The organism is Bartonella sp. AA86SXKL, from assembly GCF_042196885.1.
This window is the reverse complement of record NZ_JBHIRE010000007.1, coordinates 1-57,671: the sequence shown is the minus strand read 5'-3', so window position 1 is coordinate 57,671 and position 57,671 is coordinate 1. Positions and strand designations below refer to the sequence as shown.

The following is a 57,671-nucleotide window of genomic DNA, read 5'->3' as shown; positions in this document are numbered from 1 at the left end:
ACCGCCATAGGAGCAAGATCTGCAAGCATATGGCGCTGTCCTTGACGAACAGAAAAGAGCTTGGTCCCATCTGCATAAAAACCATTTTCAACAAAATGATCCTTGGAAACTGCCTCAATTTGCTTCCCATCATGAAGTAACTGTTGATATAAAACCCGACAAGCTGCATCATCAACTGAAATGAAAGCCTGAGAAGCCTGAGCAATCAGATGCCTTTTGGTTTGCACATAACAGGCAAAACTCCCATGTCGATCAATATGATCAGGTGTTAAATTCAATAAAAGTCCAATGGTCGGCTGAAGAGAGGGAGTAAGATCAATTTGAAATGATGAACATTCAATCACATAGATACGTTTTTTAACAAATGGCTTAAGCGTCAATATTGCCTTTCCGATATTCCCCCCCACCTGCACATCATAACCCATTTTTTCCAACAAATGCGCAAGTAAAGCCGTTGTGGTTGACTTTCCATTCGTCCCCGTAATCGCAATGAAAGGAACATCTTGGTCACAAAAACCATAATGCTGTAAAAAATGCTGGCGCGCACGAACAAATAATTCAATATCACCGATAATTTCTATATTTTTTTTTCGTGCTTTTTCAACAACCCAATGGGGTTGAGGATAATTTAAAGGAACTCCAGGAGCTACAATCAATGCAACAAATTCTGACCAATCTTCATAACGGAGATCTCGCGTTGGAATATTGTGCCGAAAAGCCATCTGCACGCTTGAAGGACTATCATCCCACGCCACCACTTCTGCACCGCCACGCATCAATGCTTGTGCCGTTGCTAGTCCAGACTGTCCCAACCCAAACAGAGCAACTTTTTGACCTTTATAACACGTAACAGAAATCACATTCTCACCGCAATTTAAGTGTTGAAAGACCTATGAGAGCGAGAACAATTGAAATAATCCAAAAGCGTATCACGACTTGGCTTTCAGTCCAGCCTTTTTTCTCAAAATGATGATGTATCGGTGCCATAAGAAACACTCGTTTTCTTGTTAATTTGAAATAACCAACCTGAATAACGACCGAAAAAGCTTCCACAACAAAAAGCCCACCAATAAGAGCCAAAACAATTTCGTGCTTCGTAGCGACTGCAACAGTCCCTAATAATCCTCCAAGAGCCAACGAACCAGTATCTCCCATAAAAATAGCTGCAGGTGGTGCATTAAACCATAAAAAACCAAGCCCTGCCCCAACAACAGCTCCCAATAAAACAGCCAATTCACCTGCTCCCGATACATAATGGATTTGGAGATAATCAGCAAAATTCATATTACCAGAAAGATAAGCAATCAGAGCAAAAGATAAGGCTGCAACCATCACAGGAACAATAGCAAGGCCATCAAGTCCATCCGTCAAATTAACCGCATTACCCGTCGCGACAATAACAAAAGCAGAAAAAGGAATAAAAAACCAGCCCAAATTGATAAGATAATCTTTCAAAAAAGGCAAAGCGAATCCAGATGAGCCAATTTGTAGGATGACAAAAGCAGCAATTGCGGCAACACAAAACTCCAAACTTAACCGTGCTTTCCCAGAAAATCCTTTGTCTGTTTGTTTTGTGACCTTAAGATAATCGTCATAAAATCCAATTGCCCCAAAAGAAAGCATAACCAATAGCGATACCCAAAAATAAATATTCGATAAATTACACCACAAAAATGCCGATACCACAATACCGGTTAAAATCATCAATCCACCCATTGTAGGTGTTCCAGCCTTTTTAAAATGTGTTTGAGGACCATCCGCACGAATCGGTTGCCCCTTACCCTGCCGCAATTTAAGAGAAGCAATGATGCTAGGTCCAAACAAAAAGACGATGAGCCCCGAATTAAGCATAGCCGCTATCGTGCGAAAAGTAATATAACGAAATACATTCACACCTGGAAGCCAATCACTAAACGAAGAAAAAAACAGCATCATGGTACAAAAAACCTCTTAAAACTATGAAGAAACCGCTTTATAGCGGTCAAGCAATGCAGTCACAATATTTGATGAACAAAGGCTATTGGATGATTTAACCATAAGCAGATCCCCAGAAGAAATTTCTGCTAAAAGGAGAGATAAAATTTTCTCAATATTTTCAGCATAATGAACCTTAACACCAGCAGACAAATCACTGACTAAAGATTTCATCGCCTCACCAAATAGAAAAACCGGATTAGCACCGGAAAGACGTATTGGCTTTATTAAATCACGATGAAGCTTTTCACTATACTCCCCTAACTCTAGCATATCTCCTAAAATAGCAATTCGCCGCCCCTCTTCCCCGACTGGTCCTGTAGCAAGAAGCTCAAGCGCAGCACGCATAGAAGTAGGATTTGCATTATAGCTTTCATCAATGAGATAAAATTCACCCCCATTTGATAAAGACAGTCGATAACGAACACCTCGCCCCTTTTGAGAAGAAAAATAGCGAAAAGAAAGAAGAACAGGCTCTAACTCAACTCCCATAGCATCACAAGCAGCAATAACCCCTAAACTATTTTGCACAATATGGCGTCCTGGAGCACCAATTTGAACCTTCCTATCCCGCCCCCCAATACGCACAATCATAGAAGTACTATCAGTTAGAAGACGTATATCTCGCGCTTGATAATCAGCATCTTTAGTCTCACCAAAGCTTAAGATCTTCTTTACACCGCATTTCTTTGCTTTTTGAACGAGATAAGAAAAAAAATCACTATCCGCATTTAAAATGGCAATTCCTTTTTCATCTAATCCTTCAAAAATTTCAGCTTTTGCCTTTGCTATTTCTTCAAGATTTTTGAAAAAACCCATATGTCCTGCACAAATATGCGTAATGAGAGCAACATGCGGACAAACAAGTTTGACCAGAGGGCGAATCTCATCTCTATGATTCATGCCAATTTCAAAGATACCATAATCACTCTCCATAGGCATCCGCGCTAAAGTGAGTGGAACCCCCCAGCAATTGTTTAAAGAAGCGAGATTCGCATGAACATTCCCAACCGTTGCAAGTGCTTGTTTCAAAGCCTCTTTTGTCGTTGTTTTTCCCACCGATCCTGTTATCGCGATAATCTTAGCTCTTGAACGTTTGCGTGCAGCTTGTGCAAGTTTTTCTAAGGCTTGCAAAACATCAGGAACAACAATAAGTGGAGCCGATATCTTTTTCATATCCCTCAAACGGTGTTCCGCAACGATAAGAACGCCTGCACCTCGTTCATAAGCTTGCGCAGCAAAATCATGACCATCAAGATGATGCCCTTTAATGCAGAAAAAAACATCCCCTTCCGCAAGAGTACGGCTATCAATGGAAACCCCAGAAAAAGTTTCTGGCAGGCTTCCCATTACAACACCATTAACTGCAGCAACAAGTGCTTGCTTATCCCATAAAGTTGTCATTTCTTTCGGTCCTCTAAAGCTTCTATCGCTTTCAGACGATCTGAAAAAGGATAAGTTGTCTGCCCTATAATTTGGCCATCCTCATGACCTTTTCCAGCAATGATTAATGTATCACCAACTTTCAAAAGCTCCACCGCGTAAGAAATAGCCTCTCCACGATCTGCTATCTCTATTGCTGTTGGCACCGCCTGTAAAATATCCTTGCGTATTTTTTCTGGCATTTCTGTGCGAGGATTATCATCCGTTACAATAACAATGTCCGCTTTATCCGCCGCAATTTTTCCCATCAAAGGTCTTTTTCCTTGATCACGATCTCCTCCACAACCAAAAACAACGATCAAACGCCCTTGCGTAAAGGGACGAACAGAAAGCAAAACCTGCTCCAAAGCTTCTGGTTTATGGGCATAATCAATATAAACAGGCGCATTATTTTCTGTCTTTCCCACAAATTCCAACCGCCCAGGTGCCCCCTGCAAAGTTTCAAGCGCAGAAAAAACCTTACGAGGTGAAACACCAGTTGCAATTGCTAACCCCGCTGCCATAAGCGCATTGGCTACCTGAAAATCTCCAGCCAAAGGCAAATCAAATGTATAAATATTATTTTCCACACGACACTCAATACACTGTTTTGAGCGTTGATGTTCAACACGATTAATCGTGATAAATTGCCCCTTACGACCAATTGTCAAGACACGGCGGCGTGCTTGTGTAACAACATCAATAACCTTTTGTGAATAAACATCATCAGCAAAAATCAAAGCAGGAGCAGATACAGGCAAAAGTGTATCAAACAACCTCATTTTAGCCCGCAAATAATCCTCTACCCCCGTGTGATAATCCATGTGATCTCGCCCTAAATTAGTAAAGGCACCAGCCGTTAAACGGACTCCATCAAGTCGTTCTTGATCAAGCCCATGCGAAGAAGCTTCAAGAGCTGCATGAGTCACACCTTCATGAGAAATTTCATAAAGAAGACGGTGCAAGACGACCGGATCAGGTGTTGTGAGAGAACCATAAACATTCCGTTTAGGAGAAACAACACCAACCGTTCCTATACTCGCAGCACAAAATCCAGCATAAGTCCAAATTTGCCGAAGAAAAGAGACAACAGATGTTTTACCACTTGTACCAGTCACAGCAACGACCGTTTCAGGCTGAGAACCGTAAAAACGTGCAGCTGCCAACGCTAAACTATGACGAACATTAGAAACACGTAAAATGGGAACAGATAAATCCTCAAGAACAGCATGACAGTCTGTAACGATTGCTCGTGCGCCACGCTTTATCGCATCATCTATATAGTGTCTTCCATCACTTTTTTTCCCTTGAACAGCGACAAAAACATAGCCCGGCAAAACTTGCCGAGAATCCACACTTATTCCTGTTATTTCTATTGAAGAAAGACTTTCATCTTCAACACATTCTGTAAAAACTGTTCCAAACAACATAACGATGCACCTTTGTATTTATTTTACTGTTGTTTAACGAAACTTGAATTGCTCTTTTTACTTAAAAGAAGCTCATATTCTTTTTTAAAATCGGGTTTTACACCAAGAAAACTAGCTGTGCGACGAATAATATTAGCAAGCATTGGTCCAGCATTCATTCCCGCTGTTGCTGAACGCTGTCCCTCTGCAGGCTTTGGTTCATCAATAATTGTTAAAACAACATAAGCAGGATCTTCAATAGGAAAAGCAGCAAGAAAACTATTGAAATTTTTTGTTTTAGAATATTTTCCATTTTCAACTTTTTCAGCTGTTCCTGTCTTACCACCTACACGATAGCCTTCTACTTTTGCATTACGTCCAGAACCAATATCACTATTTAATTGATAAAGGTAACGCATATTTTGACTTGTTTTAGCCTGCAAAACCCGTTTTGCATGGTGCAGAGTTTGTTCTTTTGTCCGTTTTAAAAATGTCGGAGCAATTAACCAACCACCATTCATTAAAGCAGCAGCCCCGACAGCTGTTTGCAAGGGTGTTGTTGCCATACCATGCCCAAAAGAAATCGTCATAGAATGGATATCCTTCCAATGATGTGGTACAATAGGGTGGGCAACTTCAGGCAACTCTGTTGTGAGACGATCCAGTAATCCAAGTTTTTGCAAAAAACCACGATGTTTATCAATCCCTATCGCCAATGCCTCTTTAGCAGAACCAATATTAGAAGAATAAATAAAAACCTCCCATAACGTTAAGGGTCGATTTTTTCCATGAAAATCATGAATAGTATACCCACTACTTGTTTTTATTGGCTTTGAAGCATCAATAATACTGTTTAAATAAAAAATATTGGAATCAAGTGCCATGGCTGTCGTAAAACTTTTAATAATTGATCCCATTTCAAAAGCTCCTGCCGTCATCCGATTGAGACGATCACTTTTTAAAGCTTCGATAGGATTTCCAGGATCAAAATCTGGTAGTGATGCCAAAGCCAAAACTTCCCCCGTATGTATATTTAAAATAACAGCTCCTGCAGCAATTGCCTTATAACGCTTCATAGCCTGAATAAGTTCATCATGAACAATTGCCTGAACACGCACATCAATCGAAAGCTGAACTTGTTTTAATGATTCTTCCATGGCAAGACCAGCGGCACGCAAAGCACTCAACCCCGCATCATCAATATATTTTTCCATACCTGCAATGCCCTGATTATCAACATTCACCATACCGAGAATATGGGAAGTTACAGGTCCATCAGGATAAAAGCGACGAATTTCAGTCCGAAAACCAATTCCTGGTATACCAAGAGCCATAATTTGCGTCTTCTGCATTGGTGTTAACCCCCGCTGTATCCAAGAAAAACTAGATTTTCTTTTTAAGCGCTTATAGGTTTCCTGCCAATTAAGATCAGGCAAAACTGTTGAGAGCAATTCAATTGTTTCATCCACATCAATAATACGTCGTGGCTCAGCAAAAAGTGAATAAGTTTTAATATCTGTTGCCAATAAACGACCATTACGATCAACGATATCAGGCCGTGCCATCAATTGAAGAACTCCTGGCCCTTTTGCTTCTTCAATCTGTCCACCTTCCAACCCATAAGAAATAAGGCAAGCCCCCATGATGCCATATAAAATTAAAAAGCAGAACAACGAAAAAAGCAAACGTGGACGACTAGAATAGGGACGACGAACAGAAACATTATGATTATTCAACGAATTCTTTAAGCGCTTTTTCTTCTGTGAGAATAAAAAAGTCGATTTCATTACTGCGCGCCTTTTTGGACAACACTATTGATCTGAGAAGCCCGATTATTTGTCAAAATATTTTGATTATCTTCCAAGATATTTTGTTTAATCACTTCTTCAATTTGATCATGTACCCATACCGGAATGTCTTTAAACTCCACGATTTGACGGGGCTGTATAACCTCTAACCCAAGTTCTTTCTGATAACGTTTCGCAAGTTTTTGCATGCGTGAAGGACTTATCATCACAGCCCACTCAGCATGAAGCAAACTTACCGTATTTTTTGCTGCAGCAATTTCATGCTCAAGATGAAGAACTTCGTTCATTCGTTTTTGAACATCATATTTTACCTTATAAGTAAGTCCTGCCATACAAATCATAATCAACACTAAAATCATATCAAATGTACGAAAAACTGTCATTTTTTGCTGCCTTCAAAACTGGCAATCTCTGCTAAACCAAATAATTTCATATCTGCTGCAAGAGCCTCTGCTTCAGTCCGTACACCAATACGCAACCTCGCAGAACGTGAACGAGGATTTTTCTGTAACTCCTCTTTAGTTGCCGTGATCCCACCTCTAAACAAAGGAAAAAATGTTGCTGGAGCAGCCTTTATTTCTGGCAGATAGCGTGATCTCATACATTCTCCAGAACGAGCCGAAAAAAATCTTTTGACCATACGATCTTCAAGAGAATGAAAACTGACAACCCCCAAACGGCCTCCAGCTTTTAAAACGCGTTCAGCAGCAAATAAACCACATGCCAATTCACCAATTTCATCATTAACATAGATACGAAGAGCCTGAAATACACGTGTTGCCGGATGAATACGATCTCCCGGTTTACGTCCTATCAACGTTTCGATAGCATCCGCCAAATCACCTGTACGCAAAAAAGGCTGCACAACACGACGCTTTTCAATCATCCGTGCAATTCGCCCCGCATAACGCTCTTCCCCTAATATCTTAAAAATACGTGCCAAATCCCTTGCTTTTAAATGATTGACAACATCGCTGGCTGTAAAACCAGTCTGAGCCATTCGCATATCCAATGGACCATCTTTTTGAAAAGAAAAACCTCTTTCTGCTTCATCAAGCTGCATTGAAGAGACACCAATATCCAAAATAACTGCATCCACCTTCTCTTCAACGACACGATCGAGCTGTGAAAACGCCATATGGACCAAACGAAGGCGTGGAAAAAATTCTTCAACAAGCGATTGTCCTGCACTTATAGCATGAGGATCACGATCAAGAGCAATCACCTGTGCCCCTGCCTTTAACAAAGCGCGCGTGTAACCACCAGCACCAAAGGTGCCATCAATCACTTTTGTTCCAACCAATGGCATAAGCCCAGCCAAAACTGGCTGTAACAACACTGGAATATGGCGTTCAGCTCTTTGATCCTGCTTTATCAAAATAATCCGTCTTGAAGTTAGGCTGTCTTAAATCAACAGCTCTCTCATGACAACTGATCTTAGAATAACCTGGCCTTCAACTTTCACATTAATCACAATGAACGAAAAAACTAAAGTTATCCCAAAACAGATCCTAACGCATTATACTTAAAGAAATGTTATAATTTTTTAAAACACTCTTTGCTCAAGTGTCCATTTCAAACACATAGACTCCATAAAAGACCATATATAATTGATCTTATAAAATATCGCGTATCATCATGAAATATCAGTCGGCCTATAAGCCGGGTTCTGTAGAGTAAAGCTTACACTTTACATGGCAACCATTCATCTGGGACGGATGTTACCATCCGCCTCGTGCAACCTACCCGAATGACTCGCCCGGAAATCGGCTGCAAATTAAATTTTGCACGTCATTTCTATTTGGTCTTGCTCCCGGTGGGGTTTACCTTGCCACATTCATTACTGAATGCGCGGTGGGCTCTTACTCCACCCTTTCACCCTTACCTATAAAAATAGGCGGTTTACTTTCTGTGGCACTTTCCCTAGGGTCACCCCTGCCGGGTGTTACCCGGCACCGTCTTTCCATGGAGCCCGGACTTTCCTCACCTGCCGTATTTCAGTATCAGACAAGCGCGGCTGCCCAGCCGACTGACATACTAATTTATAAAACATTTTCTGCTCCGTGAAAATAGCATCTTAAAATATTTTATGACAAACCTCTCTCAACAGATGTTTTTATTTTAATGAAGCCAGATAAGTCTTTACTTTTGCGCAATATTTCGCTGAAATAGAATTCATTTTTTTTGCAGCATGGCCTGCATTATATTTAAGGATTGTACCACATGTACTTCCACCACTGAGTTTATAGGCCCGTGCCAAATAACGCATACCATATTCAAGATTGGTCGCAGGATCATACAAATCCTGTACAGAACCACTAAAGCCCAACCCTCGTGCCGTAGAGGGTTTAATTTGCATCAAACCTATTTCGCCAGCAGCCCCCTTTATACCTGCCTTATAATTACTTTCAACTTTTACAACAGCATGTGCTAAATTAACGGGAACATTATATTTATTCGCAAGTTTCTGAATAAGAAACTCATAAGGACGATCAGGAATCTTAGAAGCAACAATCACTGAGGATTCTCCTGATTCCGCAACATTTAAGACACTATGAGTCCAACTTACATCAAATACAAAAAATACAGCACACGCTGTATTTAACAAGATTTTCAAAAATTGCATTTTCTTTCTCTTTACTCAAACATTCTCAAATTCTAGCTGCAAATAATTTGCAAACGTATTGTACAAAAAAAGAAAGCAAAAGAACGGCTTGAAAAAGGAAAGAGTAAGACAATTTCAAGATAAAATTCTGCAACAAAAGAAAATCTCTTTATGCACAAATTATAGATTTATCTATATCATAAAGTAAAAAAAATAAAGAGACTATAATTAATCTTATATCGTATTAAATAAAATGATATAATTTGTAAATTTCTGCTATCACTATTGTATCACTCAATTTTTATATTAAAAAAATAGCATCTTAAAGAGAGACAAGAACATCTTTTTACCGAAGATCCTCAATATCAAAAAAGTTTCACAAAAAATATAAACTGTTATCAACACTTCTCTCTGGTTAATAAACACCCACAGCACTCTTTATGTCCGATAAAACCCCAACAAATCATAAAACAAATCCCCGCTCCCATCATTGCGCATAAAAAATTCATAAATATACTAAAACCATCATACTCTTTACCAATTCAAAATATTGCAACAGACTTTTAGCTCTCAAGATGCCTCAAAGAAGCTTTTTACTTCTTTTTTTGAAAGAGCTTTTATCCACACAAGCCTCTCACTTGTAGTGCACAAGAAAGTGATTTTGATTTTTTCACCATGAATAAATTTAAAACGAGAGAATTTTGCAATTCTTAAGATTCTCACTTAATATGAAAATGACAAATTATCATTATAAAACAATATGCTAAAAAAGCTATATCCGTCTTTATCTCTACAACAAAGCTTAACAATTACTTTTGTCTGTTTTTTTGAAAAATGTTAGGAAACTCAATACCCCCAAAGCCTTTTAAATAAAAATAAACCCTCATCTTCATTCAAATATTTTTTCTTTGTCACAGACTACCATCTTATCAGCCTTGCACCTCATTTTCAGAAATCATACAAGTGGATAAATATCCTAAAATCCGTAGAACAAAGAAAGCTTAAATCCTTTAAAAAATTTTTATTTTCTCATATCAAATAAAAAAATAACCGGCATATAAAACACGGTTAACGTGTTTTTTTATAGTCAATACTGCTTTTGTCATTGTAGCGATTGATAATGCAATTAACTTGGACCAATACCCTTGATAGACTTTCTATCACTCCTGTAATGATTGCAACATTACCCTTATACTCCAATTGCTTACCTTTTGAGAGATAAATTTTGTTAATACCTTACAAATTAATTATCTCCTCGCACTTTTCAAGACTTCACGAAAAGCTCTTGCTCCTTAAAATAAAACCCAAAAGCGCGATTAAAAAAATAGCTAAAAATAAGCATTAGCAATGGAAGGACGAGAAATCGCTTTTGAAAGAGCCATAGCAACAGTTTCACCAGATTTGTGAGCCTGCTCACGACTCTGACCACTTTTAAAAGCAAGCGCAATTACATCACGACGCAGCTGCGCAATAAACACCTCTTGCTGTTGAGGACTCATCTTAGAAAGATGCTTGATAATATCTGGAAAAGATACAGACAATCTCTCTAACAACTCCTCCTCTGTTACATCAAGCTTCTGAGAAGAAAAAGAAGAGCGACCGGAAAAAAACTGATAAACAGCACTACTTTGAGAAGCAAAAAAGACAGCGCCAAAAATAAAAAATACAAATAAAATAAAAACAATACGACGCGAAAAAGATTCCATTATCTCTTACCTAAAGATCATAGAACACAAACATAGATTCCTTTTATGATTCTCCTTATAGCATTCAACGATGCTTCAATAAAGAAAAATCAAATTATTGAAAATGAATACGCTAACACTATCCGCCCAACAAAAACTGCCCCTCTATGTATTTAGGTAGTATAGGCGAAACAATAACAGATCTTACACTTCCCCCTAATAACACGCTACAACATCCCCCAAAACAATTATAAAAAGCCTGACTGAGGAAATCCTCAGTCAGGCCAGACAATCTAGGGGATCCACGCGGGGGGGGGGAGGAGGTTCCCCGATCGTCCTCTCACATCAACCACTAAGATAGCCGATGCAATATTCTTGCTATGGAATAAAATTCTTTAAACAACAAGAAATTCTTATCATCTTCTACGCAAAAAAACATAAAAGAGTTATAAATTGTTTAAAAATGTTTAAATTTAGGCAAAAAAAGTTTAAAATGACCCAATTTGAAGCAATTTTATTTCAAGAAGCATCAATTGGAATCTACGATCATTATAACTTTTAAATAGTTTCTTTCATAACTCTGATAATCATAATCAAAAAAAACCGTAATTTCTACGTATCCACCCTATAAAAATCAAACTATATAAAAGTAGAATCACTTTTCCAACAGCAATCACCACAAAAATAAAAATGTAGATTTTTAAAATCTTATCTATCTTCATAAAAAATTCTGTAAATGATTATTAAAATATTGTCGCATCTCTCATGTAACAATCAATGAAGAATTTAAACAGCTTAATTTTATGAAAAAATGAGAACTCTGAAGGTATTTGTTTCGAATCACGTCCTATAATCATTCCAAATAACGATAAACTATTTTACAATAACCAACAGGCTCTAACGCATTTTAACATAACAAACCGAGATCAATGCAGACCGTTTCTCTTAATCTCTATCATTTAAATGATCCCGTAAAATAATACACACAGTAGTTTCTATGCTCAAAAATTGTTATAGTCTGTTCTTCTAACGTAAATAATGCATTGATTTACAATCATAACTCATCATTTTACAACTTACATGAGAGATCTCAAGAACGTGAGATTCCCTTATTTTAAACCTTCGTCTATTGAATCAATGAATAGCCATACTACGGCACATCACAAACAAGAAAAAGCATATGGATAAAAAACATAAAACGATGATGCCCTATCAATTTTACGCTATACTAACGGGCTGCATCATAAAATGAGCAGTAAGCATAAAAAGAAAAAATCACTTTTGGCAAGAAAAATGGACTTATTTAATAACCTTTTTAATAACCTTCATACTTCTCATAATAAAGAGATACGAAACTTTAGTGTAATATCACGCTTTTCTTTTCTACTTTCATCCACGGACTATCCATAGATTATCGTCAATCTTATTTTTATGAATATAATGAAAAACACATAGACAAACGCCATATATGAATGCTTGTAAGAAGAAATAAACGTAAAGTCAGATACGCTATTATAACCATTGTTGTACAAAATGTTTTTAAAATTCAGAATATCACTCCAATCCATTACTAATTTATGAGTAATTTTATGGCGTCATCTACCAAGCTTTTACGTTTTCTATTACTTGTAAATCAACACCTGCTCCTAACATGGCAATATGCTTGAGATAAAGACTAGAGCAAATGAGAACCATGTAAACAGTCCCAGCTTTTATATGCCCAATTAGAGTAAAAATATTTACGTCTGTTTGAGTAATCTTAAAAAAGCCATCATTTATTTTGAACGAAACATAAAAGCCCAAAGATAAAAAACTATTGCCATCTTTACCATCCCTTTCATTTGCCTTTACGACTTTCAAACACGCTCATAACGCTGTGTTTTAAATAATGAAAATCATGCATTGTCTTACCCTTTTACCCCTTCGTCTTTTTAGAGCATCTTTTTGCACCCCTCACTAAAAATTCCAAGGTACTTCTTATCTAAGCACCTGTTTAAAGAAACATCGTAAGATCTATTGGGTACCACCATTTTTGACATTTATGAAGGTATGAGCCATCACTATATTATATTGTGCGCTATTACATCATATCGCCGCCGCTCTCATATTTAGAAATATGTATTTCCTTTTACAAACGGTATTATTTAGATAAATATCTTCTCTTGTAACAAACAAACAGACTCTTTTGGATTCTGCAACAGGAAATTTGAAATGAAAAAATATTCCTATATTCGAGCCTCTCATTGAAATCTAAAAAATCAATATATTGGCTAATAAAACAAATATGATATCAAGACACCTTAAATAACGATCCTCATAGGCTTAACTCTATAGAAGATGCTTTCATTACACAGTACACAGCCACCAAGCCCCTGTAAAACACCAATACTCTCATATAAAAACATAATACAAATGTAAAAAACAATAGATTATCAATGATTGAATAAAGTTTTATCTCTACGCTATTCCTTAAGAAAAATCAGAGAATAAAGCAGGTCAACAAACGCGATTTATGCAAAATTGACTTGTTTATCTTTGATATCGTCAACTAATAAACGCGGATCACGAGCAAGCCAAAGCGTAACCATACCTTTCTCACTGTTTTCATTTTGTATAGGAGTAAGACAAACCGTTTGTTCTAGAACAAGTCTCGTATTTTTAAGCCATTGTTCTATTTGTAAAGCCGAAAATCCAAAACGCGTATGTGCTTGATCAGAATATGAAGACTCAATTTCATGATAACCAAAATCCACAATCAATAAACGTCCATGAGGACGCAAAACACTTGATATCTCATGAAGGAATATTTCAGGGTTTTCAAAAAAATGTAAAACCCAATGAAGAATAACTAAATCAAAAGTTGTATCTCCAACAGACAAGTGAAAAACATTGCTATCAAGCACGACTTGAACCGCATGCGTATAAAGATTAGAAAACAATTTTAAGATAGAGTCTTCACCTCTTCCAATATTCAGCATCGTCTGAAATGGTTTATCGCCAATGATTTCAAGTAAAGCGTTTTCTACACCATGATCTGCCATATAAGATGACCGTAATACATCCCGTTGCAACGCATTTTGTAAGAAATACTTCTTCCTCGTTTTTTGACGCTGCTTTTTAACATCCTTCAAACGTTCTAAATCATGCGCTAACAACACATCATTCTTTGGCAAAGCCGAAAGAACACCCATCACAATGTCTTCACCCCAAAAATCATGACAAAGCTTAAAATAAAGGCTATCCCCCTTCTGATAACGCTCAATCAATCGTGCTTCGTACAATAAACGTAAATATCGTGATATACATGCTTGCGACTGATCAAGAATAAAAATAAAATCAGGGATTGTTAAATCTTCATGATGTAAGAGCCTAAGAACACGTAAATGGCTTACTTCTGCGACCGCTTTCAGCAGCTCAACCATTGCATCTAAACTTGCACTTTTTTTCATAATTATCCCCTCAACATTCCTATAAACATTTGTTTATAGGAAAAAAATTCAAGTATACAACGCATATTCTCATCTATTTTGTGCTCTCTATTTTATCATACTATGAAAAAAATAGGCTAATGTAAAAAACGAACAGATCTTATCCATCTGCTTCTCATTATAATATTCATGATAAATCAATCCAAATCATTCTCTTACAGCTCATAAACAGAGAGGACATATAGATAAAAATATCTTTTATGCCCACCTCAAAACAAAAACTGTATACCATTGAGAAAAAATAAATAACATGATGATGCCAGCTTGCATTTTTATTAAGTAAAGATGGTAATGCTCAATGACCAGAGCATTTGTAGAAGTAGTGCTATACTCTTCATCTCCTCCTTTTCATTGCAATTTTACAAGAAATAACCGGTTATATATCATGATTAGAACAACCCTATTTAGGCTATAATTTCATAAAGTGTCTCTTACTCTTTTCAATGAATAAAAACTCCCACAGAGTACACACACTCTTTATTTATGAAATAACAAACGCAATAAAATACACTATTATTCCAACAAAGTTGAGATAAGATAAAAAATTCTAGCGTGTAAGAGGTTTATAATTTGCATGCTTAGGATTAAGAGATTCCGCCCCAAGACGACGAACTTTATCAGCCTCATATTCAGCAAAATTACCTTCAAACCATTCTACATGACCATCACCTTCAAAGGCTAAAATATGTGTTGCCAATCGATCAAGAAACATACGATCATGCGATATGATAACTGCACAACCAGCGAAATTTTCCAATGCATCTTCCAATGCACCCAATGTTTCAGTATCAAGATCATTTGTCGGTTCATCAAGAAGAAGCACATTCCCCCCCTCTTTTAGAAGTTTCGCCAAATGTACGCGATTGCGCTGCCCTCCTGATAAATTTGCCACCTTCTGCTGCTGATCTGCCCCCTTGAAATTAAAAGCCCCGCAATAAGCGCGGCTATTCATCTCATATTTGCCTAATTTAATAATGTCATTTCCACCAGAAATTTCCCCCCAAACAGTTTTATCCCCCACCAAGGAATCGCGACTCTGATCCACATAACTCATGTGAACTGTTTCACCGATACGTATCTGACCTGAATCGGGCTTTTCCTGTCCCGTCAACATTTTAAACAAGGTCGACTTTCCCATACCATTGGCCCCAATAACGCCGACAATGCCACCAGCAGGAAGTTTAAAAGAAAGAGAATCAATCAATACACGTTCACCATAAGCTTTAGAGAGATTATCAACCTCAATAACAACCTGTCCTAATCTTTCTCCAATAGGAATAATGATTTGCGCCTCTCCAGGACGGCGCTCACGTGCTGCTTGAACCAACTCATCATAAGCCTTAATCCGAGCTTTTGACTTTGCTTGTCGCCCTTTTGGACTAGAAGCGATCCATTCTTGCTCACGTGATAAAGCACGTTGACGTGCTGCCTCTTCACGGCCTTCCTGAGCCAAACGCTTGGCTTTAGCCCCCAAATAAGCAGAATAGTTCCCCTCATAAGGAATACCTCTACCGCGATCTAATTCTAAAATCCAACCCGTTACATTGTCGAGAAAATAACGATCATGGGTTATCAAAAGCACAGCCCCAGGATATTCACGTAGATGCCTCTCAAGCCAAGCCGTCGTTTCAGCATCTAAATGGTTTGTCGGTTCATCCAAAAGTAATAAATCAGGTTTTGACAAAAGCAATTTACAAAGTGCAACACGCCGCTTCTCACCACCCGAAAGTTTTGTTACATCCCCATCGGCTGGCGGACAGCCAAGAGCAGCCATAGCCATTTCCACTTGACTTTCTAAATCCCAAAGATTCTGACTGTCAATAATGTCCTGAAGCTGTGCACTTTCATCAGCCGTTTCCTCGCTATAATTCATCATCAATTCGTTATAACGCTCAAGAACTTCCTGTTTATCTGCAACACCTTCCATCACATTACCACGCACATCTTTGCTCGCATCAAGCAAAGGTTCTTGTGGTAGATAACCACAGCGAGCTCCTTCAGAAATCCATGCTTCTCCCGTATATTCCTTATCTAGCCCAGCCATAATACGTAAAATAGTTGACTTCCCTGCACCATTCGGCCCTAAAATACCGATCTTCGCATCTGGATAAAAAGACAAATGAATATTTTCTAGAACTTTTTTATTGCCGTAAGACTTGTTAAGCCCAGCCATATGATAGATAAATTGACGTGCCATAAATTTCTCTTTATATTATGCGATATTAAAGATTAGGATTTTGAAAAAACTGCTTTTGCTTTTTGAAACTGTACAGTAAATAGCACTTACGTCGTATCAAAAGCTTTCGCTCTATATTGGTACATTTTTTCTAATCTCACAAGCCCCAGTATGGTCCTGAATGCAAAAAAACATCCCCCTAAAGAGCAAAAAGCAAATCTTTTTAGCTGTACCTGAAACCTGTTATCAAACATTGCCTCTCTTTTCCATACCAGATATAACATTGTATTTTTATCGTATTAAACCGACTTATCAATGTAATATGGTACCACAAAGAAAAGCAATTCTCTATGCGCCTTCTTTTCTCGCTTTATGGGCTTTATATTACGCAGTAAAAAATCCTTCTCTTTTTTCATCGATTTTTTGCTACGGAAAGCAATGGACTTCACCCCTTGCCTTGATATGGCTTAAATTACGTTTACAAAACGACCGCCGCCTTATGGGATCTGACGTTCCAAGCCCAATGATCATGAAAGCTTTGCATCAACACGTAGCAACAAATGAATACAGTGCACTTCCCATTGGTACGTGGTTACAATTCGTAAAAAACTATAAAACCAATTGTAAAAACTTATCCATTCCCCTCTTTTGGCTTGATAATTATAAAAATAATATCAATATCCAGCATATCATTTCAAAACTTCAAGACGACATATAGCTTTTTAAAAATACGATAAAAGCTCATCTCGTATAGGAATATATTTATGGAAAAAAAAGCCTTAATCGTCATTGATGTTCAAAATGACTTCTTACTAGGTGGAGCACTTGCCGTACCACAAGGTGATGCTATTTTACCCGCCGTCAATAATCTCATAAATCATTTTGATCACATTATCTTAACCCAAGACTGGCATCCCAAAAACCATTGCAGCTTTGCTTCCTGCTATCCTGAAAAAAAGCCCTATGATACAGTCACTCTTGACTATGGTCCTCAAATACTTTGGCCTGATCATTGCATACGAGGAACACAAGGAGCAGAATTTCATCCATCTCTTAGAGTGGAAAAGGCACAACTTATCCTTAGAAAAGGCTATAATCAAAAAATGGATAGCTATTCTGCTTTTCTTGAAAATGATCAAAAAACACCAACAGGTTTACAAGTTTATCTTAAAGAACATGGTTTTACTAAGCTCATTATGTGTGGCTTAGCAACTGATTTTTGTGTCGGATTTTCTGCTCTTCACGCTATGCAATGCGGTTTTAAAGTCAGTGTTTCATTAAATGCCTGTGCTGGTATTGATGTAAACGGATCACTAAACACTATGCTTAAAACAATGAACGAAGCCGGTATAGAACTTTTAATGGTCTCTTAAAATATCCTTCTCTAATCTACCATTATAATACACTGATTTATAAAGGATAAATTATTTTGCACATATTTAAGTAAGAGTTCAGAATATCGTAAATTCTCTCATTTCAAACCTGTTTCAAAACCATTCTCTTACACGTTACAAAGAGAATCCAATGTATGAATAGAAATCATTCAAAAAAACAGCAAAAAGGCCTCTTATGAACCATTAATGCAAAAGCTTGTCATAATATTGAAAGCTGGTAAAAAGTATAGCATCAGCTTTCTGTCTTATATTTAGGTCAAAAAGTATCCTAGAGATTGTATATTATTCCCTTCATGGGTAGTATTATGCAATAAACTCAACTTAAAAAAACGCAAATAAGCAATAAAATAGTATTTTATTTTGCATAAAAGACCTCTTTCTATTCAAAGATATGCGATAAACAAAAGTTTGAAAAAGGAAGAGATCTCCATTACTTAGATACAACATGTTTATCCAATTGACGATGCTTAAAACGAATCGAAGAATATAATGCCATTCCAATAATACAGACTCCCACAAGTCCTGTTAAAACTTCAGGAACCGATATAATCGTTTGCAGATACATAATCACTGCAAGAACTAGAATTGCATAAAAAGCACCATGCTCTAAATAACGATAATGCAATAATGTTCCTGATTCAACCAACATAATTGTCATAGAACGAACGTAAAATGCTCCGATACCAAGACCTATCGCAATAATAAAAAGGTTGTGTGAAAAGGCAAAAGCACCAACCACGCCATCGAAAGAAAAACTAGCATCAAGAACTTCTAAATAAAGAAACGCCCCTACTCCCCCGTGAGCTACTGTTGTTAAAGTCTTTTGAGGAGTATCCAAAAGATGACCGACAACTTCAACACCGATAAAGGTCAAAAGTCCATAAAGTGCTGCCAATAAAAAAGTTATTTTATTTTCTGCGTCAATCTGACCTGAAACCAATAAGATCAAAATCAAAACAATTGCAATATCAATTCCAACAAGCGCCCCAAACTTTTGAGCAGGTTTCTCTATAACATTAAGCCAATGCACTTCTTTTTCAGAATCAAAAAAATATTTTAAGCCAACCATCATAAGGAAAGTTCCTCCAAAAGCAGCAATCCCCATATGCGCATCGGTTAAAACTTCAGCATATCGATGTGGTTCCCATATCGCTAATTTGACTGCCGCAATTGGATTAATCCCAACAGCAACGACAACCACCAATAATGGAAAAACAATTCTCATCCCAAATACAGCTATCAAAATGCCCCACATAAGAAAACGACGACGCCACAATGGACTCATTCTACTAAGAACACGCGCATTGATAATAGAATTATCAAAAGATAAAGAAATTTCCAAAACTCCTAAAACAAAGCAAATAAAAAAATATTTAAGAAAACCAGTAATACTTTCCGTTTCAAACCAACCAATAACCCCTCCTAAAAAGACACCAATAATCGTGAAAAAAAAAGCAAACCCAAAATAGCGTAATAGGGCCATGATCATTCCTCAAAGTTTATTTTCTACTTCATCTAAGCACACCCAGTACCAATCCAAAGTTTGCATCTCTTTAAAGTTGCATCTATTAATGCAGAGGTGTATAGAATATATATGGTAAAGTTACATGAAAATTCTCTCAAAAAAAGCAAGAGACAAATGTAGCAACAAGGAATTTTGTTTTGAAGTGAATATCAATTGTCAATACAATAAGTGCAAGATTGCTTTCTAGCTACACAAATAAAAAAACAACAAGAAATTAAAGCTATAATATTGACATTATATCATAGAATATTAATACATAGTGTGCTTTTATTATTTAATGATTTATACCATGATGATTTACCGAGGGAGATAATTCGTGGCACGTCCTGAAACTGAATCAAAAACCATATTTGGAAAACGTTTACGTTATGTACGTCTTGCTTTAGGCGATCCATCACGTGAAACCTTAGCTAAAAGTTTTAGCATGACAAAAAATTCCATTGCTTTTTATGAGCGTGGAGAGAGAGAACCCAATCTTAGTGTCTTACAAACATACCGCACGTTATATGGTGTCAATATTAATTGGCTTTTAACTGGACAAGGAAAAATGTTTGACACCGAATATACAAAAGGTGATTTTGACTGGAATTATTTTATTAAAAAAATCGAGGGGCTGGAAGAAACTCTTGCCGATAGTGATCGTAACGAAAAACTAAATCAAGAAAAAATCGACAGTTCTTATGAAAAATTGCAGCAATATTTGTCAAGACAAGGTTTATCAAATGGTTTTAACCCTAAAACTACAACCTCTCTTATCGATATGAAAGCTAAAATGGCCAATTCTTATACCCTTAGCTTATTCATTGATTTACTCATTCGAAGCGTATCCCAAAAAGAGGTTATAGCTAATCAATAAACGTCTATTTAAAAAGAAAAAACAAGAAATGATTAAACTCTACCAGTATGGAAAAAAGTATTTTTTACTTTATCCTTGCTGGTGAAATTTTATATAATTTATAAACTTTTTTTCTGTAACGACAGAAAAATATTTGCGTTGTAAATGAAAGTATAGTGTCTTTAAATTAAAAAAAATAATTTTATAGTATAAAATTCTCATTCATATCTTATTGACAATAAATTTTTTCTTGTTAAAAGAATAATAGCTCTCATAGAAATTATTTTTTAAGGTCAGAAAATTTAAGGGGAATATATTGACGACTTCCTAGAGAGACATACATTAATGTTTACAAGCGGATTAGTTAAATATTTATCCTGAAAATTATCAGCTATTTTATGAGGTGGGAAGCATGTATTTTGAGGTGTTTCAAGGAGTTCACAATCAATGGTACTGGCGTTTAATCTCAGGAGATGCACAAAAAATTGCTTTTTCTAGTAAAGGTTATCCAACAAAACAAGATATCCTAATCAATATTGAGCAAATAAAAGAAATTACACATAAGGCTCTTATTAGAGAACTACAGTCCTAACGTTCTTTACCATTAAAACAAGCGTCTATTTTGTATAATGGTATGGTAGTCACTTTTGTGATAAATGAAAAGTGATTGATTTCCCCTCAATGAGAGGAAGTTCTGTATTATTTCTGACACTCACAAATAACAGTCATATTCTTACAGATTATATGTTTATTTTCAATCATACTCAAATCTCTATAGTCTTTATCAAAAAGAAAATCTTTTAAGTTTTGTATTTTTCATAAAAAATAAACGCACATGAAGAGAAGATAAATCATCAATGAGAAATATATTTACTCTACAAGATATTAATATCTTTTACGTTCATATTCCTCTTCTGTATCTGATAATCATAACTGACTTACCCATTTCATCTTCATAAAAAGCAAATATCTCTTTCTTTCTATTATCATGCAATTTTTTATACCTATTAGCTGAAACTATCGTAGCATTTATACCTTACATCTAAAAAGAACGTGCAAAATTGTTTCCAGTAATAATATAAAATTGCTGGATTGTATAGACGCGCTTTTTAATAACCAGCCTACCTATAAACTGGTTTATCATCATAAACTCTTATTTTATGATCAACGACGCTCTGTCTTATAAACTTAAATGTTGTCATAAAATCAGAGTAAACTTGAATATTCTCTTCCAATACAATCTCTCCATCAGCACCATAATTGGCTTCATTAAAGTTTATCTCTCTCGTCATTCCAATCTTCCTAACACATTTCCAAACCCTTTAATGCAAAATATGAATACAATCACTCTTTATCATCTTCAGATTTAAGCATTTTTTTATATTTCTTTTCATTTTTTTCATATTGCTTAATTTGTTTTTTCAGTTTTTCAATTGCTTGGTCACGTCTTTTAATCACCATACTTTGCTCTCTAATAGCCCTATCTCGTTCTTCAGTCATCTTCATAGAATCTCTTAAAAACTCATGCTTTATTCTTCTAGATTCCTCTTTTAAAATTTTCACTTGACTGCGATAATATAAAGAAAACCGAAATATAACCCCACTGCACAACAAAACAACAATCATTGCTCCCAATAAAATTTCGTTTACACTCATTTGGATCTCCCTTAATTGTCGCTCAAGTGATCATCTTGACCAATTTGTTTCATCCTCAATCAAAAAAAGAATGCAATAAATTGCATGTTCCAAGTGTGAACAGTCACTCTCGGCGTTCTTATTTTCTCCATTAAAGCATTGATAAATGACGCAAACAAATCTCTGAAAGCGGCTAAATCTACACTCACACCAATTATTTGCGACACGTTTATTGACACAAAATACAAAAAATAAGGAACGTCAAATAAAACTAACGACGCAATCCAATCATACAAGCCTTGCCCAAATCGTTCCTATCTTCCTTTTTTACGCCATGAGGAATGCGGCTATATATGAAAGTTTTTCATTATTACAAAAATCTTCAGTGTCACAAAGCACAGCATTTCTGTAAAATTTTTCCTTCCCACAAATCTTTACATCACCACAAACTAAAGCATCATTATAAACTCGAGCCTTTCTAAAATCACGAGTATCACCACAAAATTCAATACATTGAGCATTCAAAACTTGATCAAAAAAGACCGCATTAGCATAAACATATGCATCTCCACTCATATTCAAATAACGATAAAGTTCTTATTTTTCATAAACATGCGAACTCTTACGAACAACTAAACAACCATATGTTAATGCATTGTTATCAATAACAATATCATTATAAACACAGACTTCATTATAAACCGCAGCATCATAAAAACACATTCATCGCCATAAGGGCATTGATCGAATGTACAATTCTACCAAACAACCACCTTTGTGGATCAGATTACCTTCCTGTTTAATAAAATATCCAAGATCACTTTTTTGATATTTCCCATTTTTTTACGCATATATACGATATACCATCTGATAGTGATCTAATTTATTACAATAAAGAAGAAATCAGTATTCTTTGTCTATGCAATTTACATTTTTTCTACAGCCATTATCCTATCTCTTAAGGCTCTAAAGCTTCGTTATATTCACACACTACCTCAACGCAGAATTTTTTTTACAAATTCTGATGTTGGGGTATATCTTGATTTATAATGCTGCTACGTATACTATCATAGTGAAATCTCATAAACATACGAGTGTGTATCGCCCTTTCTGGTATACACATTTACTTTTTCACAACCGTGGAACTAAGCAACCATTTTTATTGATTCGAATCTGAAAGTGTATGGGGACATTTTGTTATTAGTTAAAAACAACTCTATATGCTTCCTTAGCGAAGAGCTACACATGGATATTTTCACGCTCCTTGTATCATATATTCTGGATTCGCAACGCAATATTAACGCTATAGCGTAAATATGTAAAGGTCTAAAAATGACAAAGACTGAAAAAGATTGGTTCCAACGCTTAGTTGAATTAATAAAAAGTGACGGACGAACAATGATTGAAATAAGCAGAGCTGCAGGCTGTGGACAAAATTACGTCCAACAAATGATAAATGGAGGCAAGAGGCCTTCTGTAGACAAACTCATGGCTATTTTGAATACACTGGGAAATGCTAGTGCCATATATGTAATAACTGGTTTCAACATCTCCGATGAAGACTTAAAACTCATAACTTTGATTTCGTCTGGAGATAAAAAGAAGATTGAAGCCTTAAATGTTCTGTTGAATGAGCAGAATCTGTAGAATCTGTAGAATTTTCTACTTTATCCAATATCGCTTGCTTTTGAGACGTCGATAAAGACTCCCATTTCACAATAATATCAGATAAAGTTGTTTCAAATTTTTTATCATTCTTCATAGTCATACTCCATGTAGTCACACTATATAACGCTAAAGCGTTTAAAATATATCTCATACCTTAGAAAAAAATATTTGCAATAGGCAGTATGGAAGCAATTGTGTACAAACTTATTTTACAAAATCAGATGAAGTTCTATTAGTCATGCACCATGGTGAAACAGAAAGCATCACACGATCCAGACCTTCTTATGAAAATTGGTATAATCTATCAAAAACGCGAATAATGTTACGCAGATCTTGCGATTCGGACCAATAAAAACTAATGTGAAAATATCCCTGAAGACACTCCTGAACTCTATATAAGAGAACACGAAAAAGCTTTTTGAAAAAAATACATCACAATTTATTCTACATAGCACCATCTATATTTTTTTAACAATATTGCAAAGCAAGAATATAACAATGTTATAGGAATAAATTCTTATAAACAGAGCCACATTACCTAAAACTCTGTAACACGTTTACAGGTAACCTCCCCTCTAAACGCCCCTTGTAAATACTAATATAAGTCTCTATCATAAGCAAAAATGATACTATTAAAAAATAAAACGAATCACCACGCACAATCTTTGTACGTAAATTTTATACAGATTTACAACAAGAGAGAAATTCCCTTATGCAAATTATGAAGAATTATATTTTCAAAGTATGACTTTGAAGAAAAAGTATACTTTTCCAAAAAAACACCCTCCCTGCCAATAATTTTTCATAAGAGAAAAAACTCATAATAAAGATAAAACTCTCTATACGATCAATACGAGAAAAATGTTAGCAATACAAAAAAGTGCTAGGGTTACCGCAATATTGCCAATTCCTTATGAGAGTAAAATCAAAAAAGACGTCTGTTCTTCAATAATAATTCGGATCACATGAAAACTCTATAATTTAAACTTTAAGCAAAAAATACACAAAAACAGAAAATGGCATTTTAATGAATTTTCTAATATCATAGAAAATATTTCTTAAAGAATAATAAAATGCTTATTACAATAGAATCTGGATGATGCAAAGCGATAGAAATAATCACTCAATTGACTTTTCAAAGAACAATTAATAAAATTCTTTTCAGAGAACACGCCACCGTCACTATGAACAATATTTCTCAAAATATCAAATAGAATTCCTTTCTTGGAAAAAAAATATCAACAAATGTTATTATCATCGTTGCCCCATGATACATATGAATGCCCATAGATCACATTCTCTTATACACTAACCTTTCATCACGATGATGCTATTCGAACGTCTAAAAGACCTTAGCATCACTTAAGAAAAAAGCAAATTTACACTAAATGTTTTTTGAGCCATTTGTTCTGAACAGGTCCAATCTTTAAAATTGGTTTTATTGAGGTCTATTTATTTGCAGAACAAGTATAAATAAACTTATCCAATGAAGCTTTTAGCCTTCTATTTTATGAAGAACACCACACAGAAAAAGTACAAAACAGTATATGAATTAAGAAAGTAAATAGCGCCCCATATCAGTTAATCCAAATGCTAAAAGGTTGCAAATGAGAGAACTCCTTTGATGAGACTAAGAAAACATACCATCATATTAAAGCGACTGAGAGAAAAAACTGCAACAAACAACGACCAAAAGCTTCTAAAACAAACAGGAAAATAAATAAAAAACAAAAAAGGTAGAATCTCAAAACTTTTATATAAGCGATCCATTTTTCTATTGGACATTTCCCTATTGGTGGGCCCGGAGGGACTCGAACCCCCAACCAAGCGGTTATGAGCCGCTGGCTCTAACCAATTGAGCTACAGGCCCCACATAGGTTGTTTCTCTCTAAACTAAAATGCCCTATGATACAAGAGCTGACAAAGATTATAACCCATCTTTTTCTCTTTTCTATTGGTTTTTTTTTCAGTGCTCTAATTTCTTTACAAAAACTCTTAAAAATGAGAGAATAATTAACTGACAAATATAAAGGTATAGATATGATAGAAAAGAAAATTCAACCACTGAAGGGTTCTCTGGTTAAAACAGTTATATTAGCATTTACACTCTTAGCCACATCGTTGACTGTACGTGCTTATGCTGAAGAAAATAAAATGAAAAATGCAACGATTACAGTGACAGCAATCGGAGAAAGTCAAGCAGCACCGGATATGGCCATTATTAATCTAGCCGTTGTTACCTATGACAAAACTGCCCAAAAGGCATTAGCTTCCAATAATCAATCCATCAATGATATTATAAACGCTTTTAAAAACAATGGCATCCAAGAAAATGATTTGCAAACATCAGGCTTATCCATTTATCAGTCGACCTCTGATAAACACCACGAAAAAAAGAATAATGAAAAACTCTATCATGTTTCAAATTCTTTAACCGTGCGCATTCGTGATCTTACCAATGCTGGTAAAATCTTTGATCAAGCGATGACACTAGGTGTTAATTCAGTTAACGGCATTACTTTTACCAACGCAGATACAAAGCCATTTTATCAAGAAGCACGTAAAAAAGCCATTACTGAAGCCATTGAAAAAGCGCAAACGATAGCGCAAGCAGCCGATTTAAAATTAGGAAAAATTATTGAAATCAATGAAAAGGATGATTACTATCACCCAACACCACGGCTCATGAGTAGAGCAGCAGATGTAAGCTACGCAAATACAAATTTTGCAGGTGGTGAATTAAATTATAACGTGAGCGTCACTGTAGTCTTTGCGATCGATTAAGTCACAAACAAGTTGTATAAAAAATCATATTACTGGCCTTCACGTAGAAGACCAGTAATATGATAAAGATAATCTTCCTCAGATAATAATTCGTCTTCGTAAATCTCTATTTGTCCGCGTGCAGAAATATGCGCTGTATGTATCGTCTGACAATCCCCTGATACCAATGGATGCCACCAATGAAGATCTTTTCCCTCATAAATTAATCTATAAGCACAACTTTCTGGAAGCCAACGCGCTGTTTTAACTATCGTAATATCTAGCGATATACAATCTGGTACAATTGATTTACGATGAGCATAATCTCGACACCTGCAAGTTTGCCCATCTAAAAGACGACAAGCAATACTGGTTGCATAAAGGTCACCCGTATCATCGTCCTCAACTTTATGGAGACAACAACGGCCACAGCCATCACAAAGGCTCTCCCACTCAGAAATGGAAATCTCTTCTAATTTTTTTACTTTCCAAAAGGGAAGTTCTCCACTCATAAACTCAGACACACCTTTTTTAATTAAGACGATCTATAAAAAATGAAACGTTTAATTTCTATAATTTCATCTATTTCTGTCTCTTAAAAAGATTCAACTCAATGTATACTTTAAACCATGTTCTTAAAAGCTATCTGAATAAAAAGAGAATATTCAAAAATAGCGCATATAAATGAACATAACCTATTGAAACATCTCTTTGTAAACTTAACGAAGAATAAAATGCGTCACCTAAAATGATAGAAAAATTCCGCAAAGAATATACATTTTTCATCAAAAAGTCCGTATGTTGCAATATAAGTTTATTCCTAATAGATCTCATTTCTTAAAAACGAGCCGCGCTATACGCAAGGTAATGTTTTTATCGTTCATTTCTTGAAAGCCCCCTACTCTCTACTCCATAACCACCCTTTGCCCTATATCTATTCTTTTGAGACAGAGAAGTATAAAGCCCCAAAGCTAAGAAAAACATTAAACATCGTAAACTTTCTAGATTGTTCAAATTCTTCCTATGTTTTTCTCAAGAAAGTATCCAAGTACAACATGAAGCACCTCCCCCCTTCATTAAGAAGAAGGAGGAAGTTATTAAAATGCACACGAATTCCTTTATTTAAGAATCGAGAAAACTGCGCAATTTTCGTGAACGGCTAGGATGTTTCAATTTACGAAGTGCCTTTGCTTCAATCTGACGAATACGCTCTCTTGTAACTGAAAATTGTTGTCCTACTTCTTCCAACGTGTGATCTGTATTCATCCCTATTCCAAAACGCATCCGCAAAACACGTTCTTCTCGCGGTGTTAATGAAGCAAGAACGCGTGTTGTCGTATCTCGCAGATTAGCTTGGATAGCAGCATCAATTGGTAATAACGCATTCCTATCCTCAATAAAATCACCCAAATGGGAATCATCTTCATCACCAACAGGCGTTTCGAGAGAAATAGGTTCTTTTGCAATTTTAAGAACTTTTCGTACTTTTTCTAACGGCATAGAAAGCTTGCTAGATAATTCTTCTGGTGTTGGTTCTCGTCCAATTTCATGGAGAATCTGACGCGAGGTACGAACAATTTTATTAATTGTTTCAATCATATGAACAGGAATACGAATTGTACGTGCCTGATCAGCAATTGAACGTGTAATAGCTTGACGAATCCACCATGTTGCATAAGTTGAAAATTTGTAGCCGCGCCGATATTCAAACTTATCCACAGCCTTCATCAAACCGATATTGCCCTCTTGAATAAGATCAAGAAACTGCAAACCACGATTGGTGTATTTTTTTGCAATTGAAATGACAAGACGCAAATTAGATTCTACCATCTCTTTTTTTGCAATTGTTGATTCGCGTTCACCTTTCTGCACCTGCATAACAATCCGACGAAATTCACCAATCGAAATAGCCGTTTCTTGCGCAAGATTTTGTATCTCACTTCGCAGTTTTTGGATTTCTTTTGCTTCACGCACCGAAAACTCTTTCCAACCAGGTGTAGGCAAAGCAGCAATATAATTCATCCAATCTGCGTCCAATTCACGCCCTTGGTATTCTTTTAAAAAGTCCTCATGGCCAATGCCATAGCTATTGGCAATCCGTTTCAGCTTACCTTCATTATGAATCAATCTCTTATTGATGTCATAAAGCTGTTCAACCAAAGCTTCGATACGATTTTGGTTTAAAGAAAGAGATTTTACTGCTTGAATCAACTCACCCTTTAATTGAATATATTTCTTCTTCTGAGAAGATGTAAGGGCCCCCTCTTTACGCTCTGCCAAACTGCTTTCAACATGCTGATCTTGTAATTTTCGTAATTTTACATAGGTTTGAGCAATAAAATCCAATGTTTCCATAACTTGAGGACAAAGTTCATTTTCCATTGCAGCAAGCGATAAGTTAACATCGTCCTCGTCCTCTTCATCATCGTCTTCAATGTTTCTCTCTCCTGCGCTCTCCCCCATATTACGTATACCAGAAGACATTTTTTCTTCTACGGTCTTATCAACTTCACTTCGCTCAATAACAGGAGCCTGCTTTGCTTCTGGACCAGCATAAGTCGTTTCAAGATCAATAATTTCACGAAGAAGAATACGCTGCTCTTTTAACTCGTCACGCCAGATAATAAGAGCCTGAAAAGTCAAAGGACTCTCACAAAGTCCCGCAATCATTGTCTCACGCCCTGCTTCAATACGCTTAGCAATGGCAATTTCGCCTTCCCGCGAAAGAAGCTCAACAGCTCCCATCTCACGCAAATACATACGCACCGGATCATCCGTACGATCTGTTACTTCGCGTTTATTCGTTGTCGTTGCAATTGCGTGGCTAGAGGCTTCTACTAAATCACCCCCCTCTACCGTAACTTCTTCTTCATAATTTTCAGACTCAACTTCATCCTCATCATCCACAACATTAACCCCCATCTCAGAGAACATCGCCAAGATATCTTCAATTTGTTCGGATGTAACCTCGTCAGAAGGAAGAACTGCATTGAGTTCATCCATTGTTACGTAACCATTTTTTTTGGCAAGTTTAATCATTTTCTTGATGGCATCATCAGAAAAATCAAGAAGAGGACTATCCAAACTCGCTTGGTTTGTTACTTCTGCATTATCTTTCTGTTTAACCTTTGTTGCCATACCATAACTCCACTCGATCACTTCACAGTTTCCATGTGACCAGTTTTTTTGTTCTCACTAAAATCTACCAATAGTTACTCATATATACTTCCTGTTAAGAGATTACCATTGGAAAGAATACATTTTGTATACGCCCTGACATCCAGACAAACTTGACATCCAGACAAAAACGCGGGAAAACTCCAGAAGTTTCCCCGACACCTCTCAGCCCTTCTGAGATAATCTCTGCACCCTATCGTAAGAACCAATTTCCCGCTTTTCCTAAAATTTACCCGCTTTTCCTAAAATTTAATTGTCATCTTTATAAAAATGTCACTCCACATAAACTTCCTCATCTAAAATTTAAGTGACTGATTCGCATTAAAAAAGCGAATCATTTTATCGTATCTTGTGTATTCCCGTCTATTTTTTCATCCAACCAACTTCCAAATCCTTCAATTAACGCTTCTGTTGCCTGCATCTGCTCCAGCTCATTTTTTACCTCACGAAGCAGATCAAAAACCTCACTCTTAGGATTTTCTACAAGTTGCTCTTCAATATCCTGTAACCTCTTATGTAGGTGGTGTTCTTGAAGATGCAAGTAGACAGCTTGTTTTAATATAGCACGCGCATCTTCTATAGGGGCTCCACCAGGAATAATACGCATACCAATATTTTGCACAAGATGTTTCATACGCTCTAACAGAGCCTTTTGCCCTCTTTTTTCTAAGAACGCAACCATCGTCTCTTTATCATGAAGCTGTTGGTCCCCAAGAATTTCCAACATAGCTTGATGAAAAATTATCAATTGAGTATTTTTTAATTCTAATTCAGAAAGAATTTCAAAATTTTCATACCACAACTCAGGATAGTAAGCTAAAGTGAGTAAAATCACTGCTTCACGCAAAGGGATAGATTGCGAAGAATTTCGTACTATTTCAGAATTTGCTAACAGAGAAAAGGTTTGATCTTTAAAGGTCCTATTTGGTGAAGATTGACCATATCGCCCTTCCCCCTTTTGTTTTGAAAAAGAGGAACGAAAAAAATCAAAAAGGCGTTTTTTTACATCTTGCAAATAATAACGACGGACATCTTCATCCTTAATCGTAAAAATTTGTTGTTTTAGTTGTTTTTCTAGCGCTGCTCGTGCCTCTGGAATTTCAAAATGCTTTCCATAGGTAGCACGCCACCATAAAAGCTCACTCAAAGGAATAGCTTTTTGCAAAAAAGAAGAAAAAAGCTGTGCTCCACCAGCACAAACAATTTCATCAGGATCTTTCCCTTGTGGCAATAAAACAAAGCGTACACAAACCCCAGCCTTTAAAAGAGGCAACACACGATCAGCAACACGAAAGGCAGCTTTTAAACCAGCATCATCACCATCAAAACACAAAATAGGTTCCTTCCCCATCTGCCATAAAAGCTCAATTTGCGCTTCCGTTAATGCTGTCCCTAAGGGTGCTACAACTCCTTCAAAACCAGCTTTAGTCAATGCAATGACATCCATATACCCCTCAACAACAAGGAGTGAATGAATTTTTTCATCGCCAACAAAGCGACTATTTTTGCGAGCTGCTGCCGCGTTATAAAGTATATTTCCTTTATGAAACAGCACTGTTTCAGGGCTATTGAGATATTTTGCTTGTGTCTCTTTCTCTAATGCACGCCCTCCGAAAGCCACCACACGTCCGCGCAAATCTTCGATAGGAAACATAATGCGATTTCTAAATCGGTCATAAGAATCCGCGCTCTCCTCATGCACTGAGAGAAGCCCACATTCTTCCATTTGCTTTATTGAAATGCCCCGTGCACTCAAAGCTTCTTTCAAAGCTGTACGCCTTACCGGTGCAAAACCAATGCGGAAACGCTCTACAAGCTCTGGTGTAACACCACGTGCATCCAGATAACGACGTGCTTGCATACCTCCTTTATCGCGTAAATTATATTGAAAAAAATCTGTGGCAATTTTCATCACATCATAAAGGTCAGCTTTTTCCAGTTGACGTTTATGACTTTGTGAATCCAAAATAGGGAGTTTCATTCCCGCAAAATCAGCCAAACGCTCTACACTTTCTGAAAAGTGCAGTCCATCAAGCTCACACAAAAAGGTAAAAATATCTCCACTTACACCACAACCAAAACAATAATAGCGCCCTTTATGATCATCACAATGAAAACTTGGCGTTTTTTCACCATGAAATGGACAACAACACCAAAAGTCTCCCCGTGAAGGCTTACTTTTTCGAGGATCAAAATCCACCCGTTGACCAATCACTGTTGAAATTGGGAGTCTCGTACGCAGTTCATTAAGGAAATCGGGCGGAAAACGCATTATCTCTCACAGAGTTTGAAAATTCTTTTTTGCATATTTAACGACTTTAGAGCATAATTCCAATACTTCCTCTTAAGCAGTTGTAAAATTTTAACCCCTCAACTGCATATATTTTTAGAAATGGAGAATAAAAAGTGATCGAATTTATTGCTCAATATCCGTGGTTAGAGGCTATTTCTTGGCTTGTTATTCTTACTATAGCTGCCCTTTTAGTGAACTTTCTAGGACGAAAATTACTTATTCACGGAGCAAAAAAACTCTCTTCTTTTCTCCCCAAAAATACAACGATCGATATTAATAATGCTATTCAATACATAGCGGATATCATTTCAGCTTTTATTCTTTCAATTGGTGTTAATTTTATCTCAACATTGCCCGATGCATTTAGCACTGTCATTGGTAATGTTGCCAACGCCTTCATTATCTTCTTTGTCGTCCTGACAATTTCTTCCTGTCTCAATGTCATTAACATCCTTTACGAACAACGACCAACAGCACGACTAAAACCAATAAAAGGTTATATTCAAATTGCTAAAATTGCACTTTTTGCTGTGGCAACAATTTTAATGGTCGCTACATTGATTGACCGCTCCCCTCTTATTCTCTTCTCCGGTCTTGGTGCAATGGCCGCGGTTCTCATGTTAATTTTTCAAGATACGCTTCTTTCTCTCGTTGCCGGTATTCAAATTTCATCCACTGATATGGTTCGTGTTGGGGATTGGATTGAAATCCCCAATCTCGGTGCCGATGGTGATGTTATTGAAATTGCCTTGCATACTGTTAAAGTTCAAAATTTCGACAACACCATCACCTCAGTTCCTATCCGCAAACTTGTGACCGACCCTTTTAAAAATTGGCGTGGAATGCAAGAATCGGGTGGAAGACGCATCAAACGCTCTCTTTTTATTGATCAATCAAGTATCCATTTTCTCACAAAAGAAGAACAAAAATATCTTTCCCGATTTAATTTATTAGAAAATTATTTCACGCAAAAAGTAGCAGAAATTGATCAATGGAATGCTCAATTAGATAAAAATCATGATATCTTAGCCAATACGCGCCGTTTAACCAACATTGGAACTTTTCGTGCTTATGTTTTTGCTTATCTACAACAGCATCTAAACATCAACCCTAATATGACCTATATGGCACGACAATTACCTCCTACAGAAAATGGTTTACCCTTAGAAATCTATTGCTTTACGAACACCACCGTTTGGATCGACTATGAACAAATTCAAGGCGATATCTTTGATCACCTCTATTCCATTCTACCCTGTTTCGGTCTAAAAGTTTTTCAAAATCCAAGCGGTTATGATTTTAATCAAGTATTAAAAGCAAAAGTGAAATAAAAACAATAAACTTCAATTTATTAATTTGAGGCAACCACATTCACAACAACAAAGAAAGAATAAAGTATCATGAATGGTTCATTGGTACTCCTTCATCTTGCCGGCGCTATTTCTTTACTTCTCTGGGCCACACGCATGGTGCGCACAGGAGTTGAACGCGCCTATGGTGACAGACTTAAATATAAAATGTGCCACGTCGTTTCAAAACCATTGTTTGCCGTAAGTTTTGGGCTTTTTACAGCAATGATTTTACAAAGCTCTACAGCAATAACACTCCTCGTTGGCTCTTTCGTTGAATCTGGTTTTGTCTCTGGGGTAGCAGGACTTATGGCTGTACGTGGAGGAGAATTAGGATCAGCAATCGTTGTAAAAATTCTCACCTATGACCTCACTCTTGTTGTACCCTTGTGTCTTTTAATTGGCACTTGTATCTTCATGACAACAGAAAAACGTGAATGGCGTCAAATAGGACGTATTGTCATCGGTATTGGTCTTTTGATTTTATCTTTAGAGATGATAAGTACCGCGACAGAACCTTTACGTGAAAGCGAAATTTTGCCTAGCATCATTCGTTATCTTTCAACCGATCCTATTTCCACTTTTTTGTTGGCTGCTGGCTTAACCTACCTCTTACATTCGTCCATTGCAGGAATCATTTTGCTGGTCAATTTTGCCAACTACGATCTTATCCATACGCAACTCTGTGTTGTCATGGTTCTTGGTGTCAACTTTGGCTCTTCTCTTATAGCACCACTTTTAACGCGCAACGCCTCTCCTAATACCCGCCTCGTTCCCTTAGGAAATTTACTCATGCGTGGGGCAGGGTCAATCCTTATACTTATCTTATTTCTCTCCTTTCACCCTCCCATCACATGGCTTGGCAATAACGCCCCTACTCAAGTGATCAACGCCCATATCATTTTTAATGTTTTCATTCTCCTTGCTGGAATACCGCTTTCAAAATGGGTTTTAAAATTAACCACTCAGATCGTGAATATAAGTGCAAAAAAAATGCAAGCCGACAAAAGGCTCAATTTATCTGATCAAACAGCTCTTGATGACAGTGTTCTTGATCGCCCAACTCTCGCCCTCTCGAATGTCATGCGTGAAGTCATTCATATTTGTGATCTTGTAGACATCATGCTAGAAAAAATTATGGGACTTTATGAAAAGCCTGATCCCAATATTATTCGTGAACTCAACCAACTCAACACCATATTGGACAAAAAACATATCGCCATCAAACTTTATCTGGCCCGATTAGCGGGACAAAAATTATCTGACGAAGAAGCTCTTCAAACGCAAGAACTTCTAGGCGCCTGTATAAAATTAGACCAAGCAGGCGATATCATTATTCATAATATGTTGATGCTGGTTAAAAAGAAACAACAAAAAGGTTTACAGTTCAGCAGCGAGGGCTGGAGTGACCTCCTTCGTTTCCACGCCATTGTACTAGCCAACGCGCATATAGCATTTAACGTTCTCGTCTCACGTGATACACACACTGCACACCTATTGGTACAAAAAAAAGATCAACTACGAAACTTAGAAAAAGAGATGAGTTTAAAACATTTTAAACGTCTGCGTGAAGGGGATCTCAAAAATGTAGAATCATCCAGTCTTCATCTCGACACTGTGCGCGACCTCAAACAAATCAACTCTCTTTTGACCTCAATGATCTACCCCATTTTAGAAGAACAGGGACTTCTTCAAAGTTCTCGTCTACGCAACCCTGCTGAAGAACAAGCAGAAAAAACTTAAACTTTTCAAATAACTTGAATAAAACACACATCACATCGATTATTCAATTTTGAATATGGTCAAGATATTGATTTAATCAAAATATCTTATTATTCGACAATTTAAATGAGCTTTCTTCATCGTAAGTTTCTTTCATTTAAAATCTATTCATGATGAATTGCTCAAAGTCATTTGCTTGCACATTACAAACAAAGCAGCATGTAGAATAGAACTCTTGAAGAAAGACGTAAAAATGCCTAACCATATCAAAGCCAAAACTGTTAAACACATAAAGAATAGGTCAAGAGTATGATAGTTCTAACTTAAACCCGCCTTGTAAAAAGGGAACCGCTTCACAGTAGCAGCGAAACAGAAATACTCTATAAGGAATACAAAACCCCACAAAAATGCAACGTTTATATCAAGATTGGTAGAGGTTCAACCTATACAGCCATGCTATAACGTGTCAACGAAACAGTTTTCATTTCAAACATCATTGATATCAATTGGCAAGCTCCAAACTTTTAAATATCCATTTTACTTATTACTTTAATCACAATTGTTTTTTTAATTTAAGAGAGAGCTTAAAAAGCTTATAAATACACTTTATGAGTTCTTAGAACATTTCTACTAATATTTTCTTCTTTTATTCAATATTTATCAATTAATTTATTTATTTATAAATTAAAATGTATTATATAATTTATACTTATTAAGTATTATATATAATATAAATGTGAGTATTATTTTAATATAAAGGAAATTAACAAGTAAAATCTCTAACAGAAATATCCTTTCCACTGGGTAAAAAAGGAATAAACCTTGATTTTTACAAAGTTTACTCTAGTTACAATTTAAATTCAGGCAAAGGAGGGTATCATGGAAAATGCAAACATCGGCTGGATTGCAGCTATTATTATCGGCGGGATTGCCGGTTGGGCTGCACAGTATATTATGAAAAGCCAAACAGGAATATTGTTAAATATTATCTTAGGGATTATTGGCGCTGCGCTAGCAAGCTTTCTTTTTAGTCTTTTAGGTGTAAGTTTTGCTGGTTGGCTTGGCTATCTTATTTCAGGTTTTATAGGAGCCTGTATTCTTATATGGATAGGACAAAAAATTCGATCATAGAGTATTTATTTTTTACACCTTTTGGGATTCAATACAAAACTAGGAAACAACTAGCAGAGTTTGAAATATTCCCCTGTAACTTGTTGTTACCAATTTTGATATGATGGTGAGATGCTTAAGCTGCGATTTTAGGCATACACCATCACCGTATTATAAAACCAAATGCAGTAAAGAACTTTATAACGCACCATTTCATACCTATATAAACTTACGCATAGCAGGAGAGATATGTTGCGTTACTTTAACAAAATACGAATTATTTTTGTACCACGTGCGCAAATCCAGCTTATCTCACTGTAATAACAACCCATAAGGTTACAAAAATCACTAACGATGATTAAAGATTTTACCGTATAATGCTTAACACCTATACACTCTATCAACAATACCCTTTTTACCGAAAAACTCGAAGCGCTTTTTTACATTCTTAAGAAATAAGAAAGAGAAGGTAAGCACAAAATGATAAATAATTTTTCTCTAATATGTGAAATAAAATAGTATATAAAATAAATATGAAATAATATTAATGCAAACTTTATTATAAAATTACTAAATACCCTGTAATATAAAGTAATACTTCACAATTTTAATAATATAATATATTTAAACGTTTTAAAAAGTATATTCATTAATATAAACTTCTTGATTATAAAGAATACGATCTCCTTTACATCTCAATTCAAAAGTTTTGAATATCTCTTCACTTTCTAAAGTATAAAATAAAGTTTTGTTCCTCTTAAAACTTCCTCTTTATATCATCTTGCATAGATGAATTTTTAGCTCTTCTTTATATGCGTTACAAACGAATTTTAAAGTACGAAACATTTTTCCCATTGCTCTCATGCGATAAAGAAATTTCCGTAACGCATTGTGAAAGCGCCTTAAACAAAACATAATACTTTATTTTGCTTTTTTAAATGAAAATAATCCTATAATATATACTTCCTGCATATCTTCTTTTAAAGACCTTTGCTTTCGATTTTCCCTTTGATATCTTCCTGTTAAAATCTTGCTGCTTTTATACTCCTTGTATTACAATAGAGCTATCTATTTAACCCAACATAACATATGGAATAAGACTTTAGCTGTGGAGTAAAACGATGTCTGATCTTGAAGATTCCATCTTACCACCTCTAAAGTGGTTTTCTGATCAAAGTCCTCCAATACCAGAAAACGTTCGCGATTGGCTCATGGAATCGGGCTCAATGACGCTTCGATTAAAGAAATATTGTACCTGCCTCCAAGTTCAACCACAACGCGAATGTTTTATTACGCGAGATAAATTAACAGAAGAAGCAGAGCATCTCCCCGAAAGTGCGCGTTATTGGCTACGTGAAGTCATATTAATGGGAGATAATAAACCTTGGCTCCTTGGACGCACTGTAATTCCACAAGAAACCCTCCTACACAATCAAGCCTTAATGCATTTGGGAACTGTACCTCTAGGACATTATTTATTTAACAATGACAAATTAACCCGCGATTACATTCATATTGGTCAACAAGGTGCACTATGGGCACGCCGTTCCCGTTTGTGGTTAACGGGTAAGCCATTATTGCTAACTGAACTATTTTTAACAGATTCACCACTGTATCCCCACAAATAGAGGTTACTCATTTTATTCTGCATAATTTATAGATTTTATATAGCTTATAAGGGATTTAATCAGAGAAAAGAATTTCAAAATTATCTCAAGAACACATTACAAACAGAGACTTCTTTTCAAAAGATCTTTTTATTTCATAAACTCAACTTAAAAATCTCTTCCCTAGAAAAAACGTTTTAAAGTTTTGATTTTCTTATCATTAAAACCAGCACTTGAATTAAAAAGATACACACCATATTGATAAAACCATCTATATTTAAATTTCTTGCTGAATAATCACCACTCTAAAATACGGAAACTTTTTATCAAAAAAATACTTTGAAACAGCAAAAAAGACAATAATACACTCCCCAAAATTGGAAATCTGTATCAATTACCTTAATCATCCTATTTTAAAATTTTTAACAGTGCTGACAATAGATCTTTTTAAAAAAGTAAAAACTCTATAATACTTTTGTTTTTTAATGGTCTAACAGCTTTGAAAAACAGAAAATATAATACATAAAAGATGTTTCATTGCTCTATGAGAGCCCAAAAAGTTTCGTTGATATCAAAAAGTTATTTTTTTTATAATAGTATGTGTGTACAAATAAATGAAATTTATCAACATTCTACTGACTTACAAAGGCGACGCACAATAAAAAATATTTTCCAATCCCCTTGAATTAACAAGATCTATTGCAATTTCTTACGAAGACTATTGCACACTTTAGAAAAATTCATTTGCCCCGCATACCGTTCCTTAAGCCATGCCATCACCTTACCGATATCGCGTAATTTTTCAGCCTTTGTTTGTGCCAAAGCTTCACAAAGAACCTGTTCTACTTCCATCTCCTTAAGTTGATAGGGAAGAAATTCACGAATAACTTCTATTTCTGCTTGTCCTCTCTCTGCCAATTCCAAACAACCAGACTCTTTATAGGCTCGCATCAATTCTTCACGCTGTTGAAGCATTTTAGTGAAAACAGACTGTATCTGCTGATCATCCACTTCTAGCTTCCCCTCATCATAATAAAGAATATCACGATCCCTAACTGCAGCATTCATTAAACGAAGTGTAGCAAGACGCGCACTATCTTGCGCTTTCAAAGCAGCCCTAAGAGCCCCATCAATCTGGTTACGCAACATAAATTTATCCAATTTTGTTCAAGAAGAAGATGCCTTTTAACCAATCTTTATCCATCTTGCAATGGAGGATAAAAAAAATAATTAAGGACTCGATCTTCGAAAAGCTAAAACAAGACTTTACCTCTTCATGGAATGTACTTATACTGCCTAATTCAAGCAAAACGTTACCAGAATAATATACACAGCATCTGCTAAAGGTATGATTTTTGTGTAAAGTTGATCATTATACCTTTCAGAGAATAAATTGTGGATACATACTATGATACAAGCGACTTCACCCAGCCACCCTTGGAGTATCAAAAAACCTACAGCCCTCTTAGTCTTAGCAGATGGAACCGTTATTGAAGGCAAAGGAGCAGGTGCTACAGGTATCGCTGAAGCTGAAGTGTGTTTTAACACCGCCATCACAGGCTATGAAGAAATCCTCACAGACCCGTCATACACACAACAAATCGTTAATTTTACTTTTCCTCATATAGGAAATGTAGGGGCAAATAGCGAAGATATTGAAGATCTCTCTCCTCTCAATTGTCATGGTGCTGTTGGCGCTATTTTCAAGGCAGATATTACAAATCCTTCAAATTATCGTGCCAATGAAAATCTTCATCAATGGCTTAAAATGCGTAAAATTATTGCACTTTGTGGTATTGATACACGTGCACTCACAATTCTTATTCGTGAAAAAGGTGCACAAAATGCTGTCATTGCACATGATGCTAATGGAAATTTTGATATTCCTTCTTTAAAGAAACGTGCGCAAAAATGGCACGGTCTCGTCAATCTTGACCTTACGAAAGATGTGACATCTCAATCTTCAATGCAATGGGATGAAAAACCATGGAGTTGGAATAAAGGATACGGTACAAACAATGTGCACAATCTTCATATCATTGCAATTGACTACGGTATTAAACGTAATATTCTTCGCCTTATGGCAACACAAAAAGCCCGCATTACTGTTGTGCCTGCCCACACAACTGCAAAAGAAATTCTGGCAATGAACCCTGATGGCGTTTTTCTTTCTAATGGACCAGGAGACCCCGCAGCTACGGCTCAATATGCCATTCCAACAATCAAAACATTAATTGATCATAATTTACCAATTTTTGGAATATGTCTTGGTCATCAACTTCTCGCTCTTACGGTTGGTGCAATGACCGTGAAAATGCACCAAGGACATCATGGTGCCAACCACCCAGTTAAAGACCTTAACACTGGAAAAGTTGAGATTGTATCGATGAATCACGGTTTTGCCGTAGATTCTTCCTCTTTACCACAACATGTTCAAGAAACACATATTTCTCTCTTTGATGGCTCAAACTGTGGTATTCGAATCATTGGAAAACCTGTTTTTTCTGTTCAATATCACCCTGAAGCTTCTCCGGGACCACAAGATAGCCACTACCTCTTTCAGCATTTTAGTGATCTCATTATGAATTATAAAAAAATATCTTAAAATAAAAAGCCTCACCTTTTAACTTCTCTCCTTTAAATTATATCATTTTCCTACGCACAATTATATTATTTTTATACCTACAACTTATTGAATAAATATTCTTATTGATCATTCTAAAACTAAAAAGAGCGCACTGAATAACTTAAATTTTTCTCCCTCCTCTTCTCTTAAGGTCGTATCCATCAAAATCATTGGCTTCTCCCCCCAAGCAAGGTAAGTGTATCGATAAAAACTATTTTTAAAAAGAGTAAAGTGTCTAAACTTCAAATAAGCATTTGATTCACAATACAATTTTAAGCATTCTATTGTGCATGAGAAGCATAATCCCTCCTAAAGAATAAAAAAATTAAAGTGTGAGACAATGCAACAAATCTCTACTTTTTAAAAGATATTGCCGTAGATGGTTTTGAAAACTGTAAAGTCGAATAAAAAAGTAATCGCAAAACAGAAAACATCTTTTCAATTTTACAACTTTATATTCTTCCAAAATGAGGTTTTCTTTTGATTCCAGAAGTTATGCCAACAAATATAAGCAATATTTTACTTCCAATTTTCCATATAAAATTTGGAATTGTTCATACAATACTGATAAATCTAACTCAGATACGTTTTAATCTTTGTTTTCAATATGCTGCTGCATTAGCATTGGATATTAATTTGCAAGCAATAGAAAAAATACGGACTCCCCTATACAAACAATATCACAAAATAAAAAAATTATTTTCACTAAATGAGAAGGATATATCGATATTCTATACAACACTTTGTGAAATAAATATCACAAAAAACTTTCTGCCTATAAAATGATACATTTTGTTTATCTTGTGCATTCTCTAGCAAAATAGTACGTACCAGCCCCTCTCAATAAATTAACGTACCCGCAAGACAAAAATAACTGTCGCAACAACAAGAAGAAAAAAGCCTCCAACAAAAGGAGCACCAGAAAAATAAAACAGTGCATTTTTATCTGTAAAACATTCAAAAAGAAACACATAAAAAACAGAACCAAATGTTAAACTCAACGAAATAACAGATGTCATCGCTCCTTGCAGTTCTCCTTGTACATTTGTCGGTACCTGCGCTGAAGCAATAGCACGTATAGGTGCATGAACAAGATACTCAAGCATAGTACACACACAAACCATATATACCATCCACCCCTGCGTCGCGAATGTATAGCCCAGCATAGCAACAGAGGCAAACAAAAGCCCCACTATAACAATATGCCAATCACTCCATCGTTTAGAAAAATAAGGCAAAATGAGAGCGACTACAATAAATTGGCCTATCCCAAAAACACTATAGGAGAGTCCAATAGAAAAAGAACTCCAATCATAGCGTTCTTTTGCAATGAAAGCCCAAATGCTTAACCATACAGATTCCGCAAACCAATAAAGAAAAAAGACCAATAACACCCAAAGAACCATCGGGTATTGTTTCAGATGCCAAAAAGCACCTAAGGGATTTGCCCGCTTAATATCAAAAAAGCGCCTATTCCATAAAGAAAGGGTTTCTGGAAGCATAACCCAAGAAAAAATAAAATTAATGAGAGAAAAACCAGCAGCAAAATAAAACGGAATACGCGGACCAAACTGACCTAAAAAACCACCAATAAACGATCCTAAAATAAACCCCAATGCGGATGCAATGCCTAACAAACCAAAATTGCGTGTACGGGTTTTATCATCGGATATATCCGCAAGATAAGCTGTACAAGTTGCAAAACTAGCGCCACTTATCCCTGACAAAAGACGTCCGATAAATAACATAGAATAGCTCCATGCTATAGCACATATGAGATTATCAAGAGCAAAGCAGATAATAGAGAGAAGCAAAATAGGACGACGACCATAACGATCAGAGAGATTGCCAATAACAGGAGCAAACAAAAACTGCATCACTGAATAAGCTGCAAGTAATTTTCCTCTTTCTACAAAAGATGTACTGACCTCTTTTCCAGTTAATTGAGAAAAATATTCAGGCAAAACAGGACAAATGATCGCAATACAAAGAATATCTAACAATAAAGTGATGAACACTAAAATGAGCCCACGCTGAACAAATTTCGGATTGAGCATTTGGTCTTGCATAACATACACACTATTTTACGCATACAATGACTCCCCCGCTCTCTTTTAACTCCCGTTTCCTTTTAAAAGTATTCTATAACCTATACTTTTCACATACAAAATAATAACAAATTAAAAATTACAAAAAGAGTCAAGATAAAAATATAAAATTATTTTTACTTGATATATAATTATCAAATTATAAAAAATATATTTTATATTAAATGAAAAAATACTTATGAGAATAAATCATTAACAATTCCTCGTAAGACATAGAATATCAAAATAATTTTATAGATATTATGATTAATTTTATAATACATTATTACCACTTATCATACTGCTAATTTTTAAAACATCAACTCTATTAGATAAATCAATAACATATAATAATTTAAATATTTAATAATCATCATAAAAATATATTAATACTGTAAAAACTGATTATATTTATTGAATCAATCAATATTATATGTTATTATTACATTCAAATCTAATAAGCATGAGAAAACAGTTCTTTTAGTACGTGTTGTTCGTGAACTGTTAAATTTAAAAATGGTGTATAAAATGCAAAAAATATCCCTATTAATTCTCACTTTAATGTTAGTGATAGGACGTGATGTCCAAAATTCTTATTCACAAGAGGGGGGGATAGAAAATAAAATAGAAACACAACAAACAACCAGCGTAGAGCTAGATCCCTATACTTTAAATAAATTAAATGCTCTTCTCAAAAAACGTTCAGAAATAAATGATCACGAAAAAGGAGCCATGATTGACTTTCTTTCTGAAGCTTTTTTAGGAACACCTTACAAAGCTAATATGTTACATGGCTCAGAAAATACACCAGAAAAACTGATTATTGATTTTAGAAGCTTAGATAACTTCACTTGTATGGATTATGTTGAAGCATTGCGCAAATCAACATCCCAAACAGAATTCATAAATAACGTCATAAAAACGCGTTATATTAACGGTAATGTTGATTTTTTAAATCGGAAACATTTTTTTACGGATTGGGCTTATAGAGAATATAAACTCGCCACTGATATTACCGCTGAAATAAGTCCCCATGCGGTAAAAATAGAAAAATATCTAAACAAAAAAGCTGATGGTGAAAGCTATCTTCCTGGACTTCCAGTTGTGAAACGCACAATAACGTATATTCCAAGTAACTTTATTAATGAAGAGGTTATAAGCCGTTTAAAATCAGGGGATTTCATTGGCATTTATGCAAAACTTGCTGGATTGGATGTAACACATGTGAGTTTCTTTATCATGACAGATAAAGGGCCGATGTTACGACATGCTCCTTCACACAAAGAAAATGAAAAAGTCGTCGATACCCCTTTTATGGATTATGTTGCAAAAACACCAGGAATCGTCGTTTTAAGAGCCCTTGAATAACATCATAGCGATATGAAATAGCTTTTCTATTCTTAATAGATATACTGAAGCTATTCAGATAAACGTCTAACTTTGTATAATCTACACGGATAAAATCATATTTGAAGAATGGCGGTTATAATTACCTTTACTGACTGAAAGCTGAAGGCAAGCAAAACTCTGTTATTTCTTGTATCATACTTTCTTTTCATATGCTCGAGCTAAGAATTATCTATAGACCACCGCCATTCTAATCTTTATGAATATAAAAAATATTTTTTGCAAGCATAAGTAAAATAAGGTATGTTATGATTATTGTCTCACAAAGTATTTTATATAAAATTTATAATTAAGCTCTATTTCCTCTCGCTCTCAAAAACAAGAGATCTATTCTTGACAGCCCCGTAAACAATACATCTTCTTAAGCCAATTTCAGCGGATAACCATTTCATGTAATTCAATTAAATGCCACCAGCAAGCCTTACTTCTCGGCATTGACCGCGCACTCAAAAAATGCTTAAGAGATCAAATTTTATAGGTCTTATCTCACCACACCTTAAATGACAGTGTACGATAACAGAATAAATCTTGCCTTAAGAGACTTTGTTTAATCTTCCCCTTTATTGATGCAAAAATACAATCAACAAAAGAGCATCATCGTATTTTCAAGAGATATGAGTTGCCACACCGTAAAAAATTAATGTTCGTAACATGACAACCCAATTGAAAAAATCTTTTTATATAAAAGGGATCACCGTTGTACCAGGAGGCAATTTTGCCTCATCTTCAGGCTCGACATGAATAGAAATACGCACATTATCAAATTCTTTTTGAAGAACAGCTTCGATTTTATCACAAATTTTATGTGCTTCTCCTACCTGCATTATAGCAGGCACAACCAAATGAAACTCTATAAAAGTAACCCTCCCAGCAACACGCGTCCGCAAATCATGGACCTCAAGCGCACCCGATGCATTTGCAGAAATCAGCTCCCGAATCCGCATGCTTTCATTCAATTCAACGCCAACATCCATTAATCCCTGAACAGCATTTCTAATCACCTTCCAGCCCTGTAAGAGAATATTAACAGCAACGATTATCGCTAAAATTGGATCTAAAGCTCCCCATCCTCCGACAAAACCAGCAATCAAACCAATTAAAATTGCAAGAGACGTAAAAACATCAGTTATAAAATGTACTCCATCAGCTTTAAGAGCCGGTGAGCGATGGAGTTTTCCCTGCCCAATAAGAACCATTCCCCACATACAGTTTATGACAGTTGCAATAAGATGAATAGCAAGCCATATTCCAGGTTTCTGCAACAATTTAACGGTAGAAAGAGCTATCCATGCTTCTCTTAAAATAACAATTGCCGCAATAATAATGAGTACCCCTTCAAGAATTGCGGAAAAATATTCCGCTTTATGATGCCCAAAGGGATGATCATGATCTGCTGGCTTCATACTCACTTTAACAGCCCACCATGCTGCCAATGATGCAAGGATATTAACGATTGATTCCAATGCATCAGAATAAAGTGCAACCGAACCTGTGATGTGATATGCCCAATATTTCAAAGCAAAAACAATACACGCAATAAAAATAGAGTATAAAGTTAAGCTTTGTATATTGATTTTTACATCCATGAACCTCATCCTTTTCTTCACGAAATAGGGAATTAATATTTTCAACCATATCATTATACTTTTGGCATAACGACGATCTTTCCTCAATATTACAGAAGCTTCATCATACAATAAACGCTTCAGCTCACCATTATTATCGTAAAAACTGCTCAGTTACACGAACAGCACCAATAAATAAAGAAGAGAAAAATAATAGAAAGAAGAGCTTTCCCAAGAGCAATCAAACACATAACCTTCATTATTAATCGTTTTCTGAATAACTTAAAGCCATCTCACTTCTCATAAACGAAAAACTTGTTTTTGCTCAAATCTATCATAATCATGCATTTTTTTAGTCTTATGATGTGCATTATAACCCATCTATAATCCATCTTTGCACCTTAGAAAAAATATCTTAGCACTCTACTGTAACCTTACAGGTCAACTGGATTTTAAAATATGATTTACTAAAAAATTTAGATATAAAAAGAAGAACAATGATTACCCTCAAAAAAAGAATCTGGGCATTGGGGACCCAGATTCTTTTCCCTTAGAAATTAAGGGCATACAGAACTTGGGAAATAGCGGGGACCCAAGATACTGCACCCGATACGAGAAAAATATATGATTCCGTATCAGTATTTTTACATTATACCTATGGTTGCATATTGTCAACATAAATTCTACCATAAGTTTTAAAAAAGTATTTTTTTATCTCTTCTTTTAAAATAAAACAAATTCTAACATCTGGAAATCATAAGAAAAAAGCACTAAAAATCTCGCATGCATTTGAATATCACAACAATCAATGAAACAGATGATCCACGCCTAAAAGCCTATCATAATATCCGTGAAAAAGATCTTGTTGGACGGCAACATCAATTTATTGCTGAAGGCAAAGTAACATTGTCCGCATTACTGCACTCAAAAGAGTTTTCTGCCATCTCACTGCTTATCGTAGCAAACCGTCTCTCTGGACTTCTACCGCTTTTAGAAAAAACACAGCCCCTATGTCCCATTTATTGCGTTCCACAAAAAATTATGGATAATATCGCCGGCTTCCATGTTCATCGTGGTATTCTGGGTATTGGTAAACGCAAAATACTGCCATCTTTACAAAGTTTTTTACAACATCTTCCAGAAAAAGCTTTGATTCTTGTTTTATGTGGTATCTCGAATCACGATAATATGGGATCAATTTTTCGTAATGCAGCAGCCTTTGCCAGTAATGGCATTATTGTCGACAAAACCTCATGCGATCCACTTTATCGCAAATCAATAAGAGTTTCTGCCGGTGCTGCTTTAAAAGTACCCTATACGCAAAACGCTGATATAGATGACATTATAGCTGCTCTAAACGATGAAAACTTTCATCTTTATGCACTCTCCCCTTCTGCCTCACACACTCTCAAACAAGCCAACAAAACCAAAAGAATGGCACTTATTTTTGGAACAGAAGGCGATGGCTTACCACCCCATATACTACAACAATCAAACACCTTACGTATTCCCATGACTGACGGTTTTGACAGCCTTAATGTTGCCACAGCCTCAGGTATTGCACTTGCTCATTTTATCAACTTTGACCACTAAAGATGATAACACTTCAAGTTATAGAACATACCTAATGTTGTGTGTTATCTACCAGTCTCCAATAATATTGCCGTTCCCTAGCCTTTGAAAGCATTGATAAAAAACATTTTTACATTTTTTTCATCACTTTCCACACCCTAACCCCACTTATGACGTGCAGAAGATATAATGTTGATGGATTCAATCATAAAACAAACTTTCAATGAGAAAATCTTCCGGAAGTCTCTCATTCAAGTTTAAGGTTAAAAGATATCATTAAATCAATTTACTATGCTTTATAAAGCTGTTGTTTTTAGTTCTGAGGAAACAGAATCTTTTGTTTCGAGATTGCATAAAACGCGCTTCAACATCATTTCAGTATCGGCTGCACGTTCTGAATGTGTTACAAATCCTCCCCCAAGAATACGCGCCTCATGACCATTTCCATCATAAAGAACGCAAGCTTGCCCTGGTGCCACACCATTTTCACATTCCAATAAATCAACGGAAAAAATACCTTCTTTATAATGTAAGCGCGCAAGATGAGGAGGACGCGTTGAACGCACCTTTACAGCCACCTCAATACCTTGAGAAGGGAAATTATCTAACGACTCATCACCAAGCCAATTCACATCACGTAAAAAAAGCTTATGCGTTTCTAACATTTCACGCGGTCCAACAATAACACGTGCATTTTCCACATCGAGATAAACCACATAAAGCGCTTCACCCGTTGACACCCCAATACCACGACGTTGACCAACCGTATAATTAACAATTCCCGAATGTTCACCTAAAATCTTTCCATCAATATGGACAATAACGCCAGGATTAGCTGCTTCTGGACGCAGTTTTGCGATAACATCTGAATATTTTCCTTGTGGAACAAAACAAATATCCTGACTATCATGCTTATTGGCAACCACAAAGCCCATTTCTGCTGCCATTTCACGAACGCGGGCTTTTGGAAGGTTACCAAGTGGAAAACGCAAATAATCAATCTGTTCTTGTGTCGTTGCAAAGAGAAAATAACTCTGATCACGATCATTATCGAGAGGACGAAAGAGTGCTCGATGCGCTCCGTGGGAACGCGAACGAATATAATGTCCCGTAGCCAAAGCATCTGCCCCCAATTCGCGTGCCGTTGCTAATAAATCAGCAAACTTAACCGTTTGATTACATGCAATACATGGTACTGGGGTCTCTCCATGAGCATAACTTTCTGCAAAAGGATCAATAACAGCTTCGCGAAAGCGCTTTTCATAATCAAGAACATAATGCGGTATTCCTAGTGTTTCTGCAACGCGGCGTGCATCCTCAATATCTTGTCCTGCACAACACGCCCCCACCCGATGCGTTGCTTCCCCATGATCATAAAGCTGCAACGTAATGCCAATAACATTATACCCTTCCTTTTTCAAAAGACCTGCAACAACCGATGAATCAACCCCCCCCGACATTGCAACAACAATGCGAGAATCCTCAGGTTGCCCTGGTAAATCAAGACTGTTTAAAAACATGTATTCATTCTCTATTTAATGCTCTGTTTAATGGCTACCCATATGTTGACATTCTGATGCACGCTCTTTAGCACTTTTACACGATTGATTGTCTTTATATTATTTTTTTATCCTTTCCACAACCATAGGCATTACTTTCTTAAGAGCTGCTGCAAACAAAAAAAGAATGATGGAAATAAGGCATAATGGTAATCGTTTAGGAGAAATCCTTTTTTCTCTTTTGAAAAATCCAGTAAAATATTGCAAGAATCTCTTCTACACACTTCAACTTGAGCTTCTTTTTACAGACCCAATCACTTTATTAATTTTTTCTTTCAGCGCTTTTAGCTCTTTTTTAAATTTCATGCTCTATAAACGAATCAAGTCCTTGACTAAAGGTAGAGGATACGAATGACCAACTTGATAAAAACACAAATGAAATATGTTATTGGGCCAGATGGAAGTCCGCTTACAATTGCCGACCTACCGCCGCAAACAACACGGCGCTGGGTGATTCGTCGCAAAGCTGAAGTTGTTGCGGCTGTCAGAGGTGGATTGTTAAGTCTTGACGAAGCGTGCCACCGTTATACTTTGACTGTAGAAGAATTTCTTTCATGGCAAAGTTTAATCGATGAACACGGTTTAGCGGGATTACGAACGACCAAGATTCAACACTACAGGCATTAAGTTGCCATTGATTAATAAAACATAAAGCAATCTATAAAACAGCCAAACTTGATAAAAGTTTGGCTGTTTTATACTATACCCAAAAGATAAACCTGAAAGAATGGATTTTTCAATAATTGCTTTTATCATCCAGCCATTAAATTAGCCAACCATTGAATTAGATTGAATCAAAATATCCTTATCATCCGCAGCAATCTTCTTTTCTCGTGCTTCCAAAAGCTGTGCACGTTGCAGCTCTGTATTAGCTTCATGGAGAGCAATTTCAGCATTTGTTTTTTGAAGTTCTAAATCACGAATTGAATTGATCAGATTATCACGTCTTTGCCGCGCTGCACGCGCAAAAGCAGAATAAGCAAAATGGTGAACATCATTGTTTCCAGATTTACGTTCTTCATGAGTAATCTGTGCTTCCAACTCTAACACCATTCGTTCAAATTCTGCGATCATCATCTCAAGCTGTGTAATTTCACGGCGCTTTCCACGCACTTGAAACATCCTTAATCGCACCATATTTTCTCGTGGCTTCATACTCACTACTCCTTGATTGCGCCAACTCAAAACTCGCATTCACACCCAATAAATATCTTTTAGTTATATATCTATCCGACAAAAACAGTCTATTAACTTGAAATTATAATAATTTTTGCCTTTCATTAAAGCATCTGAAAATACAATCTGCTTTAATAGAGCAATAACTATTTCTTTAACTTTTCCCCCATTATAAACTGAAGAGGTTTAAAGCTCAGTAAATAAACACTGAAATTGTAAAAAAGTAATTTATAAAGCTCTTTTACAAATTTTTTTTAAGTTAAAGTTTATAGAAAAAGCCCTCCTTTTTTATTATGTTAAAAAATATAGGATTTTTCTAAAATAATTTTGTAGCCTCTTTCAAAAATAAAAATATTTTGTTAACCACTATCATGGATAGTGGGGAATTTAGTAGTGATTGTTACGCGTACTACTGAAATGTTCATAAACGCTTTGTTATAAGTGTTTGATTTAATGAATTGTTTTTATAACAGTGGTTTTGCTAACTGATATAAAATAGAAATGCTCCTTATGATTCGTGAAGGAGCAAAGTGAGGGATCTAAAATGCGCGTATTATTAATTGAAGATGATAGAGCAGTTACTCAAAGCATTGAGTTGATGTTAAAGTCGGCTAACTTTAATGTTTATATCACTGATCTGGGTGAAGAAGGTATCGATTTAGGAAAACTCTATGATTATGATATCATTTTGCTTGATCTGAATTTGCCTGACATGTCAGGGTATGATGTCTTGCGGACTCTAAGGTTGGCAAAAATAAAAACTCCTGTCCTAATCCTTTCTGGTATGAATGCCATTGAAGATAAGGTTCGTGGTTTTGGCTTTGGAGCAGACGACTATATGACGAAGCCTTTTCATAAGGATGAGCTCATTGCACGTATCCATGCAGTTGTTCGTCGTTCAAAAGGACATGCACAATCGGTTATTGTTACCGGAGATCTCACCGTTAACCTTGACACAAAAACTGTCGAAGTTGCAGGGCGCCCTGTTCATTTAACCGGTAAAGAATACCAAATGTTAGAGCTTCTCTCTTTACGCAAAGGCACCACCCTTACCAAGGAAATGTTTCTCAATCATCTCTATGGTGGAATGGATGAACCAGAACTAAAGATTATCGATGTTTTTATCTGTAAATTGCGGAAAAAATTGGAAGCAGTCTCTTCCAGTGTAAATTACATTGATACAGTTTGGGGACGTGGTTATGTATTACGTGATCCAGTTGAAGAGAACGTACGAAAAACCGCTTAAGCAGTGAATATGCACATTGTAAAATCTCGGAGTGTAGCGGGCCGAGATTTTTTCCCCGAGATCTTTTCTCTATTAAAAGTAGAGAACTCGCACACTAAAAATCTCATATAGAAAGCGCTTAAAGCTTAAGAAGTAACCACACCCAATTTACACATATAACCTTATCGCTCATAAGTTCAATCGAAGCCACTTTTCCCAACACAGTTTAAGCGCTTCTCTCTTATTCAAAGCTTTTTTACACTTTCTAAAACAATACAACCATCACTTTCATCAATATTTATTTTCATCTCTGTCATCTGAGCAAGTAACATTGTGTAATAAAATTGGATGACATGTGCATCAATAAGCTCTTCTTGAACTTCTCCACGAAATAACGCAAGAAAATGAGGGGGGATACGGAGAGTTCTACCGAAAACCTCAAATCGAAAAGAACGTTTATTTTCTTCTTGCAAAATCATAACAACAATTTCACCACCACGAGAAACTGTTGCGTTTGCAATCAATAATAAATTAAGCAAAAGTTTAACTTCATCTTTTTCTAACAATAAAGAAGAAGCTTGCCATTTTAAAGTTGCTTTTTCTTCTTTCATATATTGTTGAGCAACCTGCTCTGCAGTCCGTGTATCTATTTGTCCTCCGCTTGCACCAGCAAAACCAAAAGCCAATCGCGCAAATTGTAGACGTGCAGCAGCACTCGCAACGGATAAACGCACCAATTGTAAAGCATCTTCTTCAGCTCCTCCTTCATCATAAAGCTCCATTGCATTTTGAATAGCCCCCACAGGTGAAATCAAATCATGGCAAATACGACTACAAAGCAAAGCAGCAAGATCCATAGGCTTCAAAGAAATATCTAACGTCATAATGATTGAAAACTCCTAGATTCAAAAAAACAAACTTTATTTTAAAGAAAAACTCTTAACATCTGATGCATAATAGGAAACATTAACAATCATGCTAAAAAATTCAGAAATAAATTCAAGAATTTAAATAACCTTATATCTTATTTTTTATTTGAATAGAATGAAAATTCTAATATTATCTTTTTGTTTATCACTAATAAAAGGAGAAAACTCCATGGCTCTCTCTCTGCTCAAATACTGGTACAAAAATATTATATCTTTAATCTTCCTTTTATTCATCACCATAAACACTACACAAGCTCGACTAAAACCAATAGAGCAAAACGAACCTCATTATTCACTCCAAGAAATTATTGATTCTGGTCATATTTTTTTTGGAAAAACAGCTAGTGGTCTGGCTGTTGCAATTCAAAATATTTTTTCAAAATACGGTTATCCCAATGCCTATATTTTAGGAGAAGAAGCTTCTGGTGCCTTTTTTGCTGGATTAACCTATGGCGAAGGAATAGTTTTTACCAAAAGCTATGGTCAACATAAAGTTTTTTGGCAAGGTCCCTCAGTAGGATGGGATTTTGGCGGCCAAGGCTCCCGTTTAATGATCTTAGTTTACAATCTTAATGGCATAAATAATTTATGGAGACGCTATGGTGGTATTTCAGGTTCGGCCTATTTAATTGCAGGTGTTGGTTTTCATGTCCTAAAATACCATAATACCTTGTTAATCCCAATACGTACAGGAGTCGGCGCACGCCTTGGTATCAATATAGGATATTTAAAATTAACACATAGACCGACATGGAATCCGTTTTAAACGGTTTCTTATTTGAAAAGGGGTATTATGCTTATTCAATCATTTCTTTTTTTTATACTTGGAGTTGCTTTCACTTCCTGGTTACTGGTGCTTTTATCTCCTTTTATTTGGCGTAAAGCCGTTCATTTTGCGTATAAAGATGTTTGTGCGAAAATGCCATTATCACTCGCGGAAATAGAAGCAAATCACGATTTTCTTCGTGCACAACATGCTGTAGAATTAGCAAACAACCAACAAAAGTACGAATTTTTGCAAAAAAAATATGTCCAACAAAAAATACAACTGAGCCAAGTAACAGAACAATTTTATCGGCTATGCCTCCCCACAAAAGATACTCTCACCAAAGAAGCGATAGCAATCAAACAAAATATCGCCACACTATACACTTCCAAAGGAAAGACAAATGATGCGTGAAAAAGTCGCACACTATCAGCAACGCTTACAAAAAATCCAAACTCATGAGCTGGACACGACCGCCAACCACCAATTGCTAGAAGAACTCCGAGAAGAAACAAAAGAACTTGCAGCAACATTGGCAGCTCAAATAGCGCTACAAGAGGGGAATACATCACCCATCAACACATTGATTCAAAAATCCAAAAGCAAAAATGACCTAGCATCACGTATTCGCCAAAAAATAACTTTTCTCTCCAAAAGCCCTGTTAAATAAGTTATCTTTTAAAACACCTTAAATGAAGAGTAAAATCAACAAAGGTTCATTGTAACTTTCATAACCCAAATCCTTTTTACTAAACGTGACTTTTTTGCTAAGCTAAAGGACAAAGTTTCTTAGCCCATACCGTTCTGTTAAAAAATATCTTCTTGTCTAGAAGCTTCACTTTCTAATCATATCACCGCTCTAAAGGACAACATTTCATAGGTCCTAGAAAGGAAATAATACCAAAACATTGGCCACACACTCTAACAAAAAATACCTTCTAAGATGGATCACCAATAAAGCTTTGACCATAATTTTAAGGATAAAAACACGCTCTCAAGAGTGATAAAAATCTCTTATTTTTTTGATAATCATATCCTGATCCGTTTGTGTCAAGTAAGGATGCATTGGTAAACTTAAAACACACTCTCCTAAAGACTCTGAAACAGAAAGGGAATCTTTTACATAAGGGAAGTGTTTATAAGCTGGCTGTTGATGTAAAGGAGTTTTATAATAAATCATTGTAGGGATAGAATTTTTTTGTAAAAAATCTTTTAATTTATCCCGTTCTTTTACCTTAATCGTATATTGTGCATAAGCAGAACGAATATTTTCTCCTATTTCTGGAACTGTAACAATATCTCTTAAGCCATTGGAATAGCGTTGAGCAATTTCTACACGCTTTTCCATTTCATCTTCAAAAATCGCAAACTTTTCTAGTAAAATTGCAGCCTGAATGCTATCTAGGCGCGAATTCATACCAATACGTACATTGTCATATTGCGTTTCACCTTTACCATGAAACAAAATAGAGCGTAAAAGTTCTGCAAAATGATCATCATTGGTCATCATAGCGCCTCCATCACCATAACATCCTAATGGTTTTGCAGGATAAAAACTTGTAGCAGCCACATCACCAAAAGCACCACACATAGTATTATCGCTTCTCCCCCCCATAGATTGAGCAGCATCTTCAATTACAAAAAGATTTTCCTTTGCAGCCACTTGAGCAATTTGCACATAGTCAGCAGAAAGCCCAAATAAATCAACGGCAATAATAGCTTTTGGCTTTAGACGTCCCTCTTTTTTTACCATTTCGATAGCGTGAGAAAGTTTTTCAACATCAATATTGAATGTATCAGGTAAAACATCAACAAAAACAGGTTTAGCCCCCACCAAAGCAACCACTTCAGCCGTTGCTGAAAATGTAAAACTAGGACAAAAAACAGCATCCCCTGGACCAATATTTTTAGCCATAAGAGGCATCTTCAAAGCATCTGTTCCATTAGCACATGCAATCACATGTTTAACGCCAAGATATTCTGCCAATTTCTCTTCAAATTCTGTTACTTTTGGCCCCAAAATATACTTACCACTAGCGACTACATGCGCAATTGCAAAATTAATTTTATCTTCAATACGCGCACGCTGCGCCCCAAGGTCGATGAATTGCATATTAACTCCATTGATCATCACAAGAATGCAAAAGCGCTACCTATCTCTTTTATCTATCATAATTGACATCAGCAGCTGTTAAAATCCGTAAAACCGCAATAGCATCATCACCATTTGTACGAGGTGATTGACGCGTTTCAATACAATGAAGGAAATGCCGTAATTCGCAAGTAAGCGGCAAATCTTCACAAACATCAATGTAATTCAGCTCATCCATGCTAAAAGCCCACTCTTGATTTTCTTTCCAAACGGCAAAATAGTGCATTGCCAATTTACGACTCCACGGTTCCATATCATCAAAAACGAGTATAGCCTTTGTTCCAACAACAATTAAACGCCTCTCACGATAAGAACTCAAGCGTGAAGTAAAAAGATGACTACGCACGCCATTTGGAAAAATCATATGAATATGAGAAAAATCAGAAATCTGATCAACGACAGCAGCCCCCTCACCGCGAATTTCGGAAGGTTCACATCCTGTCAACGCCAAAATCATTGAGAGATCATGAGGGGCAAGATCCCATAAAGCATCACTGTGTGTGTGAAATTTTCCAAAGCCTAATCTATGAGAATAAATATATCGCACATCTCCCACATCTCCGTTTTTCACCAATTCACACATTTTTTCAAAAGCTGGATGAAAACGCAAAATATGGCCCACCATAAAAACTCGCTCATAGGCCTCAGCCTCCTGAACTTGGCGTTTAGCATCAGAAACATTCAAGGCTATTGGTTTTTCCACCAAAACATCTTTACCATTTTTAACAGCACGGAGCACATTTTGCGTATGCAATTGTGGCGGCAACGCTAATACCAGCGCATCAATATCTCGATGCGTAAAAAGATCATCTGGTGTAACAACCTCTACACCATACAGTGTTGCAAAACTAGCAGCACGATCATTATCAATATCAGAAACTGCTGCTAAAGCCCCGAGAGAGTGGAGTGTCCGTATATGATTTTCACCCCAATGACCGCATCCTAAAACCGCTACACGTGGCACCATTTTCATGCCTTACCTTACTTTATCATATGAAAATTACACTTTTACATATCGAGGATAAAATAGAATGACAAGAGAAAAGCTTAAAAACGATGCTTGACATCTTACTATTCTACCCCTTATATCCGCAAAAGATGTAATTATTGACAATTATGATTGCTTATTTTGGCGGAGTAGCTCAGTAGGTTAGAGCAGAGGAATCATAATCCTTGTGTCGGGGGTTCAAATCCCTCCTCCGCTACCATTACTTGTTTGTTGTAGCTTGTAGCTGTAGCTTGCCTGTAGCTTGTCAGCGGGTGTAGCTTGCCAGCGGGTTTTGTATATTTTGCCACTAGGTTTTGTACCAATTTATTTTTTCTCAAAGAGTTTTTAAGGGGTTCTCAAAGGATCTTCAAAGACCTTATCTAAAGGGTCTTTAAAGCTCTCTTTAACGCATTTTTCTTCTCCTATTTTTCCAAATCACTAAAGCATGTAAAGTCGGGTTGAAAGGCAAGGGGAACGATTCCTGTCGGACCATGGCGTTGTTTTGCTATAATAACCTCGGCTTTACCCTTGGCTTGCTCCATTGCATCTTGCCATTTGTTATACTCAGCAGTGCTTTCTTTGGGTTCTTCATTTTTGAGATAGTATTCTTCACGATAAACAAACAGCACAATGTCGGCATCTTGCTCAATTGAACCAGATTCACGTAAATCGGAGAGTTGTGGACGTTTATCGGTTCGGTTTTCAACTTGACGCGAAAGTTGTGACAGAGCAATGATGGGAATATTGAGTTCTTTTGCAAGTGCTTTTAATCCGGTGGTAATAGCTGTAATTTCTTGAACGCGATTTTCTAATGAACGCTTTGAACCGCTTGTCATGAGTTGAATATAATCAATAATCAAGACATCTAAACCATGTTGTCGTTTAAGACGCCTTGCACGGGCGGATAATTGTGCAAGGGATACACCACCCGTTTGATCAATATAAAGAGGGATTGTTTGTAAAGAACGCATTGCGTAAATGATGTTGGTAAATTGCTCTTCTGAGATATTACCACGGCGCATATCAGAAGAAGAAACCTTTATTTGTTCTGAGATAATACGAGTTGCAAGCTGTTCAGTTGACATTTCAAGTGAGAAGAAACCTACAATACCCCCTTCATTTTCTTGGCTGTTATCACGCTTACAAGCATTGGCAATATTAAAAGCAATATTGGTCGCCAGAGAGGTTTTCCCCATAGCAGGGCGCCCCGCAAGGATAATAAAATCAGATGCTTGTAATCCTCCCATTTTTTCATCAAGGGTTTTGATATGGGTAGCTATCCCAGAAAGCTGTGAGGAACGCTTTTTTGCAGCGCTTGCCATGTTAAGTGCTTTTGCAATGGCTGTATCAAAGTTTTCAAACCCACCCCCATATTTTCCTTTTTCGGCTAACTCAAATAATTGATTTTCAATCGTTTCAATTTGTTGGGAAGGTGTAAGTTCGACAGGCGCATCAAAGGCTGTATTGGCAACTTCATTGCCAAGATTAATCAAAGACCGGCGGATAAAAAGATCGTAAATGACGCGTCCATAATCTTCAGTGTTAATAATAGTGACTGCCTCTGTGGCTAAGCGAACAACATACTGGTATACAGTAATATCTCCAACTTTTTCTTCCATTTGGATATAGGGCTTGATTGTAATGGGGTTTGCAAGATGACCCTTTTGAATAATTTGTAAGACAATCTCAAAGATCTTTTGGTGTAGCGTTTCAAAAAAATGTTCTGCTTTGAGAAAGTCTGAAACGCGATCGAGTGCATTATTATTAATCAGGATTGCTCCAAGCAATGCCTGTTCAGCTTCAATATTATGGGGAAGTTGACGAAAAGAAGAAGCAAAATTATCTCTTGGATTTTCTGTTTTTAGCATGTTCAGTGTTCTCATTGCTTTCTTTTCCCTTGTTTGGTGCCTCGAGTGTGATTTCTGTGGTATAACCGCTTTGTTTTTCATAGCGGTGGGTGACGGTTGCAGCTTT

General features: G+C 36.2%; 48 protein-coding genes, 2 tRNA genes, 1 other RNA gene and 1 pseudogene (1 of these 52 running past the window's edge). 19 read left to right on the top strand and 33 right to left on the bottom strand.

Annotated features, from left to right (window positions below; all coding sequences use genetic code 11):
* The 13 genes from murD to ettA all read right to left on the bottom strand — a co-directional run.
* On the bottom strand, window positions 1-860 hold the 5' portion of the coding sequence (murD, locus tag ACFIO5_RS04755; RefSeq protein WP_375633001.1) for a UDP-N-acetylmuramoyl-L-alanine--D-glutamate ligase. It extends 535 nt beyond the left edge of the window; 860 of the gene's 1,395 nt are visible here — the first part of the coding sequence; it begins with the start codon at window positions 858-860; its stop codon lies off the left edge, out of view.
* A gap of 4 nt (window positions 861-864) precedes the next feature.
* A complete protein-coding gene (mraY, locus tag ACFIO5_RS04750; protein ID WP_375633003.1) occupies window positions 865-1,935 on the bottom strand; it encodes a phospho-N-acetylmuramoyl-pentapeptide-transferase in 1,071 nt (356 codons plus the stop codon).
* 21 nt (window positions 1,936-1,956) lie between these two features.
* Complete coding sequence (locus tag ACFIO5_RS04745) at window positions 1,957-3,378, bottom strand: UDP-N-acetylmuramoyl-tripeptide--D-alanyl-D-alanine ligase (RefSeq protein WP_375634625.1); 1,422 nt, start codon at window positions 3,376-3,378, stop codon at window positions 1,957-1,959.
* Window positions 3,375-4,826 carry a UDP-N-acetylmuramoyl-L-alanyl-D-glutamate--2,6-diaminopimelate ligase gene (locus ACFIO5_RS04740; RefSeq protein WP_375634626.1) on the bottom strand — a complete coding sequence of 484 codons (1,452 nt, stop codon included), beginning with the start codon at window positions 4,824-4,826 and terminating at the stop codon, window positions 3,375-3,377. Before ACFIO5_RS04740 ends, ACFIO5_RS04745 begins: the two co-directional genes overlap by 4 nt.
* Before the next feature lie 23 nt (window positions 4,827-4,849).
* Complete coding sequence (locus ACFIO5_RS04735; RefSeq protein ID WP_375634627.1) at window positions 4,850-6,592, bottom strand: peptidoglycan D,D-transpeptidase FtsI family protein; 1,743 nt, start codon at window positions 6,590-6,592, stop codon at window positions 4,850-4,852.
* The gene (gene ftsL, locus ACFIO5_RS04730) at window positions 6,592-6,996 is read right to left on the bottom strand and encodes a cell division protein FtsL (RefSeq protein ID WP_375634628.1); all 405 of its coding nucleotides are present in this window, start codon (window positions 6,994-6,996) and stop codon (window positions 6,592-6,594) included. Before ftsL ends, ACFIO5_RS04735 begins: the two co-directional genes overlap by 1 nt.
* Window positions 6,993-7,991 carry a 16S rRNA (cytosine(1402)-N(4))-methyltransferase RsmH gene (rsmH, locus tag ACFIO5_RS04725; protein ID WP_375634629.1) on the bottom strand — a complete coding sequence of 333 codons (999 nt, stop codon included), beginning with the start codon at window positions 7,989-7,991 and terminating at the stop codon, window positions 6,993-6,995. Before rsmH ends, ftsL begins: the two co-directional genes overlap by 4 nt.
* A 264-nt stretch (window positions 7,992-8,255) precedes the next feature.
* Window positions 8,256-8,646, bottom strand: an RNA gene (gene rnpB, locus ACFIO5_RS04720) — RNase P RNA component class A.
* A gap of 83 nt (window positions 8,647-8,729) precedes the next feature.
* Window positions 8,730-9,239 (bottom strand): lytic transglycosylase domain-containing protein, encoded by a 510-nt coding sequence (locus ACFIO5_RS04715; RefSeq protein ID WP_375633015.1) that lies wholly within the window; start codon window positions 9,237-9,239, stop codon window positions 8,730-8,732.
* 1,307 nt (window positions 9,240-10,546) lie between these two features.
* Entirely contained in the window at window positions 10,547-10,924 is a 378-nt protein-coding gene (locus ACFIO5_RS04710) for a hypothetical protein (RefSeq protein ID WP_375618214.1), read from the bottom strand.
* A gap of 1,578 nt (window positions 10,925-12,502) precedes the next feature.
* Complete coding sequence (locus ACFIO5_RS04705) at window positions 12,503-12,763, bottom strand: hypothetical protein (RefSeq protein ID WP_375634630.1); 261 nt, start codon at window positions 12,761-12,763, stop codon at window positions 12,503-12,505.
* 650 nt (window positions 12,764-13,413) lie between these two features.
* Window positions 13,414-14,352 (bottom strand): ArsR/SmtB family transcription factor, encoded by a 939-nt coding sequence (locus ACFIO5_RS04700; protein ID WP_375634631.1) that lies wholly within the window; start codon window positions 14,350-14,352, stop codon window positions 13,414-13,416.
* Between the two features lie 586 nt (window positions 14,353-14,938).
* Window positions 14,939-16,588, bottom strand: a complete 1,650-nt coding sequence (ettA, locus tag ACFIO5_RS04695) for an energy-dependent translational throttle protein EttA (protein ID WP_375633021.1) — start codon at window positions 16,586-16,588, stop codon at window positions 14,939-14,941.
* Window positions 16,589-16,748: 160 nt separating this feature from the next.
* Here ettA and ACFIO5_RS04690 point away from each other — a divergent pair, with 160 nt between their 5' ends.
* Both ACFIO5_RS04690 and pncA read left to right on the top strand, forming a co-directional pair.
* The gene (locus ACFIO5_RS04690; RefSeq protein ID WP_375618210.1) at window positions 16,749-17,285 is read left to right on the top strand and encodes a hypothetical protein; all 537 of its coding nucleotides are present in this window, start codon (window positions 16,749-16,751) and stop codon (window positions 17,283-17,285) included.
* A 46-nt stretch (window positions 17,286-17,331) separates the two neighbouring features.
* Window positions 17,332-17,940, top strand: a complete 609-nt coding sequence (pncA, locus tag ACFIO5_RS04685) for a bifunctional nicotinamidase/pyrazinamidase (protein ID WP_375618209.1) — start codon at window positions 17,332-17,334, stop codon at window positions 17,938-17,940.
* Between the two features lie 451 nt (window positions 17,941-18,391).
* Here the strand turns inward: pncA and ACFIO5_RS04680 are convergent, their stop codons facing one another.
* Window positions 18,392-19,444: a DUF475 domain-containing protein gene (locus ACFIO5_RS04680; RefSeq protein WP_375633023.1), complete on the bottom strand. Its 1,053-nt coding sequence runs from the start codon at window positions 19,442-19,444 to the stop codon at window positions 18,392-18,394.
* A gap of 358 nt (window positions 19,445-19,802) precedes the next feature.
* Between ACFIO5_RS04680 and ACFIO5_RS04675 the strand changes: the two genes are divergently transcribed.
* Complete coding sequence (locus ACFIO5_RS04675) at window positions 19,803-20,342, top strand: helix-turn-helix domain-containing protein (RefSeq protein ID WP_375611979.1); 540 nt, start codon at window positions 19,803-19,805, stop codon at window positions 20,340-20,342.
* A 391-nt stretch (window positions 20,343-20,733) separates the two neighbouring features.
* Window positions 20,734-20,913, top strand: a complete 180-nt coding sequence (locus ACFIO5_RS04670) for a YegP family protein (protein WP_142416545.1) — start codon at window positions 20,734-20,736, stop codon at window positions 20,911-20,913.
* 529 nt (window positions 20,914-21,442) lie between these two features.
* On the opposite strand, the gene ACFIO5_RS04665 is transcribed toward ACFIO5_RS04670, so the two are convergent.
* The 4 genes from ACFIO5_RS04665 to ACFIO5_RS04650 form a co-directional block, all read right to left on the bottom strand.
* Window positions 21,443-21,613: a hypothetical protein gene (locus ACFIO5_RS04665; RefSeq protein WP_375621377.1), complete on the bottom strand. Its 171-nt coding sequence runs from the start codon at window positions 21,611-21,613 to the stop codon at window positions 21,443-21,445.
* Between the two features lie 52 nt (window positions 21,614-21,665).
* Window positions 21,666-21,977 carry a hypothetical protein gene (locus ACFIO5_RS04660; protein ID WP_375613354.1) on the bottom strand — a complete coding sequence of 104 codons (312 nt, stop codon included), beginning with the start codon at window positions 21,975-21,977 and terminating at the stop codon, window positions 21,666-21,668.
* Window positions 21,978-22,283: 306 nt separating this feature from the next.
* Window positions 22,284-22,538 carry a hypothetical protein gene (locus ACFIO5_RS04655; RefSeq protein ID WP_375634632.1) on the bottom strand — a complete coding sequence of 85 codons (255 nt, stop codon included), beginning with the start codon at window positions 22,536-22,538 and terminating at the stop codon, window positions 22,284-22,286.
* Between the two features lie 15 nt (window positions 22,539-22,553).
* Complete coding sequence (locus ACFIO5_RS04650) at window positions 22,554-22,679, bottom strand: hypothetical protein (RefSeq protein WP_375613352.1); 126 nt, start codon at window positions 22,677-22,679, stop codon at window positions 22,554-22,556.
* Between the two features lie 609 nt (window positions 22,680-23,288).
* On the opposite strand from ACFIO5_RS04650, the gene ACFIO5_RS04645 reads away from it, so the two are divergent.
* The gene (locus ACFIO5_RS04645; RefSeq protein ID WP_007347852.1) at window positions 23,289-23,603 is read left to right on the top strand and encodes a helix-turn-helix domain-containing protein; all 315 of its coding nucleotides are present in this window, start codon (window positions 23,289-23,291) and stop codon (window positions 23,601-23,603) included.
* Here the strand turns inward: ACFIO5_RS04645 and ACFIO5_RS04640 are convergent.
* Both ACFIO5_RS04640 and ACFIO5_RS04635 read right to left on the bottom strand, forming a co-directional pair.
* Window positions 23,527-23,718 carry a hypothetical protein gene (locus ACFIO5_RS04640; RefSeq protein ID WP_375633027.1) on the bottom strand — a complete coding sequence of 64 codons (192 nt, stop codon included), beginning with the start codon at window positions 23,716-23,718 and terminating at the stop codon, window positions 23,527-23,529. The genes ACFIO5_RS04645 and ACFIO5_RS04640 overlap by 77 nt on opposite strands.
* A gap of 1,699 nt (window positions 23,719-25,417) precedes the next feature.
* Window positions 25,418-25,494, bottom strand: a tRNA-Ile gene (locus ACFIO5_RS04635).
* 170 nt (window positions 25,495-25,664) lie between these two features.
* On the opposite strand from ACFIO5_RS04635, the gene ACFIO5_RS04630 reads away from it, so the two are divergent.
* Window positions 25,665-26,408, top strand: coding sequence for an SIMPL domain-containing protein (locus tag ACFIO5_RS04630; RefSeq protein ID WP_375633029.1), 744 nt, complete (start codon window positions 25,665-25,667; stop codon window positions 26,406-26,408).
* Window positions 26,409-26,437: 29 nt separating this feature from the next.
* On the opposite strand, the gene ACFIO5_RS04625 is transcribed toward ACFIO5_RS04630, so the two are convergent.
* From ACFIO5_RS04625 to dnaG, 3 genes are all read right to left on the bottom strand, one after another.
* Entirely contained in the window at window positions 26,438-26,899 is a 462-nt protein-coding gene (locus ACFIO5_RS04625; protein ID WP_375634634.1) for a YcgN family cysteine cluster protein, read from the bottom strand.
* A gap of 610 nt (window positions 26,900-27,509) precedes the next feature.
* A complete protein-coding gene (gene rpoD, locus ACFIO5_RS04620; RefSeq protein ID WP_375611971.1) occupies window positions 27,510-29,525 on the bottom strand; it encodes an RNA polymerase sigma factor RpoD in 2,016 nt (671 codons plus the stop codon).
* 373 nt (window positions 29,526-29,898) lie between these two features.
* On the bottom strand, window positions 29,899-31,836 hold the full coding sequence (dnaG, locus tag ACFIO5_RS04615; RefSeq protein WP_375633032.1) for a DNA primase: 1,938 nt from the start codon (window positions 31,834-31,836) through the stop codon (window positions 29,899-29,901).
* Window positions 31,837-31,970: 134 nt separating this feature from the next.
* Between dnaG and ACFIO5_RS04610 the strand changes: the two genes are divergently transcribed.
* The 4 genes from ACFIO5_RS04610 to ubiC all read left to right on the top strand — a co-directional run bounded on the left by ACFIO5_RS04610 (window position 31,971) and on the right by ubiC (window position 37,666).
* On the top strand, window positions 31,971-33,188 hold the full coding sequence (locus ACFIO5_RS04610; protein WP_375633034.1) for a mechanosensitive ion channel family protein: 1,218 nt from the start codon (window positions 31,971-31,973) through the stop codon (window positions 33,186-33,188).
* A 69-nt stretch (window positions 33,189-33,257) separates the two neighbouring features.
* Window positions 33,258-34,949: a Na/Pi cotransporter family protein gene (locus ACFIO5_RS04605; RefSeq protein ID WP_375633036.1), complete on the top strand. Its 1,692-nt coding sequence runs from the start codon at window positions 33,258-33,260 to the stop codon at window positions 34,947-34,949.
* A gap of 858 nt (window positions 34,950-35,807) precedes the next feature.
* Window positions 35,808-36,059, top strand: a complete 252-nt coding sequence (locus ACFIO5_RS04600; RefSeq protein WP_375611967.1) for a GlsB/YeaQ/YmgE family stress response membrane protein — start codon at window positions 35,808-35,810, stop codon at window positions 36,057-36,059.
* Window positions 36,060-37,159: 1,100 nt separating this feature from the next.
* Window positions 37,160-37,666 (top strand): chorismate lyase, encoded by a 507-nt coding sequence (ubiC, locus tag ACFIO5_RS04595; RefSeq protein WP_375633038.1) that lies wholly within the window; start codon window positions 37,160-37,162, stop codon window positions 37,664-37,666.
* 675 nt (window positions 37,667-38,341) lie between these two features.
* Here ubiC and ACFIO5_RS04590 read toward each other — a convergent pair.
* The gene (locus tag ACFIO5_RS04590; protein WP_375609255.1) at window positions 38,342-38,794 is read right to left on the bottom strand and encodes a GatB/YqeY domain-containing protein; all 453 of its coding nucleotides are present in this window, start codon (window positions 38,792-38,794) and stop codon (window positions 38,342-38,344) included.
* A 259-nt stretch (window positions 38,795-39,053) separates the two neighbouring features.
* Between ACFIO5_RS04590 and carA the strand changes: the two genes are divergently transcribed.
* Complete coding sequence (carA, locus tag ACFIO5_RS04585) at window positions 39,054-40,250, top strand: glutamine-hydrolyzing carbamoyl-phosphate synthase small subunit (protein WP_375633039.1); 1,197 nt, start codon at window positions 39,054-39,056, stop codon at window positions 40,248-40,250.
* Between the two features lie 869 nt (window positions 40,251-41,119).
* On the opposite strand, the gene ACFIO5_RS04580 is transcribed toward carA, so the two are convergent.
* Window positions 41,120-42,340 carry an MFS transporter gene (locus tag ACFIO5_RS04580; protein WP_375618195.1) on the bottom strand — a complete coding sequence of 407 codons (1,221 nt, stop codon included), beginning with the start codon at window positions 42,338-42,340 and terminating at the stop codon, window positions 41,120-41,122.
* 546 nt (window positions 42,341-42,886) lie between these two features.
* Between ACFIO5_RS04580 and ACFIO5_RS04575 the strand changes: the two genes are divergently transcribed.
* Entirely contained in the window at window positions 42,887-43,726 is an 840-nt protein-coding gene (locus ACFIO5_RS04575) for a DUF1460 domain-containing protein (protein WP_375618194.1), read from the top strand.
* A 716-nt stretch (window positions 43,727-44,442) separates the two neighbouring features.
* Here the strand turns inward: ACFIO5_RS04575 and ACFIO5_RS04570 are convergent.
* On the bottom strand, window positions 44,443-45,351 hold the full coding sequence (locus tag ACFIO5_RS04570; RefSeq protein WP_375618193.1) for a cation diffusion facilitator family transporter: 909 nt from the start codon (window positions 45,349-45,351) through the stop codon (window positions 44,443-44,445).
* A gap of 762 nt (window positions 45,352-46,113) precedes the next feature.
* Between ACFIO5_RS04570 and ACFIO5_RS04565 the strand changes: the two genes are divergently transcribed.
* Window positions 46,114-46,923, top strand: a complete 810-nt coding sequence (locus tag ACFIO5_RS04565) for a TrmH family RNA methyltransferase (RefSeq protein ID WP_375705128.1) — start codon at window positions 46,114-46,116, stop codon at window positions 46,921-46,923.
* Between the two features lie 275 nt (window positions 46,924-47,198).
* On the opposite strand, the gene mnmA is transcribed toward ACFIO5_RS04565, so the two are convergent.
* Complete coding sequence (gene mnmA, locus ACFIO5_RS04560; protein ID WP_375683992.1) at window positions 47,199-48,422, bottom strand: tRNA 2-thiouridine(34) synthase MnmA; 1,224 nt, start codon at window positions 48,420-48,422, stop codon at window positions 47,199-47,201.
* Between the two features lie 390 nt (window positions 48,423-48,812).
* Between mnmA and sciP the strand changes: the two genes are divergently transcribed.
* Entirely contained in the window at window positions 48,813-49,088 is a 276-nt protein-coding gene (sciP, locus tag ACFIO5_RS04555) for a CtrA inhibitor SciP (RefSeq protein ID WP_273758311.1), read from the top strand.
* Between the two features lie 141 nt (window positions 49,089-49,229).
* Here sciP and ACFIO5_RS04550 read toward each other — a convergent pair whose 3' ends face one another.
* Complete coding sequence (locus ACFIO5_RS04550) at window positions 49,230-49,616, bottom strand: flagellar export protein FliJ (protein ID WP_375634637.1); 387 nt, start codon at window positions 49,614-49,616, stop codon at window positions 49,230-49,232.
* Between the two features lie 565 nt (window positions 49,617-50,181).
* On the opposite strand from ACFIO5_RS04550, the gene ctrA reads away from it, so the two are divergent.
* On the top strand, window positions 50,182-50,883 hold the full coding sequence (gene ctrA, locus ACFIO5_RS04545) for a response regulator transcription factor CtrA (RefSeq protein WP_273790819.1): 702 nt from the start codon (window positions 50,182-50,184) through the stop codon (window positions 50,881-50,883).
* A 224-nt stretch (window positions 50,884-51,107) separates the two neighbouring features.
* Here ctrA and chpT read toward each other — a convergent pair whose 3' ends face one another.
* A complete protein-coding gene (chpT, locus tag ACFIO5_RS04540) occupies window positions 51,108-51,746 on the bottom strand; it encodes a histidine phosphotransferase ChpT (RefSeq protein ID WP_375632317.1) in 639 nt (212 codons plus the stop codon).
* A gap of 214 nt (window positions 51,747-51,960) precedes the next feature.
* Here chpT and ACFIO5_RS04535 point away from each other — a divergent pair, with 214 nt between their 5' ends.
* The 3 genes from ACFIO5_RS04535 (at window position 51,961) to ACFIO5_RS04525 (ending at window position 53,227) form a co-directional block, all read left to right on the top strand.
* Entirely contained in the window at window positions 51,961-52,557 is a 597-nt protein-coding gene (locus tag ACFIO5_RS04535) for a DUF1134 domain-containing protein (protein ID WP_375633046.1), read from the top strand.
* A 153-nt stretch (window positions 52,558-52,710) separates the two neighbouring features.
* Window positions 52,711-52,971 (top strand): hypothetical protein, encoded by a 261-nt coding sequence (locus tag ACFIO5_RS04530; RefSeq protein ID WP_375705127.1) that lies wholly within the window; start codon window positions 52,711-52,713, stop codon window positions 52,969-52,971.
* Window positions 52,961-53,227 carry a hypothetical protein gene (locus ACFIO5_RS04525; RefSeq protein ID WP_375611955.1) on the top strand — a complete coding sequence of 89 codons (267 nt, stop codon included), beginning with the start codon at window positions 52,961-52,963 and terminating at the stop codon, window positions 53,225-53,227. Before ACFIO5_RS04530 ends, ACFIO5_RS04525 begins: the two co-directional genes overlap by 11 nt.
* Window positions 53,228-53,551: 324 nt before the next feature.
* Here the strand turns inward: ACFIO5_RS04525 and ACFIO5_RS04520 are convergent, their stop codons facing one another.
* Window positions 53,552-54,670, bottom strand: a complete 1,119-nt coding sequence (locus tag ACFIO5_RS04520) for a DegT/DnrJ/EryC1/StrS family aminotransferase (RefSeq protein WP_375705126.1) — start codon at window positions 54,668-54,670, stop codon at window positions 53,552-53,554.
* A 49-nt stretch (window positions 54,671-54,719) separates the two neighbouring features.
* Window positions 54,720-55,676, bottom strand: coding sequence for a Gfo/Idh/MocA family protein (locus ACFIO5_RS04515; RefSeq protein ID WP_375633056.1), 957 nt, complete (start codon window positions 55,674-55,676; stop codon window positions 54,720-54,722).
* Between the two features lie 164 nt (window positions 55,677-55,840).
* Between ACFIO5_RS04515 and ACFIO5_RS04510 the strand changes: the two genes are divergently transcribed.
* Window positions 55,841-55,917: transfer RNA gene (locus tag ACFIO5_RS04510), tRNA-Met, on the top strand.
* A gap of 202 nt (window positions 55,918-56,119) precedes the next feature.
* Here the strand turns inward: ACFIO5_RS04510 and ACFIO5_RS04505 are convergent.
* Together ACFIO5_RS04505 and ACFIO5_RS04500 are read right to left on the bottom strand one after the other, a co-directional pair.
* The gene (locus tag ACFIO5_RS04505) at window positions 56,120-57,580 is read right to left on the bottom strand and encodes a replicative DNA helicase (RefSeq protein ID WP_375705125.1); all 1,461 of its coding nucleotides are present in this window, start codon (window positions 57,578-57,580) and stop codon (window positions 56,120-56,122) included.
* Window positions 57,537-57,671: pseudogene (locus ACFIO5_RS04500) on the bottom strand (late control protein); the annotation flags it as partial. The pseudogene ACFIO5_RS04500 and the gene ACFIO5_RS04505, both read right to left, overlap by 44 nt.

Coding starts and splice junctions, on each gene's coding strand:
- ACFIO5_RS04735 (WP_375634627.1), bottom strand. CDS start 6,592: ATGAAATCGACTTTTTTATTCTCACAGAAGAAAAAGCGCTTAAAGAAT.
- ACFIO5_RS04570 (WP_375618193.1), bottom strand. CDS start 45,351: ATGGATGTAAAAATCAATATACAAAGCTTAACTTTATACTCTATTTTT.
- ACFIO5_RS04710 (WP_375618214.1), bottom strand. CDS start 10,924: ATGGAATCTTTTTCGCGTCGTATTGTTTTTATTTTATTTGTATTTTTT.
- ACFIO5_RS04575 (WP_375618194.1), top strand. CDS start 42,887: ATGCAAAAAATATCCCTATTAATTCTCACTTTAATGTTAGTGATAGGA.
- ACFIO5_RS04740 (WP_375634626.1), bottom strand. CDS start 4,826: ATGTTGTTTGGAACAGTTTTTACAGAATGTGTTGAAGATGAAAGTCTT.
- carA (WP_375633039.1), top strand. CDS start 39,054: ATGATACAAGCGACTTCACCCAGCCACCCTTGGAGTATCAAAAAACCT.
- ACFIO5_RS04650 (WP_375613352.1), bottom strand. CDS start 22,679: ATGTGTTTTTATGATGCTGCGGTTTATAATGAAGTCTGTGTTTATAAT.
- ACFIO5_RS04665 (WP_375621377.1), bottom strand. CDS start 21,613: ATGACGAGAGAGATAAACTTTAATGAAGCCAATTATGGTGCTGATGGA.
- ubiC (WP_375633038.1), top strand. CDS start 37,160: ATGTCTGATCTTGAAGATTCCATCTTACCACCTCTAAAGTGGTTTTCT.
- mraY (WP_375633003.1), bottom strand. CDS start 1,935: ATGATGCTGTTTTTTTCTTCGTTTAGTGATTGGCTTCCAGGTGTGAAT.
- ACFIO5_RS04550 (WP_375634637.1), bottom strand. CDS start 49,616: ATGAAGCCACGAGAAAATATGGTGCGATTAAGGATGTTTCAAGTGCGT.
- ACFIO5_RS04600 (WP_375611967.1), top strand. CDS start 35,808: ATGGAAAATGCAAACATCGGCTGGATTGCAGCTATTATTATCGGCGGG.
- ACFIO5_RS04605 (WP_375633036.1), top strand. CDS start 33,258: ATGAATGGTTCATTGGTACTCCTTCATCTTGCCGGCGCTATTTCTTTA.
- ACFIO5_RS04645 (WP_007347852.1), top strand. CDS start 23,289: ATGACAAAGACTGAAAAAGATTGGTTCCAACGCTTAGTTGAATTAATA.
- ACFIO5_RS04715 (WP_375633015.1), bottom strand. CDS start 9,239: ATGCAATTTTTGAAAATCTTGTTAAATACAGCGTGTGCTGTATTTTTT.
- ACFIO5_RS04660 (WP_375613354.1), bottom strand. CDS start 21,977: ATGAGTGTAAACGAAATTTTATTGGGAGCAATGATTGTTGTTTTGTTG.
- ACFIO5_RS04745 (WP_375634625.1), bottom strand. CDS start 3,378: ATGACAACTTTATGGGATAAGCAAGCACTTGTTGCTGCAGTTAATGGT.
- ACFIO5_RS04690 (WP_375618210.1), top strand. CDS start 16,749: ATGCAAAAAAACATCCCCCTAAAGAGCAAAAAGCAAATCTTTTTAGCT.
- ACFIO5_RS04505 (WP_375705125.1), bottom strand. CDS start 57,580: ATGAGAACACTGAACATGCTAAAAACAGAAAATCCAAGAGATAATTTT.
- pncA (WP_375618209.1), top strand. CDS start 17,332: ATGGAAAAAAAAGCCTTAATCGTCATTGATGTTCAAAATGACTTCTTA.
- ACFIO5_RS04515 (WP_375633056.1), bottom strand. CDS start 55,676: ATGGTGCCACGTGTAGCGGTTTTAGGATGCGGTCATTGGGGTGAAAAT.
- ACFIO5_RS04640 (WP_375633027.1), bottom strand. CDS start 23,718: ATGAAGAATGATAAAAAATTTGAAACAACTTTATCTGATATTATTGTG.
- ACFIO5_RS04630 (WP_375633029.1), top strand. CDS start 25,665: ATGATAGAAAAGAAAATTCAACCACTGAAGGGTTCTCTGGTTAAAACA.
- chpT (WP_375632317.1), bottom strand. CDS start 51,746: ATGACGTTAGATATTTCTTTGAAGCCTATGGATCTTGCTGCTTTGCTT.
- ftsL (WP_375634628.1), bottom strand. CDS start 6,996: ATGACAGTTTTTCGTACATTTGATATGATTTTAGTGTTGATTATGATT.
- rpoD (WP_375611971.1), bottom strand. CDS start 29,525: ATGGCAACAAAGGTTAAACAGAAAGATAATGCAGAAGTAACAAACCAA.
- ACFIO5_RS04590 (WP_375609255.1), bottom strand. CDS start 38,794: ATGTTGCGTAACCAGATTGATGGGGCTCTTAGGGCTGCTTTGAAAGCG.
- ACFIO5_RS04530 (WP_375705127.1), top strand. CDS start 52,711: ATGCCATTATCACTCGCGGAAATAGAAGCAAATCACGATTTTCTTCGT.
- ACFIO5_RS04700 (WP_375634631.1), bottom strand. CDS start 14,352: ATGAAAAAAAGTGCAAGTTTAGATGCAATGGTTGAGCTGCTGAAAGCG.
- ACFIO5_RS04535 (WP_375633046.1), top strand. CDS start 51,961: ATGGCTCTCTCTCTGCTCAAATACTGGTACAAAAATATTATATCTTTA.
- sciP (WP_273758311.1), top strand. CDS start 48,813: ATGACCAACTTGATAAAAACACAAATGAAATATGTTATTGGGCCAGAT.
- ACFIO5_RS04680 (WP_375633023.1), bottom strand. CDS start 19,444: ATGGCCCTATTACGCTATTTTGGGTTTGCTTTTTTTTTCACGATTATT.
- ACFIO5_RS04525 (WP_375611955.1), top strand. CDS start 52,961: ATGATGCGTGAAAAAGTCGCACACTATCAGCAACGCTTACAAAAAATC.
- ettA (WP_375633021.1), bottom strand. CDS start 16,588: ATGGCACGTCAATTTATCTATCATATGGCTGGGCTTAACAAGTCTTAC.
- dnaG (WP_375633032.1), bottom strand. CDS start 31,836: ATGCGTTTTCCGCCCGATTTCCTTAATGAACTGCGTACGAGACTCCCA.
- ACFIO5_RS04520 (WP_375705126.1), bottom strand. CDS start 54,670: ATGCAATTCATCGACCTTGGGGCGCAGCGTGCGCGTATTGAAGATAAA.
- ACFIO5_RS04670 (WP_142416545.1), top strand. CDS start 20,734: ATGTATTTTGAGGTGTTTCAAGGAGTTCACAATCAATGGTACTGGCGT.
- ACFIO5_RS04625 (WP_375634634.1), bottom strand. CDS start 26,899: ATGAGTGGAGAACTTCCCTTTTGGAAAGTAAAAAAATTAGAAGAGATT.
- mnmA (WP_375683992.1), bottom strand. CDS start 48,422: ATGTTTTTAAACAGTCTTGATTTACCAGGGCAACCTGAGGATTCTCGC.
- ctrA (WP_273790819.1), top strand. CDS start 50,182: ATGCGCGTATTATTAATTGAAGATGATAGAGCAGTTACTCAAAGCATT.
- ACFIO5_RS04580 (WP_375618195.1), bottom strand. CDS start 42,340: ATGCAAGACCAAATGCTCAATCCGAAATTTGTTCAGCGTGGGCTCATT.
- ACFIO5_RS04565 (WP_375705128.1), top strand. CDS start 46,114: ATGCATTTGAATATCACAACAATCAATGAAACAGATGATCCACGCCTA.